This window comes from Brevundimonas sp. LPMIX5 (genome assembly GCF_003576505.1).
In the GTDB taxonomy this organism is placed as follows: domain Bacteria; phylum Pseudomonadota; class Alphaproteobacteria; order Caulobacterales; family Caulobacteraceae; genus Brevundimonas; species Brevundimonas naejangsanensis.
Map to the genome: position 1 here is coordinate 394,090 of NZ_QWTZ01000002.1, position 55,922 is coordinate 450,011.

Genomic DNA, 55,922 nt, shown 5'->3' on the forward strand with positions numbered 1-55,922 from the left:
AACTCAGCGCCAGCCTGGGCGTCTCCTATACCGACGCCACCTACAGCCACGCCATGAACGCCGGCTACGCCAATTTCCCGTCGTTCGGGCCCGACGGCGATGTCAGCGGTCAACGACTGCAGGCCGCTCCCAAGTGGCAACTCACTGGGTCGCTGGGTTACCGCCGGCCTGTGCTGAATGACTACACGGGCTTTTTCCACATCGACGCATCTTATCGGGCCGAGTCCTTTATGGACGCCACCAATCTGACAGTCATTCCCAGCCGCTCTCTGGTCAACGGCCGGTTCGGCATGGAAAACGAGCGCTTCCGCTTCGAGGCCTTCGTTGAAAACCTCTTTGATGACCGGCGGCCTACCTTCGCCTTCCGCGATGTGTTCCTGAATAACTACGTCGACGGCGCTTCGGTGGTCTTCCCCCCGCGCATCACGGTCTCCCACCCCAGAGGGCGTGAACTCGGCATCCGCACATCCATGCGTTTCTGAGAAATGGCGGCGCAACTTGCGACACCCCGGTTGCGCCGCCTCCTTCTCCAACGAGCCTCGTCATTTTCCTCATTCCAATTTTGGGATCGCCGCAACGCAAGTTTCCACTTGGCTATGCGTCAAAAATGATCGAACGTGTCAGCATAAGGCCTATTGGTATATCAATTAAAATGGCCGAAAATTAAGGGGAGATAGATGCTTCATTACCGGAATAAGTGCTTTCTGATGCTTTCGGCGGCCGCAGGCGTCCTGACGTTCGGCATGCCTGCTGCGGCTCAGGAGTCCGAACCATCCCGTCCGACCCAAAGCGGCGTCACTGCAGTAAGCGACATCCTGGTCACGGCCCGACGGCGAGAGGAATCTCTGCAAGACACCCCTCTGGCCATCGCGGCGGTTACGTCGGAAGAGCTGAAATCGGCTCGGGTCGAACGTCTGGCGGATCTGGCCAAGATCGCCCCTGGTCTCAGCTTCACTCCCCTGTTCGGCGCCCAGAACCAGCTTCCCATCATTCGCGGCGCGGCCCAGACCTATGGTCAATTGAACGTGGGCGTGTTCCTGGACGGGGTCTATCTGAGCGGCAAGGCCGGCGTCGATATCGAGATGGCCGACCTGGAACGCATCGAGGTCGTGCGTGGTCCCCAATCGGCCCTCTATGGCCAGAACACCTTCGCCGGCGCCATCAACTACATCAGCGCCCGGCCGTCGGCCGAGCTCAAGGGACATGTCGAAGGCACGGTCGGCGACAACGGACTGCGCAAGCTGACCGCGGGCGTCAGCGGCCCAATCACCGACACCCTGCGGTTCAGCGCCGGCGCCTACGGCCGTGAATTCGACGGCTGGTACGTCAGCGCCATCGATGGCGGCAAGGTGGATTACAGCCAGACCTATGGCGGAATGCTGACCCTGGATTACGCGCCGACGGATCGTTTCTCAGCCATCCTGCGCCTGACGGCCAGCGATGAGGACTCCGGTCAACCTGCATCCGAAGTCCAGCGCACAAACGCCTATCCCGGCGCGGTGGCCGGGGGTCCGGCCGGCACCATCCGCAACCAGTTGTATGAAGGCGAGATTCAGCCGCTGGGCCGGCGCATCAACGTCAATACCAAGCGGACCACTTTCGAGGTCGGCGACTATGGCACCCGCCAGGACACTTTCCGCGCCAGCCTGGATCTGAACTACGATTTCGACGGCGTCTCGCTGAAGTCGATCACCGCCTACGCCAAGCGCAACGCCGAGTTCACCTATGATGGCGACAACACCATCTGCGACCGCGCGGGCGGTTGTACGAACTTCGGCTATCCCTTCGCGCCGGGCAGCCTGATTCCGGTGGGCACGTCCGGCTTCGCCACCTCTTCAGCTGAAGAGACCTATACCGACTTCAGCCAGGAGTTGCGCCTGTCATCCAACGGCGACGGTCCGCTGAGCTGGCTGATGGGAGCCTATTATTACGACGGCGACAGCAATGTAATTCAGCGCAGTCTGGCCGCGGCGACGGCTGGCGCTTTCGGCTTCCCGAACATCGTCAACACCACCAAGAGCTGGTCGGTGTTCGGCTCGGCCTCCTACGCCTTTACCGACAAGCTGACGGCGACGCTGGAGGCGCGCTATCAGAAGGAAGAACAGACCTATCATCAGGCGCCGACCAGGGCCGGGAGCGACGCTGCGTCCCAGTTCCGCACGGACCTGGAAAAGGACTTCGAGTTCACCACGCCGCGCCTGATCGTCGACTACAAGATTCAGCCCGGCAAAATGATCTACGCCAGCGTGGCGCGCGGCGTGAAGACGGGCGGGTTCAACCCGAACCTCAACATCTTCCCGGACCAGCGCACCTTCGAGCCTGAAACCAGCTGGAACTATGAGGTGGGCGGCAAGTTCGACTGGATGAACCGTCGGCTGCGCACCAATGTCGCCCTGTTCCACACCGACTGGTCGGACCAGCAGGCGGCGTGCCAGAATCCGGCGTCCGCCTTCCCTCCGGGCACGACCTCGACGCAGCGCACCTACACCTGCAACGTCGCCGAGGCGAAGGTGACGGGGCTGGAGATGGACGGGTCCTTCTACCTGAACGACTATCTCTCGATCGTGGGCAGCTATGCCTGGACCCGCGCGCGCTATGAGAAGTTCGCCGACGCCTCGCTGGACGGAACCCTGGCGGCGCTGGGCCTTCCAGCCTGGGATTTCGACGGGCGCCACCTGCCCTATGTGCCGGATCACAAGATCACCCTGTCGCCTCGCTTTGAAATGGCGGCCTGGGGCGACTATCGCTTCGAAGGGCGGCTGGATGTCCAGCACCAAAGCAAGACCTATGTCCGCGCCGACAACATGCAGTATTTCGGCGCCAAGACGACGGTCGATCTGCGCCTGGCCCTCAGGTCCGATGCTCTGAGCTATCAGTTCTTCATCAACAACCTGCTGGACGACGACACGCCGACGGCGGCCGTACGCTTCTATGATTCCACCAATTTTTCGGTGGCGTCGCCCCTGGTCACCGGCGCCGACCGACGCATGATGGGCGTCAGCCTGGGTTATCAGTTCTAAGACGCTTCAGCCCCGAGGCCGACAGGCCTCGGGGCTGAAGCCCCTGCGCCGCCGACACCGCCGGCGAACCTCTCTGTTGTTCGGAGTCGACCTTGAAATCCTATCTGAAGACGACCGCCGCCGCCCTGATCGCCGCCTCGACGTGTTTTGGCGCTCAATCCGCTGCTGCGGCCGATCTTGACCTGAGCCAACCGCGCGATGTCCTGGCGGCGATGCGCAAGATCAACTGCTCGACGATCGACGCCAAGCCCCTTGTCTATCACTGGAGCGGGAACGTGTGGTCGCGGGTCGAGGGCGAGCCTGACCGGCTGATCTTCAAGGTCGAGGGGATGAATGTTCGCCATTGCGCCACGGTTCAGGATCCGGTTCGAGGTCAGGGCTTTCGTCTCGTCTCTCGCGAATTGATGCTTTTCCTCGACCCGGTCACCGGCGAAAAGATCGATCGCTGGAAGAACCCGTGGACGGGGGCTGAGGTCGCCGTGGCCCACGTCGCCAACGACCCCGTGAACCAGAGGCCGTTTTTCGAGCGCGACGCTGAAGGCGGACCTCTAGCCTCCCTGTTCCGCATCCAGGGCGAGCGCGTCTTCATGGCGGCGGAAATCCCGCTCTTCTACCCCAACCCCCTGGCGGGCGACTATCAGGACTATGTCGGCAATCAGTATCACGCGATGGAGATTTTCGACTTCGCCGCCGACCGCCGCACCTTGATCAGCAGCCGCACGGACACGGCGAACGCCATCCTGTCGTGGGTGCGTATCGCCCCGTGGATGCCCTTCATGAAGATGGGCAGCCGTCCGGGCCTGATGGTGTTCAACGCCATGTCGCAGCCCGTCGATGGCATTGAGGCCCTGCCGCCCGTGCTTCGCAACGCTATCGCCGCCGACTATCCGGCCTATGCCGCTCCGCCGCCGCTGGATGACGCCCGGCCCAACGCCACAAGCTGGACCGTGGCCCGCGAAGGCATCGACGCAGAGCGCCGCGCCTCGCCGCCCCCTGCGCGCCAGGCCGGTCACTGATCATGAAAAAGCCCTCGAAGAGCGATCTTCGAGGGCTTTGAGCATCATCAGACCGAGAAATCAGCCGACGCGCTTTTCCTTGATGCAGGTGCGCTTGATCAGTTCGTCGTTCTCGAACCAGTGCCAGGTGCGGGCGCGATCATTGCCGTCGGCGGAAAGCTGGATCATCTCGTAGAGATACGCATTCGGCATATCCTTGCGCTCCCAGCGCAGCATGATGGTCTGAGGGTCGGCTTCCCAGCAGTTGCCGATGATCCGTTCGTTGTCCCACCAGATCTTGCCGTCGCGATAAGTCGACGGGAAATGGATTTCCTCCGTTCGTCCGTCATCCCAAGTGTAGGTGTTGATCTGATAATATTCGGTGGCGCTCGGAAACTGGCACTGAAGGCGCGATTTGTGACGATCGATCACGTTATTATCGGTATCAACGTGAATATAGACGCCTTCCCAGACGCCTTCGTGGCGCGCCAGAAGGGGCATTTCCTTGCGGAGGTCGGCCATGGTGTTTCCCTCGGTATCTCATTGACGCTGTCGAACGCTCAGCGAATGATATAAAGATATACCCAATAAGACTTTTACGACAAGCCAGGAAGGTGATCCCTTGTCCCATTCTTTTGCCGACGGCGCCCTGCTGCTGAGCATCGCCGATGATGTGGCGCTGCTGACGCTCAACCGGCCGGACAAGCGCAACGCGCTGACCCAGGCGATGTGGCGCGCCCTGCCCCGCGCGATCGAGACGGTCGCGAATGATCCTGCGGCCAAGGTGCTGGCCGTCACAGGCGCGGGCGGCGCCTTTGCTGCAGGCGCCGACATCGGCGAGTTCGAAGCCGTCTACGCCACACGCGACAGCGCCGCCGCATACGCCGCCGAAATCGCCGAGGCGATGGAGGCGCTGGCTGATCTGTCCAAGCCGACGATCGCCGCCATTTCCGGTCCCTGCGTCGGCGGAGGTCTGGGCCTGGCCCTGTGCTGCGACATCCGCATGGCGTCGGACAAGGCGAAGCTGGGAATCACGCCCGGCAAGCTGGGTCTGATGTACAGCCTGGGCGACACCCGCCGACTGGTTGAGGCCGTTGGACCATCGACCGCGAAGGACATCCTTTACACCGGCCGTATCCTGTCCGCTCAGGAGGCCCTTAGCCTTCGACTGATCGACTCCGTCTGCTCGCCGGAGGATCTGGACGGCGCCGTCGCCGCCAAGGCGCAAGCCATAGCCTCGGCGTCGCAATGGTCCGCGCGGCGCACCAAGGCCGTTGTCCGGCGGATTCTCGATGGTCAGACCCAGGACGACGATACGACCCGCGCCTGGTTTCTGGACTCGCTGGAGGGCGAAGACTTCCGCGAGGGCCGCGACGCCTTCCTGCAGAAGCGGACGCCGACCTTCCCCTATCGGTAAAGCGTCAACCAGCGAAATCCGGCGGCGTCTCGACCGGCGCCGCCAGTATGTCCGCCAGGTCGAGCGCGTCAGCCTCGCTCCAGGCCATGACCTGAACGGACAGCGGCAGGCCATCCGCCATCCCCGCCGGAAACGCCACCGCTGGCAGGCCCGCGACATTGGCCAGGGCAGTGAAGTCCGCCTGGCTGACCGGAACCGCCGCATCAAAGGGAAACGCCGGCTGAGGCGCTGTGGGCGACAGCAGGCCCGCATAGTCGGACAGCCGCCCCCTCAGGCGATGAGCCGTCGCCTCCAGCTCACGATAGGCCTTGGCCAGGCGCGGCGCCGACTGACGCGCGCCCCAGGCCAGACCGCCCGCGAACTCCTTTGAAAACCCTTCAGGACGTTCAACCAGAGCCTGCTCGTGGACGACGTGGCCCTCGACTTCGGAGATCAACAGCCCCAGCCGACGCACGGCGCCGAAGTCATAGTCATCCAGACGGATCGTCTCGATCGCCAGTCCCAGGTCGCGGGCCAGCTGGACACGATCCGCAAAGGCGGAAATCACCTGCGGCTCCACCTCGACCTGGCCCGCGAAATCCAGAACGGCCCAGGGCGCGCCGCTCGGCGCCGCCCCAGCCTGCCCCTGCATCATCGCCTCGAAAACAAGGCGGCAGTCCAGCGCAGAGCGAGCATGGGGACCGACATTGTCCAGCGTCCACGACAGCGCCATGAGCCCCTCGGTCGAGACCCGCCCCCGGCCCGGCTTCAGCCCGAAAATTCCGCAGTAGCCAGAGGGGATGCGGACGCTGCCCATAGTGTCTGTGCCCAGCGCCGCCGCACAAAGACCCGCCGCCGCCGCCGCGCCCGAACCGCCTGACGAGCCCCCGGGCGTGAAATCGAACCGATGCGGATTATGACAACGGCCGAAAGCCGGATTGTCGGTCGTGGCGCCCAGAGCCCCCTCATGCATGTTCAACACGCCCAGGATCACGGCCCCGGCGGCCTTCAACCGCGACACGCAGACGGCGTCACGCTCCGAGACCTGATCGCGATAGGCCTCGACGCCTGCGTGCAAAGGCAGGCCGACGGCCGCGATATTGGCCTTGATGCCGATCGGAACGCCGTCGATGGGCGACAGGGGGCGCCCCGCCGCCCAGCGCTTGCCGCTGGCCAGGGCCGCCGCCCGCGCGCCTGCTTCATCCACAGCCAGAAAGGCGTTGAGGCGCGGGTTCAGCCGCTCGATCCGGCTCAGATAGACCTCGACCGCCTCCGACGGCGTGACGGCGCGCTCTCGGAACAGCGCCGCCAGGCCGGCGACGCCCGCCTCGACCACCGGATTGGAAAAGGCCACGGGGGGCGCTCCCTTACTTGTTGAACCGTTCGTCGATCAGGCGGATCGGCTTCTGTCGCACGTCGATCTGGGTCAGGGCGGCGGTGGCGCCGCGCTCTACCAGTTCAATCACCGGCTCGATGCCAATCTTGCGCTTCAGGATATCCCCGAAGGCCTTCGCCGTCGCTGGCGACAGGTCGGTCGCCTCGGCCACGACGATGAAGCTGTCGCGATCCTGAGCGTCGCGGGTCGCACGGCAGATGAACTCCTTGGCGAAGGCCGGATGCTCGTCCAGCATCGGACCGACGCCCTGCGGGAAGATGTTGATGCCGCGGATCTTCACCATATTGTCCGAGCGGCCCATGAACCCCTCGACCCGGCGGTATTCGACGCCGATGGAGGACTTGCCCGGCTTCCACTGGGTCACGTCGTGGGTGTTGAAGCGGATGATCGGATAGAGGTCGTCCTTGAACAGGCAGGTGCAGACCATGTCGCCGACCCCGCCGTCCTCGATCACCTTGCCGGTGTCGATGTCGCAGACCTCCAGATACTGGGCGTCTTCCTGGACATAGAGACCGTCGCGGTCCGGGCCCTCGGCGGCGATCAGGCCGGTGTCGCCGACGCCGTACCAGTCGAAGCATTCGGCGCCGCCCCACGCCTCGCCGATGGCGGCCTTGTCTTCGCGGCCCATGTGGCCTGAGATCATCCGCACCGGAATGTCGCGGCCCGGCTCCAGCCCCATCTCGCGGGCCACAGTCGCCAGCTTCTTGATGTAGTCGGCGAAGCCCACGATCACCGTGGCGCCGAAGTTCTTCATGATCTCGACCTGCTGCACCGAGCGGGTCTCGACGCCCGTGCCCGCCGACAGGAAGACGGCGCTGGTCCAGTGGGTCACGGCCTCGCGCACATAGTGGCCGCCGTTGATCATGCCGTGGCCGTAGACCGAGTGGACGATGTCATCGGGGCGCAGGCCCTGGAAGCGATAGAGGCGCGCCAGGAGGATGTTCTGCACCTCTCGGCTCTTGGGCCCGAACAGCAGGACCTGCGGCTTGCCCGTCGTGCCTGACGTGGTGTGCAGGATAACCGGCGGTCGCTGCTCATAACCCTCGAACCCTGCAAAATCGCCAAACGGCGGCTCCCGGTCCAAGCTGGCCATGATATCCGACTTGTCGAAGATCGGCAGGCGCGGCAGGTCTTCCAGCGAGCGGATATCGCCCCGCTCGATGCCCTTGTCGCCCCACAGGCGGCGATAGAAGTTCGTCTGCCAGGCCCGGTCGACGCAGCGCATGAAAAGCCGGTTCTGATGGGCCGTCAATTCGTCACGACTGACCGTCGTCGCATAGCGGGTGAAGGCGTCGCCGATGGGGTGGTCGGCGGTCAGGCCCTCGGGGGTCATGTCCTGCCAGTAGTGGCGATGCAGGTCGGTCATGCGTCTTCTCTCCCCGCAGCCAGGCGGAAAGCTCTGGCGGCGTCCTCTAACAACTCGAAATCGTCGATCAGCGCCGCCAACGGAGCGTGAACATGCGGCAGGCCGCCGAACCTCAGGCAGGCGGCCGCCTTGGCCATGTGCTGATCACGGCTCAACGGCCAGTCGGGCGCCCCGAACTGGGCTTGAAGCAGCAGGCGCGCCTCCCGCCCGTCAGTGAAGCGGGCGACAGCCTCGGCAGGCGCAAAGGCGGCCGGGTCGGGATTGTCGTTCACGACCACTTCGATCCTGCGCGCCAGATCCAGCACGGCCGGATCGGCCAAGGAATCCTCTGTGAAATCATCCAGCCCGACCGGCCGCCCGCGCATCAGGGTCACAGCCGACAACCACGCGGCGCACAGGCGGGCATAGGCGACGCTCATGCCTTCCATCGCCGGGCGGCCGACCAGATAGCGGATGATCGGCGGCGCGCTGTAGGTCAGACGCTCCAGCGTCGCAGGCGTCAGACCGTGATCGCGCATCAACATCTCGGTCGCGACGATACAGCCCTGAGCCGCGCGGCCAGTGGGATAGGGCTTCCAACTCACCTCGGCGATGCGGAAGCGGCGCCCCAGATCAGCCAACCCGTCGTCGAGATCGAAACGTCCCTCGAAAAGGGGCAGATAGCCGAACTTGCCGTCAATCGCGTGCAGCGGCCCCGGCAGGCCCGCGCGCGCCAGGTCCATCGCTGAAACGGCGTTGCGCGCCGCCTGTCCCATCTGCACGGGCAAGGTCGCCTTGCCCTCCACATGGGCCTGCATCGAACCCGAAGCGAACGAAAGGGCGTAGCCGAACGCGTCCAGCGCGACATGGCGCGGAGGCTGGGTCAAGCTGATCAAGGCCGCGACGCAGCCGAAAATTCCCGCCGTCGCCGGGCGGAAAAAGCGCAACGGATCAGACGCCGCGACGCCTAGCGCCGCTGAAACATCCACCCCCGCGACCAGAGCCGTCAGCACAGCCTCGCCGGTATAGGGACCGGATCGCTCAACCTCGGCGAACAGGGTCGCGACAATGGTCGCCAACGGATGCACGACCGCTGGTTCGTGGACGCAGTCGAACTCCTGACTGTGAATCTGAAAGGCGTTGACGAAGGCGGCCTGGGGCGCCGGCAACCGCTCGTCTGCCCGCCCGAGAACGGAACACCGGCCTCCTTCGCCCCAGGCTCGGGCGGCGGACAGCACGGCGTCAGCGAACGGAGCGTTGCGCCCCGCGACCCCGACGCACAGGCTGTCATGCAGGAATGTCTTGGCGGCGGCCTGAGCCGCAGCATCGACATCGGTCCACCGCAGGGACAGGGCGTGGTCGATCAAACGCTCGCCGGGATTGGTCATCGCGCGCCCTCGCCCATCGCTGCAATCGCCCAAAGATCAGCCAGTGTCGCCCCGTCGCCCAGGGCTAGGGCCGCCGCGATCAACTCATCGGCTTCCGCTTCAGCCAGGCCGCCCCAGGCGAACAAGGCGTGCGCCTTGGCGATCAGGGCCGGTTCATCCAGCGGCTTCTCGGGATCGCCCAGCGCATCGGGCGCCTCGGCGCTGGCGACACCGCCATCGGCCAGAACAGCCTGCGCGACGGCGCCGAAGCGGGCCGGATAGCGGGCGTCGCACCCTGCGTTCCGGCCCAGTTCGATCTGGGCGCGGACCGCCGCCACAACGGGATCGGAGATGACGTCCATGGTGAAACGTGTCAGGGCGGCGTCGCCGTACAGCCAGGCGACGGCCGCCGCGTGCTGCAACGAGAATTTGGCCTCGCCTGAGGTGCGCGGGGTCAATCGATCGCAAAAGGTCAGGGCGTCGCCATAGGCGCCGATCCGCAAGACCCGCAGGGATCGCCCTGCGGCCTGCTCGCGCAGGGCCAGAACCGCATCTATGGCCGCATGTGCGTGACGACAGGCGGCATGGGGCTTGAAGCTGACCCCATGGATCGCCCACGTCTCAGCGCCGTCCGTAATGTCGTCAGGCGAGCCATCCGGGCACAGCCCGTGAAAAAAGCCGTGCGGCCCCTCGAAAATCTCCAGCGGTCCGGCATAGCCGTCACGCGCCAGAAAGGCCGACGCCAGTCCGTTGGCGGCCGCGCGTCCATCGTGCAGGGCCTTGGTGAAGACCGGCTCATGCCGCACCTGCCACAGACCGAAGGCCTGCTGTCCCGCATTGCCGAGAGCCCAGGCCGTCCGCAACAGATCAAGTCCCAGCACAGAGGCCGCCCCGGCCGCCGCGCCGAAGCCTCCGCAACTGGCCGTGACATGGAACCGGCTGGCGTGGTGCGGTCCGACGGAGCGACCGACGCGGATCATGGCTTCATAGCCGCGCACTGCGGCGTCCAGAACCGCCGCCCCATCGTCCACGCCCGCCGCGTCCGCGGCCGCCAGAACGGCGGGAAAGATCACTGGCCCCGGATGCAGCAGACCACGCTTGTCCACGTCGTCCATTTCCAGCAGAGCGCCCGCCGGACCATTGGCCAGGGCCGCCGCCTGAGGACCGCAACGCCGCCCCCGGATCACATGGCACGGCCCTTCGCCTTCCAGCATGGCCAGACGACGCGGCTCAGCCGCGCCGGGCTCAGCCGAGCCTGCTATGGCGCAGGCCAGCCAGTCCAGCAGATGCAGCCTGGCTCTGGCGCGATCGGCGGCCATTGGCGGGTGCGCCAGACGTTCGGCCAGACGCAGGGATAAGCTTTCCCTTTGCCTGGACATAATGCCAAAAGATGATTCCGTCGCACGAAGGTCAGACATGAGCCAACCTCGCTACCGCCAACTGGCCGATTCCCTGAAAGCGGACATTGTTGCGGGCCGTTATCCCGTCGGCAGCCAGCTGCCGCCCGAATATGAGCTGTGCGAGCTGCACGACGTATCCCGCCATACCGCCCGCGACGCCCTGCGCCTGTTGCTGGAAGAAGGACTGGTCGAGCGCCGCCGGGGCGTCGGCACCACCGTTCTTCGTACGCGCGGCTCCCCAGCCTTTGTCCAGCCTCTGGGCGGCGTGACGGAGCTTATGCAGTACGCACGCGAGGCCCGCCTGGAAATCCGCAGCGCGGGACTGCGCCGTCTGGACGCCGACGAACAGAAGCGGCTGGACGTGAAGTCCGACGACGCCTGGCTCATCGTTTCCGGGCTGCGGCGCAACGAAGGCAAGCCGGTCGCCCTGTCCCAGATCTACGTCGCCCCCGCCTATGCAGACATCGCCACCCGACTGCGTGATTGGGACGGCGCCCTGCACGAACTGATCGCACAGGATTTCGGCGTCACAGTCCATCGGATCGAACAGGAAATCGTGGCCCTGCCGCTGGACGCCGAACAGGGACGCATCCTGAAGGCCGAGCGCGGCGGGGCCGCCCTGCAGACCCTTCGTCGCTACTATGACCGCGACGACGCCCTGATGCTGGCGTCGGATACGACCCACCCTGGCGCCCGCTTCGTCTACGCCATGAGCTACAGACGCGACGCCTGATCCACCAAGGCCGACACCGCCCTTCATCGCCAAAAAACCGCATCAGGCTTCGCAGGCTCGCCAGGCAGGCGCGCGTCGATGCGTGCCGGCTCGTTCCGGAATCGCAGCGGCGTACCCACCACCTCATCGCCGTCAGCATCCACGCCGAACATGCCGCGCTGGGCCGTCGCGGGATCAGCGAAGGCTTCTTTCAGGGTACGAACCGGCGCGAAGCAGACGTCGCGCCCCTTGAACCAGTTCTCCCAATCCGCACGCGTCCGGGCGATGAAGGTCTCGCGCAGAAAGGTCCGCAAGGGCTCCTGTTCCGGGCCGGGCGGCAGGGCCGCGACCGCGATCAGATCAGGCCGGTCCAGCGCCGTCAGCAGGTTCGTGGCGAACTTCAGCTCTGAGCCGCCCAGAACGATCCACTGGCCATCGGCGCATTCATAGAGGTTGTAGAAGGCTGCGCCGCCCCAGGACCGCTCGTCCTTGGGATTGTGCGCCTGACCCGTCGCGAAAATGCGGCCCGTGACGTTGGGCGTCCAGGCCAGGGTGCTGTCGTACATGGAGACGTCGAGATAGTCCCCCTGCCCGGTCGTGGTCCGCCGCAGCAGGGCCATCAGCACGCCCGACAGGGCGGCCAGCGAAGAGAAGGCGTCAGCCACCGGCATATGCGGCATGGCGGGCTTGCCGTCCTGTCCTTCGTTGAGCGAGACGACGCCGGCCAGGGCCTGCACCGCGACATCATGCGCAGGCAGATCGCGATAGGCGCCGTCCTGACCAAAGGCGCTGATGGCGCAATAGACGACGCCGGGATTATAGGCGCGCACGGCGTCGTAGCCGACGCCCAGCCGATCAGCCACGCCGGGACGGAAAGCTTCGACGATCACGTCCGCCTCGGCCGCCAGGGCGTGGAAGGCGGCCAGACCCTCGGGCGTCTTCAGGTTCAGACTGACGCTGCGCTTGCCCCTGTGGGTGTTGCGGAACCAGACCGAAGCGCCGTTCTTGACGTAGCCGATGTGACGCGTCGGCTCGCCCTCGCCCGGCGGTTCTATCTTGATCACGTCGGCGCCGTGGTCCGCCATCATCAGCGTCAGCATCGGTCCCGGCAGGAACAGGGACAGGTCCAGAACCTTGACGCCTTCCAGCTTCATCAGGCCGCGCCTTCATCCAGCAGTTCGGCGTTGTGCTCGCCCATCAGCGGGGCGCGGACGCCCGAGGCTCGCCTACCGTCGATCTTGATCGGACAGGCCAGCAGGTGCAGCCCCTCCGGCCGTTCCGGATGGTCGACCACATCGCGCATACCGACCTCGGCGACGTAAGGGTTGTCCAGCGCCTCCTTCAGGCCGCGCACGGGTGCGAAGGGGACCTGACCGCCCAGAAGGGTCAGCCAGTCGTCGGTCGGCTTGGTCTGCATCACCGCGTCCAGCGCCTCAGTCAGGGCCTCGATGTTCGCCCGGCGGGTCGGGATGTCGGCGAAACGCGGGTCGGCTTTCAGGTCCGGACGCTCGACCACGGTGCAGAAGGCGTCCCAGAATTTGGGCGTCTGGCACATCAGCATGGCCCAGCCGTCGGCCGTCCGAACCAGTTGCGACGGAGCGATGGAAGGATGAGCCGCGCGCGGCATCCGCTCGATCTCATAACCCTCGTTCATGGCCCAGGTCGCTGGATAGGAGGTCTGGTGCAGGGCCACGTCGAATAGGGACACGTCCACGTCGCAGCCCGCGCCCGTCCGGCGCGCGCCCAGGATCGCCGAGACGACCCCTAGCGCAAACACTGACCCGGTCATGAAATCGACCATCGACAGGCCAAACCGGATGGGAGGACCGTCCGGCTCGCCCGTCAAGCTCATGAACCCCGCCTCGGCCTGCATCAGATAGTCGTAGCCGGGCCAGGTCTTGCGCGAGTTGTCGCGACCGTAGGCCGACAGGTGGCCGCAGACGATCGACGGCTTGATCGCCTTCAGGTCGTCATGGGTGATCTTCAGCTTGGCGGGCTGATCGCCGCGCAGGTTGTTGACTACGGCGTCGGCGGCGCCGACCAGGCGCTCGAAGGCGGCCCGGCCCTCGGGTGTCTTCAGCTCGATCGTCACCGACTTCTTGCCGCGCGAGAAGGTCTGGAAGAAGTGGCTGTCGTTCTCGCCCAGGAAGAAGGGACCCGTGGCGCGACTGACGTCGCCGCCCATCGACACCGCCTCGATCTTGATGACCTCGGCGCCCAGTTCGCTGAGCAGTTGGGTGCCGTAGGGGCCTGCGCCATATTGTTCGACGGCGACGACGCGGACGCCTTCCAGAGGACGATTCATCAGACCTTGTTCCGCGCGATCAGCTGTTTGGCGATGATGATGCGCTGGATCTCGTTCGAGCCTTCGCCGATGCACATCAGGGGGGCGTCGCGATACAGGCGCTCGACCATGAACTCCTTGGAATAGCCGTAGGCGCCGTGGATGCGCATGGCCTCGGTGGCGACTTCCAGCGCCGTCTCGGAGGCGAAGAATTTGGCCATGCCGGCCTCCATGTCCACGCGCTCGCCACGGTCGTAGAGACGCGCCGCATCCTCGACCAGAAGCTCGGACGCGCGGACCTTGGTCGCCATCTCGCCCAGCTTGGTCTGGATGGCCTGATGCTCGCAGATGGGCTTGCCCATCGTCCTGCGTTCCTGGGAGTAGCGCACGGCTTCCTTGAGGGCGCGTCGGGCCACGCCGACGCCGCGCGCGGCGACGTTGATGCGGCCGATCTCCAGCCCGCCGGTAGCCATGAAGAAGCCCTGCCCCTCCTCGCCGCCGATCAGGCACAGTTCGGCGTCGCACTCATAGCCGTCAAAGGCGATCTCGCCGGTGTCGACGCCCTTGTAGCCCAGCTTGGGCAGTTTGCGGCCCGCCTGCACGCCCGGCAGAGGTGCGCGGGTTTCCGGGTCGATCTTGGGCGTGATCAACATGCTCATCCCCTTGTAGCGGGGGCTAGCCTCGGGATCGGTCTTCACCAGCAGGGCCAGACAGTGGCCGTTGACGACGTTGGTGATCCAGGTCTTGGCGCCGTTGACGACGTATTTGTCGCCCACGCGGCGGGCCGTGGTGCGGATGCCCTGAAGGTCGGTGCCCGCGTCCGGCTCGGTCAGGCCGAGGCAGCCGCGCAATTCGCCCGCCGCGAACCTGGGCAGCCAATAGTCCTTCTGCTTCTGGGTGCCGAACTTCTGTACGACGATGGCCATCATCAGGTGGGAGTTGAACACGCCCGTCAGGCTCATCCACTCTTCGCTGATCCGCGCCACAATGCGCGAATAGGTCGTCGCCGACAGGCCCAGCCCGCCGTACTCCGGATCGATCAGAGCGCCGAACAGGCCCAAGTCGATCATGTCCTGAACCAGTTCCGCCGGATACTCGTCGTCATGCTCCAGCTGCATGGCGACGGGGGCGACCTTCTGCTCCAGCCACTTGTCGATGGCGTCCAGGATGGCGCGTTCGTCGGCCTCGGTGATGTGGGATTCGCTCATCAGTAGTGGCCCACCTTGTCCTCGACGGCGTTGCCGCGCGCGGGGATCAGCAGGTTGCGCTTGAAGGTGCACACGACCTCGCCCCGCTGGTTCCTGCCGATGGTGTTGATGGTGACGATGCCCTGGCCAGGACGCGACTTGCTCTCGCGTTTCTCCAGCACCTCGCTCTCGCCGTAGATGGTGTCGCCGGCGAAGACGGGGGCGGTGAATTTGACCTCGTCCATGCCCAGGTTGGCGATGGCCTTCTGGCTGGTGTCGGTCACGCTCATGCCGATCAGCAGGGCCAGGGTATAGGGACTGACCACCAGGTTCTTCTTGAACTCCGAAGCGGCCGCGAACTCGGCGTCGAAATGCATCGGATGGGTGTTGAGCGTCAGCAGGGTGAACAGGTGATTGTCGTATTCCGTCACCGTCTTTCCGGGGCGGTGCTCATAGACGTCGCCGACGACGAAATCCTCGAAATAGCGGCCGAAGGTCTCGCGATAGCGTTGCGGGCCGACCTGTTTGACGTTCTGGACCATGATTGGACTCTCAGCTTCTTTTTGCGGTGTCGAGGACGCGCTCGGCGGCCCTCAGAATGGGAAGATCGATCAGCTTGCCGTTCAGCAGGGCCGGGCCGCCCTCGGCCGCCTTAAAAATCTCGATGACCTTGTTGGCGTGGTCGACCTGGGCCGGCGTGGGAGTCAGCGCCTCGTGCACGCCCTTGACCTGATCAGGATGGATGCAGGCGCGGCCGGTAAAGCCCATAGCCCGCACGCGGCGCGTCGCTGCGATCAGCCCGTCCGGATCGCGGACATCGAGGAAGGGCACGTCCAGAAGCTGCACCCCCGCCCGCGCGCAGGCTGCGACCAGCCGTCCCCGCGCATAGGCCAGGGCGTCCCATTCCATGTCCGAACCGATATCGACCGAATAGTCGGCGCCGCCGAACAGCACCCCCTGAAGTCCCGGCGCGGCGGCGATGTCCCAGGCGTTCTTCAGGCCCTCGGCCGACTCGATCACGACCCAGAGCGGAGCGTGATCCGGCCCCAACTTCTGCGACAGCAAGGCGAACTGATCGGCGCTTTCAGCCTTGGGCAGCATGATCAGCGTCAGGCCTGAAACGCCCTTCAAGGCCTCGACGTCCGCCTCGAACCAGGGCGTCCCCACGCCGTTGATGCGCACCGCCGCCGGGCGCGTAGCGACGAAGGCCGCCGTCGCCGCCCTCGCCTCATCCTTGGACTGTGGCGGGGTGCCGTCTTCCAGGTCGATACAGGTTACGTCGGCGCCTGCCGCCAGCGCCTTTTCAAACCGCTCGGGTCTGGCGCCGGGAACGAAGAGAAGAGAACGGTGGATCATGGAACTCACACTTAATTGTCCGGACAATCTAGGAGGCAGAATTTGTCCGGTCAAACAGTTTCAAACGGCTTCAGACTGAAGGCGGCGGAACAGCGGCGGCGAAGGCGGCGGCGATCTCTTCGCGCGAGGCGATCCAGATATCCGACCGGGTCTTCACATGATCCAGAAAAGCCTTGAAGGCGCCGATCCGACCGGGGCGGCCGATGATCCGCAGATGCAGACCCAGGCTCATGTAGCGAGCCCCCAACTCATTCGCTTCGTCGTACAACTGGTCGAAAGTGTCGATGGCGTAGGCCGTCCAATTCTGGGGCGTCAGCGACGGCGCCAGCCAGAACTTCATGTCGTTGGAATCGATGGCGTAGGGCAGCACAACCATCGGCGACTTCGACCCGTCCGCCATCTCGACCAGATCCCAATAGGGGAAGTCGTCGGAGTAGTCGTCCATATGATAGGCGAACCCCTCCTCCACCAGCAGGCGCCGTGTGATGTCGGTATGGAGATAGCGCGACAGCCAGCCTGACGGACGCTTGCCGGTCGTCTGCACCAGCGAGTCGCGGCCCTTGCGGATATAGTCGCGCTCGGCCTCTTCCTTCATCCAGTACTGGTGCGCCCAACGCCAGCCGTGGCAGCAGACCTCGTCGCCGCGCGCGACAATAGCCTCGGCCAGCCAGGGCGCGCGTTCCAGCGCCAGGGCCGCTGCGGTCCAGGTCGCCTTGACCCCCGCACGGTCCAGTTCACGCAGCACGCGCGGCGCCCCGGCGCGGATGCCGTACTGATAGTTGCTCTCATTGCCGTGGACGCGCATCGCCCGCTTGGGCGAGGCCGACAGTTCATCGACGGGCTCCGGGCCACGGTCGCCGTCAAGAATATTCTGCTCGGCGCCTTCCTCGACATTGACGACGATGGATAGGGCCAGCTTGGCGCCGTTCGGCCAGGTGAAGCCTTCCGGCGCGAGGGCGGGCGTGGCGGGCGGGCGGTTCATTAATGCGGCTCCTCTCCGCCCGAGACGTTGAGGCTCTCGGCGGTGATGTAGGCGGCCTCCTCAGAGCAGAGGAAGGCGACGGCGTTGGCGGTGTCCTGGGTCAGACCGGGGCGCTGCATCGGGATGCGTGCGGCCATCTTCTGCAGATAGTCCTCGACCGAATCCGCCCCGGTAACCTTGGCGAAATACTCGTTCTGCCACGCGCCCAGACCAGTGGTGACGTGGTTCGGGCAGACGTTGTTGACGGTGATCCCCAGCGGGCCCAGTTCGATGGCGGCCGAGCGCACAAGGCCGACAAGGCCATGCTTTGACGCTGTATAGGCCTGAGCATGAGGAAAGCCGGACTTGGCGGCCTGACTGGCGATGTTGACGATGCGGCCGCCTTTTTTCTGCGCCGCCATTATGCGGGCGGCCGCCTGAAGGCCGAAGAAGGCGCCGGTCAGATTGACGCCGATGACAGCGCTCCAGTCGTCTGGCTTCACCTCAAGCAAGGGCTTCATGATGTAGCCGATGCCGGCGTTATTGACCCAGATATCCAGGCCGCCGTGCGCCGAGACCGCATGGTCGGCCAGGGCCTGAACCTGAACCGGATCACGCACGTCGCAGGCGAAAGTCGAGGCCGCCCCGCCCAACGCGCGCAGATCGTCGGCGATGGCCTCCATCTCCTCGGTAGCCCCGATCATGGCGCCGGGCGTCGCGGCGTCGCGCGAGGCGCCAATATCGGAAACGACCACCGCCGCGCCCTCTGACGCCAGGCGGACGGCGATAGCTTCGCCCAGACCGTGACGGCGGCCCGATCCGGTGACGACCGCAACCTTGCCGGTAAAGCGACCCATCAGAGCCGCTCGGTCAGAACAAAGACGACATCCGCCATGCCCTGGAAGTCGCCGGCGATCTTCTGCATCAGGGGCGTGGCCACGTCCTGGCCGAACGCCTCCATGTCCGCCACGTCGATGATCTCGAAATAGGCATAGGGCGGCGGCGCATCCGAACCGAGAACGGCGGTAGAGCGAAACACCTCGAATCGCTCGATGGACGGAAGGCCCGTCACGGTCGGAATGTCCGTCGATCGCGCCCAGGCTTCATAGTCGGCGACCGACACCCCAGGCTTCAGATTGAAATAGGCGATGATCCGGGTGCCGGCCATCTGCGTCCTCCCCTATCAGGCGGCAGCCTTGCGCCGCCGTGTCAGATAAAGATATAAACATAGACCATTTGCTTGGGAAAGCCCGGAAGCGAGGTTTGCATGACCGCCTCCCCCTCCATCGCCAACGCCGGTCCGGCCCAGACCTATGACGGGCCGCCGGACTATCAGGCCGTCGGACGCCACGCCGTCTTTCCGGAAACGGACCACGACGAGGTCGCGCGGCTGAACTTTCTGGCGCAGATGAATCGGCACCTGTCGACCCGCGTGATGCCGTTCGTGAAGACGGCGTGGGAGCAGCGTGTAGAGCCGAATCTGGTCAAGACATCCGGACAACCGAAGTCGCGCCATGATGTCCGTAAGGCGCTGACCGCCGACCCCATGTTCCAGACCTGGTCCGCCCTTCGTCGCCTGACGATGGAGCAGCGCCAGCAGGCTGGTCGCTGGACTGCCGTGCGTCAGGCCGAAAGCCTGGCCGCCAAGGTCCGTGACCTGACCGAAGGCGATCCCCGCCTGCAACTGGACCCCGACCTGCCGATCCCGCGCTATGTTTCAGCGGTCGATCACCACTGCATGCCCGGCAGCTATCATTCGGAACTGTTCGAGGGCGATGTCAGCGTCGCCGCCAGCTATGATCACGGGATCTTCGCCACCACCGGCGGCATGCTGGGCCGCTATCTGGACGGCGGCGGTCAGGCCGTGGCCGCCTGGATGAAGAAGACCCATCCCGATTTCCAGCCGCGCCGCATCCTCGATATCGGCTGCACCCTGGGGCACAACATCGTGCCGATCGCCCAGGCCTTCCCCCAGGCGGAAGTGATCGCCATCGACGTGGGCGCCCCCATGCTGCGCTATGGGCTGGCGCGGGCCAAGTCGCTGGGCGTCGAGAACATCACCTTCGTTCAGGCTGACGGCTCGGATCTGTCGCGTTGGGGGGACGGCCATTTCGACTGGGTGCAGACAACCATGTTCCTGCACGAACTGTCCTACGCCTCGATGAAGGCGATCTTCGCCGAGAGCCATCGCGTCCTGGCGCCCGGCGGCTTCGTCCTGCACGTCGAACAGCCGCAGTACACGCCGGATATGTCGCTGTTCGAACAGGCGATGCGCGACTGGGACTGCTTCTACAACAACGAGCCCTTCTGGAGCACGCTGCACGAGATCGATCTGGACGGCTGGCTGGTCGAGGCGGGCTTTGCGCGCGATCGCCTGCTGCATGTCGGCGTGACCGCCGTGGTCGACCGGGAGTTGTTCCCCGACGCCGCAGACGACGACAGCGAAGATTTCGGCCGCAAGGCCGCCTGGCACGTCATCGGAGCCCGCAAATGAGCCTGCCCCTCGCCCTCGACGTCGCCTCGGCCAAGCCGGCAGGCAAACGCCCCTATTTCATGGAGCAGGAGGTCGAGCGGGTTCTGGGCATCGCCATGGCGGCGGTGCAGGAACTGGCCGTCGCCCGCCAGCGCATGGACACCCTGGAGCGGATACTGGAGGCCAAGGGCGTGATGACGCGCGACGAAATCAACGCCTTCCGTCCGGACGCCGATCAGGCCGCCGAGCGAGGCCTGTGGATGCAGGAATACCTGGTGCGCATCCTGCGCAACGTACAACAGGAAGGCGAGGCCATCAAAGCCGACGCCAGGGGCGACATCCGATCCGAAGAAGTGGCCACAGAGCTCTCGGAAGACGCCTGATGCAGATGCTACGCGCGGCGACCCTGACGACGCCCGACCCTCAGGGCGCCGCCCGCCGCTATGGCGAATGGCTGGGTTATGAAACGGTAGAGACCAGCTTCATCGAGGCTCCTCTGGCCGCCAGTTGGGGCGCGCCCGCCGTCGAAGGAAAATGTCAGGTCGTTTGCAGGCCGGAATCGGGCGCGCCGCTTTTCGTGCGTTTCGTCGAAGGAGAGGCGCCGCAGTCCTATCGCCCCTTGCGTTCCTTCGGCTGGGCGGCGACCGAGATCTGCGTCTCAGACGTTCTTGCCGTGCATGACCGGATGCAGCAGCCGGGCTGTCCGTTCGAAGTGATCGGGCCGCCGCGCCGTCTGGACGGCATGCCCATGATCCACGCCATGCAGGTGCGCGGCCCGGATGGCGAGATCGTCTATCTGACGCAGATCGAGGACGACCCGCCGGGGATGCGCCTGCCGCGTGCGCGCAGCCTGATCGACCGGATCTTTATCATGGTCCTGGCCTGCTCGGACCTGGAAGCCTCCAAGAGCTGGATCGAAGCCGTCCTTGGCGCGAAGACGACGCCCACGATGACGATCACCTACACCATGCTGGCCAAGGCTTTTGACTTGCCGGTCGAGCGCAAGCACCCGATCGCTATGGCCCTGCATGACAGCGACGGCTTCCTGGAGTTGGATCAATACCCGGAAGCCGCCGTTCAGCGGCCGCGTGGCCAGGGCAAGCTGTTTCCCGGCGTGGCCATGACCACCTTCGTCCATCCCGACCTGAAGGCCGTGGGTGCGCCGTGGTTTTGCGCCCCGAGCGTGCGTGAAGGCGCGATCTACGAAGGCAAGGCTGTCGGGACCGTGGTCGGCCCCGACGAAACCCTGATCGAGTTGGTTCAGGCCTGATCGAACCGGCGATAACGCCCCATCAGCAGCAGCAGCACCGCCGAGATCAGCAGCAGCACCGCCGAGACGTGTAGAGGCCCCGCATAGGAACCGCTCTTGTCGAAGCCTGCGCCGAACACCACCGGCCCGAACCCGGCGCCCAGGGCGAAGAAGCCATAGAGGGCGCCATAGATGCCGCCATAGCCCTTCATTCCGAAATAGCGCGCGACCAGGAAGGCCATCAGGTCGTATTCCAGACCCGCCGCAAAACCGATGACGAAGATCGACAGCGCCGTCACCGTCACATCCGTTCCGCCCGCCGCCAGGTGCCAATAGGCCAGGGCGGGAATAGCCAGGAAGATAAAGGCCACGCCCGGCGCCCAGAAGCGGTCGATCAGCCAGCCGCCCAGGATACGCCCGATAATCACCGACAGGCCGATCAGCGAGGCCAGCCAGACGATGTCCGAGGCGCCGAAACCGGCCTGCCCCAGGATTTTCTCCATGTTCGGGATCGAGCCGCCGACGGCGAAGCTGACCAGCAGGAAGGCTGCGCCCAGCAGCCAGAAGCGCCATTCACGCAGGGTCTGGCCGAACGTCAGCCCCGGCGTGCTCTCGGACAAGGCCGCCTGACGTGCGCGCCGCTCGGCGACGCTTTCACCGGCGGCGGCGCCCTTGTCCTTGAACCAGAAATAACCGATCGGCAGCGCCAGGATCAGAGGCAGCGCGCCGATCGCCACATAGGCGCCGCGCCAACCGAACTCAGCCACCAGCCAGGCCGTCAGCGGCTTGACCAGGAAGCCGAACAGGCCGGTTCCCAACAACGCCACGCCCAGGGCCAGGCCCTTGCGCGCCTCGAACCAGTTATTGACGGCCCGCGTCCAGGTGATGGGCAGCGTCCCCGCCCCCGCCACGGCCATGACGGCCCAGGTGGCGTAGTAGAGGACCAGCGAGCCGTTCGACAGGGCGAAACCCATGAAGCTGAAGCCGAACAGCACGACCGAGATCAGCGCCACCAGTCGAACGCCGAACCGGTCCGCCAGCATCCCGACCACAGGCGCCGCCAGCAATACCGTCAAGGTCATGACCGTCAGCCCGGCCATGATCTGTCCGAAGCCCCAGCCAAAGGCCTGGGCCAGGTGGGGCGCCAGCGCGCCGGTCGTATAAAGGGGGACGGGCGACAGCCCCAATCCGATCCCCAGCATGGCGGCGACCACTACTGGCCACCCCTGGCGGAATTCGCCGTATCCGCTCGCCTTCTCGTTCATTTCGCCTCTTCCCTGTTTTTCTTTCGGCTTCTGCTTTGTCCGACCGACGCTTCTAGACGGCGCCCTTGTCGACAAGTTTCTGGATCACCTTGCGTTGACGCTCGGCGTAGAATGGAGGCGTCGGCGTGATCGGCGCGCCTCCATCGTCCAGCAGGCTGTTGCGCGGCTGAATGTCGAAGCCTTCATAGGCCTCTCGCCATAATTCCATCGGCTGACGCGACAGGATGTTAGCCATGCCGGGACGACGACGGTAACGGCGCAGCCCTGCGATATCGATTTCGGCGTAGCCCGTCATGCTCTCGCCATAGCCCGCCTCGGCCAGCACCAGACCGCGATAGTCGATGACCTTGGAACTGCCGTCGGTCGAGGCGCGCGGGATGGAAATGCCGTCGATGCCGGCGCTGTTGGCCGACACCACATAGGCCAGATTTTCGATCGCCCGCGCCTGTTTGGCGATGTTCTTGGGGCTGGGTATCGGCGAAGCCGCCTCGCTGGTCGGATGAATGATCACCTCGGCCCCGCGAAGAGCCAGGGCGCGCGCGATTTCGGGGTAGAGAATCTCTTCCGACGAAATGGCCGCCAGCCGCCCGATCTCGGTATCGACGACCGGGAAGAGGGCGTCCTTGCCGTAGACCTCCACATAGCGGTCGTAGACGTCATAGGGGCTGGGCGCGAACATCGACACCAGACGCCGGTTGCGCAGCACCGTCTCGCCCGAGGGCGCGACGACGAACGAGGTCTGGAAATAGAGGCCGGGAAAATGCGGATCGCGCTCATAGGCGTTGCCGCCGATGAAGACGTCGGCCTCCGCCGCGATCCGGCCCAGGGCCTGATACTCGGGGCCGTCGATTTCCAGCGCCGCCTTTTCCGCCCAGACCGCCGCCGGCTCGCCCATCGGGAAACCCGTCAGAAAATATTCCGGCAGAACCACCAGCCGTACATCGGCGCCGATAAACCGTTTGGAGCCCAGAATCTGCATCCGGATGCGCTCCAGAGAGCGGGCCATGCGTTCGCGCGCTGTCTCGACCGTCTGATCCGCATTCACGGCGTCGCAGACCGTCTGCAGGGCCAGGGCGATGTAGGGTTCGGGAATTGACATAGAAGTTTCAGACCAATCTGTCATATTGATATAATTAAGGGCGCGTCATGCGACGCCATGATCCTTTCAACCGCAAGAAAGCTTCACGATGACCGGCGACGCCTGGCCCTTCCCCTCTACGCCCCAGTTGGATGAGAGCCTGCCGACCCCGCTGTATCACCAGATCTATCTGGTGCTGCGCGAGCAGATCCGGTCGGGCGCCATTCCCGCCAACGCCCTGCTGCCTGGCGAGCAGCACATGGCCAAGATTTTCAACGTGTCTCGGATCACGGTGAAGCGCGCCCTGAACGAACTGGCCGCCGATGGCCTGCTGAACCGCCATCGCGGCCGGGGCACCATCGTCACCAACGCTGCAGCCGTGCCGGTGGTGAAGGGCTCGTTCGACAATCTGCTGGAAAGCCTGCGGATCATGGGACTTGAGACGGAGATCGAGGTGCTGGACGTCACCGACATGCCCGCCGACGCCCTGACGGCGGATGCCCTGGAGGTGTCTGTCGGGACGCGACTGCAGCGCGCCGTGCGGCGTCGCAAGCTGCAGGGAGAGCCTTTCTCGCACCTGGTGACGCACATTCCCGGCGAGATCGCCGACCGTTTCTCGGTCAGGGACATGGCCACGACCTCTCTGCTGGTTCTGCTGGAACGCAGCGGGGCGGCGGTGTTTGATGCGGAGCAGTCGATTACGGCGGTTGCTGCTGAGCCGCAGGTGGCTTCCGCTCTGGGCGTGGCTCTGGGCGCGCCGCTGCTGAAGGTCGAGCGTGTCATGCGCGACGTGAACGGACGGCCGGTGCAGCTCATCCACTCCCACTATCGCTCTGACCGCTTTCAATATCACGTCAAGACCCACCGCAGAAAACCCCCCGCCGCCAATGAGGGCGGGAAAGCCGATAACTGACCTTGCAATCCTGACACAGTTCAAATGATATAGGAATATGTCATTTGAAGGCGCAGCCATGAGCCGTATTCCCGAGGGCCAGAAGCCTTTTCCGCACCCAGCGACCGACCTTGCCATCCGCAACCCAAGGACCGGCCATCGCGACGAAGTCATCCGTCAGGCTTCGTCTGAAGACGTACGAAAGATCGCTGAACGGCTGAGAGAAGGCCAGATTTCATGGGCGAAACTGGACTTTCCGGCCCGCCTTGAAACGCTCTCCCGTTTCGCCGAGGAACTGGCGCTGCGCCGCCCCGCCCTGACTCAGGCGCTTGAGGCTGACACTGGCCGACGCCGGATCGCGGGAATAGAGGCCGGCGTCATCGACGGCATGCTGGCGGGTGTACGCCACGCCGCTCAATCATTCGGACAAATGGAATGGCGACACGGCCTCGCCGCGCCGCATATCCGGCATACCAGCCAGTGGACGCCTTACGGCCTCGTCGGCGTCATCAGTCCCTGGAACTTCCCGTTCCTGCTGTCGATGATCGACGCCCTGCCCGCGCTCGCCGCGGGATGCGCCGTTTTGGTCAAGCCTTCTGAAGTAACGCCGCGCTTCGTCGGCCCGGTGATGGAAGCCGTCGCCGCGACGCCCGGCCTTGGCGAGGTTTTCGGCTTTGTTCTGGGCGGCGGCGAAACCGGTCAGGCCCTGGCGGCTCAGGTCGACTGCGTCTGCTTCACCGGTTCGGTGTCCACCGGCCGAAAGGTGGCCGTCCAGGCCGCTCAGCGCTTGATCCCAGCCTTTCTGGAGCTCGGCGGAAAAGATCCGATGATCGTCCTGGAGGGCTCAGATCTGGACGCCGCGACCGACGCGGCCCTGCGCGGCTGCGTCCTGTCCACCGGCCAGGCCTGCCAGTCCATCGAGCGCCTCTATGTGGCGCGAACCATCTACGACGATTTTCTGGAGCGCTTGGTCGCCAAAGCCGCCGCAGTACGGCTGAACCATCCGGACATCACGAGCGGCGACATCGGCCCGCTCATCTTCGAAAAGCAGGGCGCCGTGCTCCAGGCGCAAATCGACGACGCCAAGGCCAAGGGCGCCCGCGTCCTGACCGGCGGAACTGTCGAGACTCTCGGAGGCGGCCTATGGCTGCGTCCGACCGTCATCGCCGACGTCGATCACACAATGGACGTGATGCGTGAAGAAACGTTCGGGCCCCTCTTGCCTGTTATGGCGTTCGACGACGAGGACGACGCCGTGCACCTGGCAAACGACAGCGATTACGGTCTTTCCGGCGCCGTCTTCGCTCCTGATCTGGATAAGGCCGAAGAGATCGGGCGGCGCCTGGAAGTCGGCGCGATCAGCCTGAACGACGCCGCCCTGACCGCCCTTTTTCACGAAGCAGGCAAACAGAGCTTCAAAGCTTCCGGCCTCGGCCCGTCGCGCATGGGCGCCGACGGCCTCGGACGATTTCTGAGACGCAAGGCCCTGATCGCCAACACGGCCCGCCCGGCGCCGCTGGCGGCCTTTCGTGAGGAGCCGGACCGCTAGAGGATCGATAGCTCCTTGGGCAGGTCAGCGCCAGAAACGCTCAGCCAGAGCATCGCCGTCAGCGGCCTGTCGACGGCCTGTCGACGGCTCGACCTTGGTGTCTACGGGCTGATCGAGGTCGATGCCCGCCAGATCATAGCCGCGTCGGAAATCCATGATGTGACGCTCCATCCAGTCGCGCGCGGCGACGGCGTCGCGCTGGCGTAGCGCGCGCAGGATTTCCCGATGCGCCTCTAAGACGCGCGCGGGCGACAGGTCCGCCGTCCGAGGGTGGCGAAACAGTTTTTCCAGCGACGGATAGAACAACAGCGACACCGGCTCGCGCGACATCAGCAGCACCCGATTGCAGGCGGCCTCAGCGATCAGGGCGTGAAACTCGACGTCAAGGGCGATGATGGAGCGGCCTTCGGCCAGGGCCTTCTCCATAGCGACGACATTGGCTTCCAGCCTTTCGACGACCGCCGCGTCGATCAAAGGTACCGCCATTTCGACCGCCCAGACCTCCAGCCTCAACGCCACCTCCCACAACTCGCGGAAGGTCACGCCCTGCATCAGCAAGGCGCGCGAACCGCGCGGCGCCAGGTCTTCGTGATGAGGCAAAACGGCGTGCAGGCGCCGTCCCGCTTCTCGCCGGACAAGGCCGCTCTGTTCCAGGGCGCGCATCCCTTCGCGAACCGTATGTCGCGTGACGCCGAACTGTTCAGCCAGTTCCGTTTCCGTCGGCAGAGGCGAGCCCATGGGAATCCGGCCGCTGAGAATTTCCTCCTCCAACGCCCGGTGAACCGCCTCATACGCCTTGGGGATCGTCAGGCGCTTCAGGTGATTTGCCATCTAGACTCTCTTTGTCCAACAATCCAACAATAGGCTATCAGGCATCGACTGGTCCGCCAATGCGGGAGATTGTTCGTGCCGGACCGCCCATGACCGCAGCCTTGGAGCCCTGAACGCATGAGCCATCCCCTGATTGTCCGTCGCGACCTGGATTTCATGCTGCACGACTGGCTGAAGATGGAGACGCTGTTCCAGGCGCCCGCCTTCGCCGATCACAGCCGCGAGAGCGTCGACGCGGTGCTGGACCTGTCGGAAAACCTCGCCGTCGATCTGTTCCTGTCTCACTACAAGGCGGCCGATGCGGCTGAGCCTCGGCTGGAGGATGGGCGGGTGATCACCCTGCCCGCGATCAGGACCGCTCTGGAGCAATACGCCGAGCTTGGCCTGTTCTCGGCGGGCTTCGGCGAGGAACTGGGCGGACTGGGCTTGCCCTATCTGGCCTGTTCGGCGTCGTTCGCCTTATTCGCCGCCGCCAATATCGCCACGGCGGCCTATCCGATGCTGACGACAGCCAACGCTCGCCTGATCGCCGAGTTCGGCACGCCAGCTCAGACCGAGGCCTTCGCCCTGCCCCAGATCACGGGCCGGTGGTTCGGCACCATGTGCCTGTCGGAGCCGCAGGCCGGCTCGAACCTGGCGGACGTGCGCACGCGCGCCGTGGCCGACGGCGAAGACGAGTTGGGCTCCCGCTATCGGCTGTCTGGCAACAAGATGTGGATTTCGGGCGGCGATCAGGACATCAGCGAAAACATCGTCCATCTGGTGCTGGCCAAGATCCCGCTGGACGACGGCGCCCTGCCGGACGGCACCAAGGGGCTGTCGCTGTTCATCGTGCCCAAGGTTCTGCCGGACGGTCAGCGCAACGACATCAACGTGGCAGGCCTGAATCACAAGATGGGCTATCGCGGCACGGCCAATTGCCTGCTCAACTTCGGCGAGGGTGAAGGCGCGATCGGCTGGCGCATCGGCGAGCCGGGGCGCGGCCTGCAACAGATGTTCCTGATGATGAACGAGGCGCGCATCGGTGTCGGTCTGGGCGCCGCCGCCCTGGGCTATCGCGGCTATCGCCATGCGCTCGCCTATGCGCAGGAGCGCGTGCAGGGACAGCGCCCGGGTCAAGCCGGTTCGGTCGCCATCATCGAACACCCCGACGTTCGCCACATGCTGCTGACGCAGAAGGCCTATGCCGAGGGCGCGCTGGCGCTGTGCCTCTATTGCGCCAAGCTGGTCGACCAGCCAGACGATCCTGACGCCACCGCCCTGCTGGGCCTGCTGACTCCGGTGGCCAAGACCTGGCCGTCGGAATACGGCCTGGCCGCCAACGACATCGCCATCCAGATTCATGGCGGCTATGGCTACACGCGCGATTTCGATGTGGAGCAGCTCTATCGCGACAACCGGCTGAACCCGATCCACGAGGGCACGACCGGCATCCAGGGTCTCGACCTGCTGGGCCGCAAGCTGTTGCGCGCGGACGGAGCCGGGCTTGCGGTGCTGGAACGCCGTCTGGGCGAAACCTGTGGTCAGGCGGCGCAGAGCGCCGATCTGGCCGACGCCGCCGACACCCTGCGCGCCGCCTGGCAAGACATCCTGCGCGCTCTGCGGGCGATCCAGAACCTGCCCGAGGCGACCCGGATGGACAATGCGACCGCCTTCCTGCGCGCGTTCGGCCATGTCGTCACGGCCTGGCTGTGGCTGGATCAGGCCAGGGCGGCCAGCCAGGCGCCCGCCGACGCCTTCCATGCAGGCAAGCTGACCGCCTGCCGCTATTTCTTCGAGTTCGAGCTTCCCAAGGTCGGGCCGTGGCTGGCCGCCGCCGTGTCAGCCAGCGACCTGACCGGCGCCCTGAGCAACGACAGCTTCTGATCCCTCCTCCCCTCCTGCATCCTATCGAGATCGACCATGTCTGACGTCTTTATCGTCTCCGCCGTCCGCACCGCCATCGGCGCCTTCGGCGGCTCGCTCAAGAACCACGCCCCGACCGAACTGGGTGCGCTTGTGACGCGCGAGGCCATTGCGCGCTCGGGGCTCAATGCTGAACAGGTCGGCCATGTCGTCTTCGGCCAGGTGATCCCAACCGAGCCGAAAGACGCCTATCTGGCGCGTGTCGCTGCGGTGAACGGCGGCGTTCCGCACGCGACGCCCGCCATGACGGTGAACCGGCTGTGCGGCTCGGGCCTGCAGGCCATCGTCTCAGCGGCGCAGGCGATCCGGTTGGGCGATTGCCAGGTCGCGATCGGCGGCGGCGCCGAGGTCATGAGCCGCGCACCCTTCCTGTCAACCGGCATGCGCTGGGGCCGCAAGATGGGCGATGAAGTCCTGATCGACGCGCTGAACGGCGCTCTGACCGATCCGTTCGGCGACATCCTGATGGGAGTCACGGCCGAAAACGTCGCCGAGCGTTACGGAATCAGCCGCGAGGACCAGGACCAACTCGCCGCGATCAGCCAGGCCCGCGCCGCCCACGCCATCGCCGAGGGCCGCTTCACCAGCCAGATCCTGCCCGTCCAGATCAAGGTGCGCGGCAAGCCTGCGGAATTCGCCGTCGACGAGCACGGCCGCGAAACCACGGTGGAAGATCTGGCCAAGCTGCGCCCCATCTTCCGCGCCGAGAACGGCACGGTCACGGCAGGCAACGCCTCGGGCATCAACGACGGCGCGGCCGCCGTCGTCCTGGCCGACGAAGCCACGGTCAAGGCTCAGAGGCTCAAGCCGATGGCCCGTCTGGTCGCCTATGCGCACCAGGGCGTCGATCCGGCCTATATGGGCATCGGCCCCGTGCCCGCGACCCGTACGGTTCTTGAGCGCGCCGGGCTGAGCGTCGCCGACCTGGACGTGATCGAGGCCAATGAGGCTTTCGCGGCCCAGGCCTGCGCCGTCAGCCGCGAACTGGGCTTCGACCCCGCCAAGGTCAATCCAAACGGCAGCGGCATCTCGCTCGGCCACCCGGTCGGCGCCACCGGCGCCATCATTACCACCAAGCTGGTGCATGAGTTGCAACGGATCGGAGGGCGTTACGGCCTGGCCACAATGTGTATCGGCGGCGGTCAAGGCATCGCCGCCATCTTCGAACGGGTCTGATCAGCAGTTTCAAAGGGGACGGATGAACTCCATCCCCTTCGCCTGATCTTAAAGAACTTCGAACAGTCCCGCTGCGCCCATGCCGCCGCCCACGCACATGGTGACGACGACATAGCGGCCGCCGCGACGGCGGGCTTCGATCAGGGCGTGGCCGGTCATGCGGGCGCCGCTCATGCCGTAGGGGTGGCCGATGGAGATGGCGCCGCCGTTGACGTTCAGCCGCTCGTCCGGAATGCCGAGCTGATCGCGGCAATAGAGCACCTGAACCGCAAAGGCTTCGTTCAGCTCCCACAGGTCGATGTCGCTGACCTTGAGGTTGAAACGCTCCAGCAGGCGCGGCACGGCCACGACCGGGCCGATGCCCATCTCGTCCGGCGCGACGCCCGCTACAGCCATGCCGACATAGCGGCCCAGCGGTTGCAGGCCACGGCGCTCGGCTTCCTTCGCTTCCATCAACACGCAGGCCGAGGCGCCGTCCGACAGTTGGCTGGCGTTGCCCGCCGTCACCGTGCCGTCCGGGAAGACGGTGCGCAGGGCGGCCAGCCCCTCGGCCGTGGTGTCGGCGCGGGCGCCCTCGTCCTGTTGCAGGGCGACGTCGCGCCAACTGACCTCGCCGGTCTGTTTGTCGACGACCTTCATGCGCGAGGCTAGAGGCACGATCTCATCGTTGAAACGACCCGCCGCCTGCGCCGCCGCCGTGCGCTGCTGAGACTGCAGGGCATAGGCGTCGCACGCCTCGCGCCCGATTCCATAACGCCGCGCCACCGTCTCAGCGGTGTCCAGCATGGACATATAGGCGTCCGGCTGATGCTGCAGGACCAGAGGGTCCGGCTCGATGCGGAGCTGTTCGGTCTGGACCATCGAGATGGACTCCACCCCGCCCGCCACCGCGATCTGCATCTGGTCGACGATGATCTGCTTGGCCGCAGTGGCGATGGTCATCAGGCCCGAAGAGCACTGGCGATCCATCGTCATGCCCGCGACCGAGACGGGGAAACCGGCCGCCAGGGCCGCGTTGCGGCCGATCGTCTGCTGCACGCCCTGCGGCAGGGAGCAGCCGATGATGCAATCCTCGATCTCGGCCGGATCGACGCCTGCCCGCTGAACGGCATGGCTCAGGGCGTGGGCGGCCAGAGTCGGAGACGGCGTAGCGTTGAAGGCGCCGCGATAGGCCCGCCCGATCGGGGTGCGGGCGGTCGAAACGATGACAGCGTCGCGCCTCATGCCGTCACCGGGCCTTCCACGCCCGCCGAGGCCATTTCCTGGGCCGCCTGCTGGAAGCCGAAGGCGGGCACCGCCTCGCCGGCGCGGTCGCTGGCCTCGGCCCAGCGCGCGATCAGCTGTTCGCCGGCGTCCTCGGCCCCGCCGATGCGCACGCCCTGCGTCAGGGTGATGTTGGACGTGGCGAAGTGGCCGGCGCCCGCGCACAGGATGGCGCGCGTCGGGGCGTCCTCGCTGACCAGGGCCAGCAGGCCGGGGCTGACCAGGGCCGGGTCCAGCGCCTTCAGCACCTCTTCGGACAGGATGCCCGCCGTCATCTGCGTCGCCGCCGTCGGGGCCAGGGCGTTGACCTTGATGTCATATTTGGCGCCTTCGATGGCCAGGGTCTGCATCAGCCCGACCTGGGCCAGCTTGGCCGCGCCGTAGTTGGCCTGGCCGAAGTTGCCGTACAGGCCCGACGACGAGGTGGTCATGACGATGCGGCCATAGGTCTGGGCGCGCATGATCTCCCACACCGCCTTGGAGCAGATGGCGGCGCCCATCAGGTGCACGTCCACCACCAGTCGGAAGTCGTCCATCGTCATCTTGGCGAAGCTCTTGTCGCGCAGGATGCCGGCGTTGTTGACCAGGATGTCGATCCGGCCCCAGGCCTGCATCGCCGCATCGACCATCGCCTGGACCGCGTCCACATCGGTCACCGACCCGGCCGCCGCCATCGCCTGACCGCCCGCCGCCACAATCTCGTCGACCACGCCCTGCGCCGCCGCCTCGGCCAGATCATTGACCACGACCCGCGCGCCCTGCGAGGCCAGATACAGAGCGTGACAGCGGCCCAGACCCCCGCCCGAACCCGTCACGATCGCCACTCGGTCCTTCAGCAACATCCCTGCAAACTCCTGTCTCGAAACCAATAGAAACCGATCACCGTGCGCCGTATTCAGCGCGCAGCTTCAGCTTGTCGATCTTGCCGGTAGCGGCCAGCGGCATCCGCTCCAGCCGATAGACGGCGTCGGGGATCCACCATGACGCCACCCGCCCTTTCAGCGGCTCCAGCAGAGCCTCGTCGTCTTCAGGCGCTTCGGCCGAAACCTCCACCAACAGGATCGGACGCTCGCCCCATTTGGGGTCACTTTTGCCGATGACCGCCGCCAGCGCCACCCCCGGCAGGGCGCCGACGACGGCTTCGATCTCGGCCGGGTTGATCCATTCGCCGCCGGACTTGATCAGATCCTTGGCTCGGCCGGTGATGGTCAGATTACCCTCTTCGTCCAGCCGCGCCAGGTCGCCAGTGGCGAACCAGCCGTCCGCGTCGACGGCGTCCTGATCCTGACCGAAATAGCGACGGACGACGGCGGCGCCCCGCACCTTCAGATGGCCCTCGAACCCGCGTTGTTCGGGCAAGGGCTGCCCCGCTTCATCCGTCAGCAACAGGTCGACCCCCACCGCGGGACGCCCCGAGACGCCCGCTGACCGACGCAGTTCCTGCGGCGAGGCGACCGTGCCGGAGGGCGACAGTTCGGTCATGCCCCAGCTGGTCTGAACGATGACTCCCAGCCGCTTCTCGATCCGCTCCATCAAGGCCGGAGCCAGCGGCGCGCCGCCCATGATGATCCGTTCCAGCGACGGCAGCTCCAGCCCCGCCGCCTCGATGTGCTCCAGCAGGGACAGCCAGACGGTCGGCACGCCAACGCCCGCCGTGACGCCCTCGGCGATGATCAGACGCGCCAGACTGGCGCCGTCCAGCCGCCGCCCCGGCAGCACCAGCTTGGCCCCGACCGCCGCCGTAGCGAACGGGAGGCCCCAGGCGTTGGCGTGAAACATCGGCACCACGGCCAGCAGGCTGTCGCGACTGGTCACCGCCATGACGTCGGCCTGGAGTACGCGCAGCGTATGCAGGAAGCTGGAACGGTGGGTGTAGGTCACGCCCTTGGGCGCCCCGGTCGTGCCCGAGGTGAAGCACAGGCCGCAGGGCGCGGCTTCGGGGAAGTCGCCCCACACGACCGGAGGATACGCCTCGGCCAACAGCGGCTCCAGCGCGGCGACCTCGGCCCGGCCATGCGGCAGGACGGAGATCGCCTCGGCCTGATCCAGCACCAGTATGCGCGAAAGCGGCGACAGGTCCGCAACACGGCTGGCCAGATCGATCAGGTCGGGACTGATGAACAGGATTTTCGCCTCGGACTGGGCCAGCATGGCGGCCAGTTGCTCGGCGGTCAGGCGCGGATTCAGCGTGTGGCAGACCGCGCCCATGCCCATGATGGCGAACCAGGCCTCGACATGGCCCTGAGTATTCCAGGCCAAAGTGGCGACCCGCTCCCCCCGCCCCACACCCCAGTGACGCAGAAGCGCGGAAATCTTCAGGCTGCGGCTGCGCAGGGCGGCATAGCCGATGCGCGCAACTGAGCCGTCGTCACGCGCCGTCGCCACCTCGGCGTTCGGCCGCCATTTGGCTGCATGGTCCAGAAATTTGTCGAGGGTCAGGGGAAAGGACTGAACGTCCCCGTCGTTCATCATCATGGGTTGCGTATCCCTTCGGGCGCGCGTCGGCGCCGCTAACGCGAAACAGGAGGCGGTCAGGCAGCCGCCATCAATCGTCGGACAGAGCTCCGGTCATTGCGGCAAAGGCGGCGGCTTCGCGCGAACCGCCAGCCCCTTCGCAGATGGCCCCCTCGCAGATGGCCATGAAGCCGGCCGCCATGAAGCGGGCCATGCGGGTCTTCACCGCTTCAAAATCGTCGGAGTCGCACAGGCCGCCCGACAGGCGGTTGATCCGACCCGTCCGCGCCAGCGTCAGCATCAGGGCGCCGGTGACGAAGTGGTAGCCCCAGAAGATGTCTTCCTCGGCGCAGTCCGGCAGGGCCCGCTTCAACAACTCGATCAGCTTCAACACCACCGGATCGAAGTGGAAGTCCATCAGCTCGGCCCCATAGGGCGTGTTCGAGGACAGGGCGCCCAGTACGCCGTAGTTCTTCCAGTTCTCTCCGCCCTGGCTGTAGAGGTCCAGGTCCGTATCGAGGAAGGCGCGAAGGGCCGCCTCGACCGTCGGACGACCGCCCTCCGCCGCCGCCTCGCAGTCTTCCAGCGCCTTCATCCGCAGGGCGACGGTGACGCCCGCACGCCGAGCGATGACGTCGTCGTAGAGCTTCTTCTTGTCGGTGAAATAGTAGTTCAGCAGGGTGTGGTGGACACCGACCCGCTGGGCCACATCCTTCAGCGTCACCCCGTACAGGCCGTGCACCGAGAACAGATACTCGGCCGCGTCGAGAATCTGCTCCATGGTTTCGGCGCGCTGCTCGACCTTGCTGCGCGGACGGCGAGGCCGAGCCGCAGGCTTGCGGGGTGCGACAGGAGATTCCGGAGGGGCATCAGACGCCATGACGTTCTCTTTATTCACTGGCAGGCGGGCGTTTTCGGCGGCAAGGCGGGAGACAGGACCCCGAAGTTCCAGTTCCAGGCGATCCCCCCCGCCGCGCGGCGGCGGCAGACTACGGCTTCGTGGGTCTCGTACATGTCCGGCATCAGATGGTCCCGCACCACCGGAGTCTCCTCAAAGGCCATATAGAAGCGGCCCTCGCCATAGGCCGGCCAATCCGGCTGGTTCGGCGCAACAGGCGCGCCCGTCCGCGCGAAACTCGCCCAATAGGCCATCATGGCCTGAGACAGACCGCGTTCGCCTTCCGTCTCGGGAATAGCAGGCCAGCGCGGCGGCGTCCGATCAACATTGCCGAAGACATAGGGAATCTCGGATGCATGGAAGGCGTGCAGATCCGCCTCGTCCATCGCCGGATAGCCGTGGTCGAAGAAGTAGAGGAAACCGGGCTGGCCCGTGCGTTCCTGGCGGCGCGCCAGGCGCTCGGCGGTCCAGCCGTAGAGCCCGTCGCGCGGCGTCGCCAGCAGGCTCTCCTTCAGGTCCGAAGACGGATAGAGCTTCAGGAAGGTCTCGGCCAACGGGCCGTAGCTGGCGCGGATGGCCGCCTCATAGGCCTCGGCGTCCGCAGGCGGCGCCGGCGGCAGCAGGAACCGCAGCGAGCGGATCTCGCCCTCGTTGAAGCCCGCCATCAGCGGCACGGGCGCCTGTTCGCCCCGGTCGAAGACCTCGACCAGCTGTTCCGGCAGGATCTTGCCGTCGATCGTGCCCCACGGGGCATAACCCTTGGCCAGAGACGCCGTCGTCAGTTCCTGAGCGTCCATGCCGCGAAGGTCCGCCAGGTTCTGACGTCCCAGCTGGGCCTGCAGCCAGACGCCCACCGTCTCTGCCGCCGGGTCGCCGTGGCGGGTGGAGCGCAGTTCAGGCGTCGAGATCATATAGGCGCTCTGGGCGATCGCCTTGTGGAACAGGCCGCGCGCCTCGGGCGATGCCATCAGATACATGACGCTGAGCGCCCCGGCGGACTCTCCGGCGATGGTGACATTGCCCGGATCGCCCCCGAAGGCGGCGATGTTGCCCTTGATCCATTTCAGGGCCGCGACCTGGTCGAGCAGCCCGTAGTTACCCGAGATTTTCTGTCGCGATTCAGCGCTCAGCTCGGGGTGCGCCAGATAGCCCAGCACCCCCAGCCGATAGTTGATCGACACCACCACCATGCCCTGGGCGGCGGCCATGCGGGCGCCGTCGTACATGGCCTCGTTCGAGGCGCCGGTGGTCAGGGCTCCGCCGTGGATCCAGACGAAGACCGGTGCAGCCTCGGCGCCCTGCGGCGCCCAGACGTTGAGGAACAGGCAGTCCTCGCTCATCGTCGGCTCTTCGCCGGAATAGATGCTCTCGCCGCGCGCCACCGGCTGATGACAGGCGGCGCCGAACCGGGTCGCATCGCGCGTCCGGGTCCAGGGCGACATCTCGGCGGGCGGACGCCAGCGGCGCCAGCCTGTAGGCGGCAGGGCGTAAGGCACGCCCCGGAAAACGTCGACCCCGTCGACGGCCTCGCCCTGCAAAGGTCCGGCCGGAGCCTGGACCACCGGCCCTGCTTCCGCCCACGCAGGCGACTGAACAGCGACGCACCCGAGGGCGGTCAGGCCCGCCAGAAGATGAACTGCGGCTTTCATTACGACACAACCTCCTTTTGCGACTGGAGCCGGATTTTCCGCGCCAGACCGAGGAACATCACAATCGCCAGCCCATAGAAGGGCAGCAGGCAGTAGAAGGCCATCTGCAGCGAATTATCCGGATGGCTGGCCCGGAAGAAATCGCTGGCGGCGCCCAGGAACGTCGGCCCCAGCCCCAGACCGATCAGGTTCATCACCAACAGCAACAGGGCGCCGGCCAGGACCCGCTGATTGGGCCTCACCTCTTCCTGCACAAGCGTCACCGCCGGAGACAGATAGAAGTAGTTCAGCGCCATCGGCACGGACAGGAACAGCAGGGCGACACGCCAGTCCGACGCCCAGACGAAACCGGCGAAGAAGGGCGCGGCCACAATCAGTCCGACGGCGGGCAGATAGGCATAGGCGGTCTTGTAACGACGGCTAAGGCGATCAATCAGCCAGCCCGAACCGAAGATGCCCAGGCTGACGCTGACGCCCAGCAGCAGGGCGTACCACAGCGCGATCTCCTGCAGAGTCATGCCCTTTTCGCGCATCAGGAACAGGGTGGCGAAGTTCATCAGGGCATAGGTGACAAACTGGGTCGCCCCGCTGGCCAGAGCCATGCCCCTTAGCACCGGATTGGAGAAATACATCCGGCAGGTCGCCATGAAACCCGGCGCGGGCTCAGGCGCAGCAAGCGTCTGCACGGCTTCTTCCACGGCCTCAACCGGTTCATCCAGCCCGCCCTTCTTCGGCTCGCGCACGAAGAACCAGACGATCAGGGCGGTAACGACCCCGATGACGCCCACCCAGATGAAGGCGTCGCGCCAGGAATAGGCGGCGGCGACCGAGGCCCCGAACGCCACGCCCAGTGCCGATCCGATCGGCGGCCCCAGGTTGAACAGTCCCAGAGCCGTGCCGCGCGTACCGGGTCGGAAATAGTCGGAGATGATGGCGTAGGACGGCGGCACGCCCCCCGCCTCGCCCACACCCACCATCATGCGGGCGGTCGCCAGTTGCGGATAGTTCTGAGCGAAGCCGCAGGCCGCCGTCGCCGCGCTCCACAGGGCGCAGGCCAGGGACAGCACCCTGACCCGGTTGGTCCTGTCCGCCAGCCAGCCCACCGGAATGGCGAGGATGCAGTAGAACATCGCGAAATACAGGCCGCTGATCAGACCCAGCTGGCCGTCGGTGACGCCGAGCTCGTCCTGGATCGGCTTGGCCAGGATCGACAGCAGCTGCCGATCCAGAAAGTTCAGGACGTAGACGAAGCAGAGAAGCGCCAGAACGAACCAGGCGCGGGCTCCCGGACGCCCAGATTGCGCGCCCGGAACGGCCGAAGGAGTTGCGGCGGCCATCGATCAGAACTCATAGCCGACGCGCACGCCGAACGTGCGCGGACGCTGACGACCATAACGCCCGTCGATGAAGGCTTCGGGGTGCACGTAGTTGATCGACCGGTCGTCGAACAGGTTCTCGACATAGGCCCCGACAGTGAACTGCGTGAAGGCGAAGGCGACGTTGGCGTTGACCACCGTATAGCTGTCGGTGTCGTCATAGGTCGGCAGCGGCACAAGCGGGCGACCTGGCGTGTTCGGGAAGGCGTTGGGGAAGCTGCCGACGTGCGACACCGCCACCGACGCATTGCCCATGACGCCCGCCATCGGCTGCCACTCATAGTTGACCCGCAGAGAGCCCGACGCCTTCGGCCCGGCAAGACGCGCACCCAGAACGGCGCCCGAGATGGCGGCTTCCTGCACGCTCAGATCATCGACCTTGGCCTCGTTCAAAGAGCCGGTCAGGGCCACGGTCCAGCCGTCGGCCGGCAGGGCCACGACCGACACTTCCAGCCCCTTGCTGGTCGCGCCGCCGATGTTGGTCGCGAACTGGATGGAGTCGGATACGCGGTTGGCCTGAACCTGGATGTCGTTCCAGTCGACCCAGTACAGAGCCGCATCGGCATACACCTTGCCCCCGAACCAGCGCCCCTTAACCCCGATCTCGTAGTTGATCAGGTTGTCAGAGGAGGCCCCCGTGGGAATGACGATGTCATTGGGGTCGATCTGGCTGACCGTCCCCGCCTGGGCGTTGATGATCGGCGGGCGGAAACCCGTGGAGATCGCCCCATAGGTCGTGATGGCCGGCGTCGGCCGCCATGACAGGCTCAGGCGATAGGACGGCCCGTCTTCCTTGGCCTTGACGCCCTCCGCTGCCGCATAAGGACCGGTCATGGTGATCGGCGTATTTGTGAAACCCCAATAGGCCAGGGTCAGATAGTCGGAGCCATAACCGCCCGCCTCGGTGAAGCCCTGAGCGTCGGTCTTGCCGTAGCGCAGGCCGCCGGTCACCCATAGGTCGTCCGTGAAGCGATAGGTGAGTTGGCCGAAGGCGGCGACTTCATGGCTGATGAAGTGGGTGCCCATGCGCTGATAGTATTCGTCCGGCAGACCGGTCAGACCGCGCGCTGCGAGAAACTCGGGGTTCGAGCGATAGTTGTAGTCCACGTCACGACGCTTGCGGAAATAGAAGCCGCCGACCGACCAGTCGAACTTGCCGCCCGGATCAGAGACCAGCCGCAGTTCCTGCACAAAGGTGCTGTCCCAGGCGTCCGCATCCAGGGCGAAGGGGAAGGCCTGGGCGTAAGAGCCCGCCAGATCGACATAGAACAGCCCCTCATAATCCGAATAGGTCGATGAACTGGTCAGCCGCGCGCCGTCGAACTGGTATTCCAGCGTCGCGTTATAGTTCGTCATGTCGCTCTGGAAGCGGTCCGGACGGTCGGTCAGGCGGACGTATTCGCCGAGGTTCGGATTGGTCAACGAGGAGTCGTGCGGATTGCTGATCTCACGCGAGTACATCAGGCGGGCCGAGAAGCGGTCGGTCGGCTCCCACTTGAGGATGGCGCGGCCGCCGTACTGGACCAGGGTGTTGGCGTCTTCGATGCCGGTGCCGATGTTGTCGACCCAGCCCTCTTCATTGCGCGAAAAGCCGACGATGCGCAGAGCCAGCTCATCCTCGATCAGCGGCACGTTGACCATGGCGTTGTAACGTTGACGCAGACCGCCTTCGGCCATAACGCCCAGATCAACCAGCGCGGAAGCGTCTAAGCCCGACGGATCCGGGTCGTGAGTCAGAATGCGCAGCGCCCCCGCGAGCGAACCCGACCCGAACAGCGTCCCCTGCGGCCCGCGCAGGAACTCGATCCGCTCAACGTCATACAAAGTCGGGTCAAGAATTGTGGAGTTGCCGTTGGACGAGATTGGCAGTTCGTCCAGATAGATGGCGACGGTGCTTTGCAGATTGGCGCCATAGCCGTTCGTGGCGATGCCGCGCGCGGTGAAGTTGTTGAAGTTGGCCGAGGCCCGGTTCAGCACGACGCCCGGCGTCGCCGTGGCCAGACCGTCATAGTTGACGATGCCGCGCTGCGTCAGCTCCTCCTGGGACAGGCTGGTGATGCTGACCGGCACGTCCTGAAGACGTTCGGCGCGGCGAGTAGCGGTGACGATCACGTCCTCGACCTGCGCGGTCGACTGGTCGCGGCCTTCCGCCTGCGACACGGCCGAAGATTGATCCTGCGCCCAGACCTGGCCCGGCGCCAGAGCAGCGGCAGGCGCCAACAGGCACGCCGAAGCGAGCAGTAAAGCCTTCATCAGATTTTCCCTCCCATGCGCCGTTTATTTCCGTCAGCGCTTGAGCCGGATTGGGACACGCATTAGCGCGGGAGTCAACATTCGCTCGCGTGATAGCGAATGTTATTGAAATCGCCCTGAACTCCGGTGAAGCTTGGCTCAGAGGAGAGCGCCATGCCCATAAAATCACTAGAGAATCGCACTGCCTTCATCACGGGAGCGTCCAGCGGGCTGGGCCTGCGATTCGCTCATGTCCTGGCTCAGGCAGGCGCGCGCGTCGCCCTGGCGGCGCGTCGGACAGACCGGCTGGAAACGGAAGTCGCCGCCATCCGCGCCGCAGGCGGTCAGGCGATTGCCGTCCCTCTGGACGTGGCGAACGCAGAAACGATCGGCGCCGCGATGGATACGGCGCAGGCCGCCCTCGGTCCCCTGTCCATTCTGGTGAACAACGCAGGCGTCGGCGGCGAAGGCGCGGCCCTGTCCATGCCTCTGGACCGGCTGGACCAGACCTTCGACGTCAATGTCCGAGGCGTCTACATCGCCGCGCGCGAGGCTGCCCGCCGCATGATCGACAGCGGCGTAGCCGCACAGGGCGACGCGCGCATCGTCAACATCGCCTCGATCGCCGGGTCGGTCCAACTGCCGGGCCTGACCGCCTATTGCGCCTCCAAGGCCGCCGTCGTGTCGATGACCAAAGGCATGGCGCGCGAATGGGCCCGGCGCCTGATCGCCGTCAACGCCATCGCGCCCGGCTATATCGAGACTGAGATCAACGCCGACTGGTTCGGCACCGAACAGGGCCAGGCTCAGATCAACGGCTTTCCCCGTCGCCGCCTGATGGACGAAGACGCGCTGGATCAGGCCCTGATGCTTCTGGCGGGTCCTGCGGCGCGCTTCATCACGGGTTCGATCATCACTGTCGACGACGGCCAGTCGCTTTAGGGCCGCCGCAGCGCCGAGCAGTTCCCGCCATCGTGACCTCTATCCGCCGCAACCCATCATGGAGTTGACGGGTTCACTGAGCATGACTGGATTTGGCGGATATCTGCTTTCGGCGCTCGACGACCTGTTCAAGATGATCATCGGACACCGGCGCCTTCTATGACCTCTGGAGGCAGGGAGATAATGGCGGAATTCTCAATCGGCGATCATGTCAGCTGGAATTCAGAAGCCGGCCGGGTGAGCGGTAAAATCATCCGCATCCATCGCCAGGACTTTGATTATAAAGGGCACAGGCGACATGCATCACACGACGCGCCCCAATACGAAATCGCCAGCGACAAGACCGACCATGTCGCGGCCCACAAAAAAGACGCCCTCACCAAGCTGTCCTGGGCCGTTGAGGCGCGTCTTAAACCCCGATCAGACGCAGCATCGTGCGCGCAACGGCAAAGGCCAGCACTACGCCCAGCGTCACGCTGATCGCGAACACCGCACGAAAGTGACGGTGCAGGAAGTAAAGGATGTTACCGGCCATCGACGTCGTTCCAGATCATTAACGACAGGTTGACACGAAAACCGGATAACGCCGCTACAATCGTCCGTGATCAGACCAGCCGGCTCTGCACCAGGGCCGCCGCGATGAAGCTGGCGAAGAGCGGATGCGGGGCGAAGGGGCGGCTGCGGTATTCCGGGTGGTACTGGACGCCGATGAACCAGGGGTGGTCCCGGCGCTCGACCGTTTCCGGCAGGACGCCGTCCGGCGACATGCCGGCGAAGAACAGCCCGCCCTTCTGCTCCACCGCCTCGCGGTAGTTGATGTTCACCTCATAGCGGTGTCGGTGGCGTTCGTTGATGTCGGTCTGACCATAGATCTCGGCGATCTTGGAGCCCGGTGCCAGGGTCGAGGCGTAGGCGCCCAGACGCATGGTGCCGCCCAGGTCGCCGCCATGCTCGCGCTTGACGCGCTCATTGCCCTGGACCCACTCGGTCATCAGGCCGACCACGGGTTCATCCGCCGGGCCGAACTCGGTCGAGGTCGCCTTGGGGAAGCCCGCCAGGTTTCGCGCCGCCTCGATCACCGCCATCTGCATGCCGAAGCAGATGCCGAAATAGGGAATCTTGCGCTCGCGGGCGTAGCGCGCCGCCTCGATCTTGCCCTCCGCCCCACGCTCGCCGAAACCGCCGGGCACGAGGATGGCGTGGGCGCCTTCCAGACGCTCGGCGCAGGCCTGCGGGTCGCCTTCGAAGGTGTCGGCCTCGACCCAGTCGATGTTGACCTTGGCGTTGTTGGCGACGCCGCCGTGCTGCAGCGCCTCGATCAACGACTTATAGGCGTCCTTCAGAACCGTGTATTTGCCGACCACGGCGATGGTGACCTCGCCGTCCGGATGCAGGCGGCGGCGCACGATCTCGTTCCAGCCGGACAGTTCGGGCGCCGGGGCGTCGTCCATGCCGAAGTGGGCCAGCACCTGGGTGTCCAGACCCTCGCGGTGATAGTCCAGCGGCACGGCGTAGATGTCGGCCGAGTCCATCGCCTGAATGACGCTGTCGGGACGGACATTGCAGAACTGGGCGATCTTGCGCTTTTCATCGGCCGGGATCGGCTCTTCACAGCGGCACAGCAGGATGTCGGGCTGGATGCCGATGGAGCGCAGCTCCTTGACCGAGTGCTGCGTCGGCTTGGTCTTCATCTCGCCGGCGGTCTTGATGAAGGGCAGCAGGGTCAGGTGGACGAAGCACGACTGGCCGCGCGGCAGGTCCTGCTCCAGCTGGCGGATCGCCTCGAAGAAGGGCAGGCCCTCGATATCGCCGACCGTGCCGCCGATTTCGACCAGAACGAAGTCCACATCCTCGCCCGCGTCCGTCTTGGCCGGGTTCAGGCAGAACTGCTTGATCTGGTCGGTGACGTGCGGAATCACCTGGACGGTCGCGCCCAGATAGTCGCCGCGACGCTCTTTCTCGATGATCGTCTGATAGATGCGGCCGGTCGTGATGTTGTCCGACTTGGCCGCCGAGACGCCGGTGAAGCGCTCATAGTGGCCCAGGTCGAGGTCGGTCTCGGCGCCGTCGTCGGTCACGAAGACCTCGCCGTGCTGATAGGGGCTCATCGTGCCCGGATCGACGTTGAGATAAGGGTCCAGCTTACGCAGGCGGACCTTATAGCCACGCGCCTGCAGAAGAGCGCCGAGAGCGGCGGAAGCGAGGCCTTTTCCAAGAGAGGAAACCACGCCGCCGGTGATGAACACATAGCGAGCCATGGGCGGACACCTTACTCCATGATTCGTCCTGAGCGGAGAGGCTCTGAACAAATCCAACTGTTGATCAAAAGAAGAAAGCGCGCCTCACGGCGCGCTTCCTCGAACTCGATGGCGACGTCGCCCTTACTGGGCGGGCGCGCCCTGACCGGCGGGCAGGCTGGCTTCCAGATCGTCCAGCGACGGCGCAGCCGGAGCGGCCGGGGTCGCCGGAGCGGCTTCAGGCGCCGGGGCCGTCTGCTCAGGTTGATCCAGGGCGATGGAGCCGACGGCGTCGGCGTCGATCACCGAACGCGACCCGCGCGCATAGTTGCCTGCGATCGTCAGGCCGATGGCGCAGACGAAGAAGGCAACCGCCAGAATCGACGTCACGCGGGTCAGAAGGTTGCCCGCGCCACGCGCCGTCATGAAGCCCGACGGCCCGCCGCCCATGCCCAGGGCGCCGCCCTCGGAACGTTGCAGCAGGATCACGGCCGACAAAGAGACCGAGATGATGATCATCGCGACGAGCAGAATGGTCTGGAGCATGGCGTCATTCATGTGGGCGCAAAAGCGCGCCGATCAAGCGGCGGCCTCTAACACCGTTGAGGGTTTCGAGCAAACAGTCCGCGCGGTCAGGCCGCGCGGATGATGCCCAGGAAGTCGTCGGCCTTCAGCGAGGCGCCGCCGACGAGGGCGCCGCCGACCTCGGCCACGGCCAGGATCTCCTTGGCGTTCGACGGCTTGACCGAGCCGCCGTACAGGATCGGCGCGGCGCGGCCGCCCTCCCCCAGCTTGGCGACCATGGCGGCCCGCACGGCGGCGTGGACTTCTTCGATCTGTTCCAGCGTCGGCGTCAGGCCGGTGCCGATGGCCCAGACCGGCTCATAGGCCACCGCAAAGGCCTTGCCCGCCAGCGAGGCCGGCAGCGAACCGGCGACCTGACGGCTGACGATCTCGACGGCCTGCCCGGCTTCGCGCTCCTGAAGCGTCTCGCCGATGCAGATGATCGGCTCCAGACCGGCGGCCAGGGCGGCTTCGACCTTGGCGGCGACATCGGCGTCCGTCTCGCCGAATCCGGCGCGTCGCTCCGAGTGGCCGAGAATCACCAGACCGGCGCCCGCATCGCGAACCATCCCGGCCGAGACCGAGCCCGTATAGGCGCCCGACGCCTCGGCGTGGCAGTCCTGCCCGCCGATTTCGACAACGCCGCCCTTCAGCGTCTGCGCCATCCGATCGATCAGGGTGGCGGGCGGGCACAGGGCCACGCGGCAGGCCGCAGCCTGTTCCTTCAGCGCCTTTTCGAGGGCTTCAGCCTCAGCCAGGCTCGCGCCCAGACCGTTCATTTTCCAGTTGCCGGCGACCAGCTTCACAGATTGTTTCATGCGGCCTGTCTAGTGGCGAGCGCGACAGAAGCCAAGATGTCGTCAGGCCTCACTTGCGGCGGCGGCCCCGCACCCCCTATACGCGACCCTTGGCGCCCCTTTGACGCCGGCCCTCGTCAGGTTCTTTTCGATGATCACGTACTTCCGAAACTTCGCCAAGTCGAAATGGGCCGCAGGCCTGTTCGCCCTGATCATCCTCAGCTTCCTGATCGTCGGGGCGCAATCCGACATCTTCGCCAATCTGGGGCCGCGCCACATCATCAGCGCCGGGGACCGCAGCGTCGATTCCAACCAGTTCCGCGCCGACTTCGAGCGCGTCCGCGCCAATCTGCAGGAGCAGGCCGGTCGTCCCGTCAGCTATGACGACATGGTCAAGGAGAACCTGCACCAGCAGTATCTCGACAGCCAGACCCAGCGACTGGGCTTCCTGGACTGGGCCTACAAGGCCGGCATCCGTCCGGGCAAGGAGCTGATCCTGGCTCAGATCCGCAAGATTCCCGCCTTCTTCAACCAGATCACGGGCCAGTTCGACAAAGACCTGTACGCCCAGGCCCTCGCCCAGCAGAACCTGACGTCGGAAATGCTGGAAGACGACCTGCGCGACCAGTATGTCACCGCCCACGTCGGATCGGCCGTCTTCGCCGGCCTGCAGGCGCCGCGCGTCTACGCCGCCCTGCTTGCGGGCCAGGCGCTGGAGACGCGCGACGGCCGCTGGTTCTCGGTCACTCAAGCCATGGCGGGCCGCGCCGGCGCTCCGACCGACGCGCAGTTGACCGCCTTTATGAAGGAAAACGAGGCGCGTCTGCTCAGCCCCGAGTTCCGCATGATCTCTCTGGTCCTGTTCTCGCCCGGCCCGAACGACGCCCCCCCCGCGATCACCGAAGAGCAGATCAAGGAGCGTTATGAGTTCCGCAAGGCCGCCCTGGCCGAGCCGGAGAAGCGCACCTTCGTCACCCTGACGGTCCCGACCAAGGAAGCCGCCGACAAGATCGCCGCCGACCTGCGCGCTGGTAAGAACCCCGCCGAGGTGGCCAAGGCCAACAACATTCAACTGGGCGACTACAAGGCCACGCCGCAGGCCGCCGTGGGCGACCCCGCCGTCGGCGCCGCCGTCTTCGCCCTGGCCGCCGATCAGGTGTCGGCGCCGATCCAGGGCCGTCTGGGCTTCACGGTCGCCAAGGTCGCCACGATCCAGGCCGGCGAGGCCGTGTCGCTGGAAACCGCCCGCGCCGCCGTGGTTCAGGAGCTTCAGGCCGAAGCGGTGAAGGCCGCGACCTACGCCAAGGTCGAACAGTTCGAGAAGGCGCGTCAGGAAGGCAAGAACCTGGCCGACGCCGCGACCGCCGCCAAGGCCCGCGTCATCCAGTTGCCGCCCTTCACCGAACAGGGCCAACTGCCGGACGGCCAACCGATGAACGCCCCGCGTCAGGTTCTGGAAAGCGCCTACGCCCTGTCCAAGGGCGGCGAGAGCGACGTCATCGACGCCGGCGACGGCCAGTATTTCGCCGTCCGTCTGGACGAAATCCGCCCGTCGGCCCTGCCGACGCTGGACGAGGTGCGCGCGCCCCTGGGCCAGCAATGGACGATGCGGGAAAACGCCCGCCTGCTGTCGGCCAAGGCCGAAGAGCTGGCCGGTCGCGTCCGCGCCGGCGAAGACATCGCCAAGGTCGCCGCCGACGCAGGCGTCCAGTTGACGGTCCGCACCGCCGTCCAGCAAAGCCGCGAGTCGCAGGCTCAGGTCGGCGATGGCGTGCTGCGCGGTCTGTTCGGTCAGGCCAAGGGTCAGGTCTTCTCGGGCCAGCAGGCCCAGGACAGCTTCGTCGTCGGTCGTGTCGACGCCATCCACGCCGCCGATCCGGCTCTGGCGGCGCCGCTGGCCGAGCAGGCCCGTCCGCGCCTGACCGAGGAACTGGCCAACACGATGGCTGACCGCACCATCGCCGCCGCCGCCGCGCGCACCAAGTCGCGCAACGATCCGGCCCTGGCCCTTCAGGCCCTGGGCGTCGAGGCCCCCGCCGCTCCCGCCAAGAAGTAATGCAGCAAGAACGCGACGCCTTCATCGCCGGCCTGACGGCGGGCCGCCCTCAGGTTCTGGTCCGCCGCCTGATTGATGATCTGGAGACCCCCGTCTCGGCCTTCCTGAAGGTCGGGCACGGGCGGCGCTACGCCAGCCTGTTCGAGTCGGTCGAGGGCGGCGCCGTCAACGGCCGCTATTCCTTCGTCACCCTGTCTCCGGACGTGGTCTGGCGCTGCCGGGACGGCAAGGCCGAGATCGCGCGCGGCGCCGACGTCCTGTCGGAAACCTTCACGCCCGAAGACCGGCCCGCGCTGGAATCCCTGCGCGCCCTGATCGCGGCGACGAAGTTCGAGCTGCCCGCTGACCTGCCCCCCATGGCCGCCGGTCTGTTCGGGGTCTTCGGTTACGACATGGTGCGGCTGCTGGAGCCGCTGGGCCCGGCCAACCCCGACCCGCTGGACCTGTCCGACGCGGTCATGGCGCGTCCGGCCCTGGTCGCCATCTTCGATTCGGTGAAGCACGAGATCGTCCTGATCGCCGCCGCCTATCCCGACACGGTGACAGACCCGGCTCAGGCCTACGCCGCCGCCCAGGCCCGGCTGGAGGACTTTGAGGACCGCCTGCGCGGCCCCCTGCCCATCCAGCGCGAGGTCGAGCCGGTTCCCGCGCCCGATTTCCATTCAGACGTGGACGAGGCTGCCTTCGGCCGCATGGTGGCGCGGGCCAAGGACTACATCGTCGCCGGCGACATCTTCCAGGTCGTGCTGGCGCACCGTTTCTCGGCGCCGTGGGCCCAGGACCCGTTCGCCTTCTATCGCTCGCTGCGTCGCGGCAACCCGTCGCCCTATCTGTTCTTCCTCGACTATGTGGATTTCCAACTGGCGGGCTCCAGCCCGGAAATCCTGGTCCGTCTGAAGGACGGACGCGTCACCATCCGCCCGCTGGCAGGCACCCGTCCGCGCGGCGCCACGCCCGAACTGGATCAGGCGCTGGAAGCCGAACTGCTAGCTGATCCCAAGGAACGGGCCGAGCATCTGATGCTGCTGGACCTGGGCCGCAACGATGTGGGCCGCGTTTCCTCGCCCGGCTCGGTCGAGGTGACCGAAAGCTTCGTGGTCGAGCGCTACAGCCAGGTCATGCACATCGTCTCCAACGTGAACGGCGCCGCTGATCCCAAGCTGGACGCGGTGGACACCCTGCTGGCCGCCCTGCCCGCCGGCACCCTGTCGGGCGCGCCCAAGGTGCGGGCGATGGAAGTCATCGACGAGCTTGAGAGCGAAAAGCGCGGCGTCGGCTACGGCGGCGGCGTCGGCTATATCTCGGCCAATGGCGAGGCGGACATCTGCATCGTCCTGCGCACCGCCATGTTCGCCAAGGGCCAGATCTTCGTTCAGGCAGGCGCGGGCGTCGTCGCCGACAGCGACCCGGCCGCGGAGTATGCTGAAACTCTGGCTAAAGCCCGCGCTCCGATGAAAGCGGCCGAGGACGCGTGGCGATTCACCGCGACCACGCGCGGCCAGGGTTCCGACGGCTAGGGATTGGAAACCGTGGCAGCCTGGTCAAACACTACGCCGGGGCCCACGACCATGGTCCCGGCCAGAAGGATCGCCGTCGTCGCGGCGAAGGCGGCCGCCGCCAGCAGGCGCAGCGGCTTGGGTTGTTCACTGGGCGCCTCGTTCAACAGGGCGCGGGCGTCACGGATGCATTCTACAGGGGTCAAGACGGATTTCTTCCGATGGCGATGCCCCTCTATCGCCCGGACAGCTTAACGTCCGCTTTCAATCGGCCCGTTTGCCTTCCATGCTTGGGCCGCCCTGCCTCCCCGTCTTCAAGAAGACTTCGCCATGATCCTCGTCGTCGATAACTACGACAGCTTCACCTACAACCTCGTCCACTACCTCGCGGAGTTGGGCGCCCAGACACACGTCGTCCGCAACGACGACCTGACCGTCGAAGAAGCCTGGGCGCTGAAGCCCGAGGCCGTGCTGCTATCGCCCGGCCCCTGCGCGCCCGACCAAGCGGGCATCTGCCTGTCGCTGATCGAGACGGCCGCCGAGACCATGCCCATCCTCGGCGTCTGCCTGGGCCACCAGTCGATCGGCCAGGCCTTCGGCGGCGAGGTGGTGCGCGCCAAGACCCTGATGCACGGCAAGACCTCGCCCATCCTGCACGAAGGACGCGGCGTGTTCGGCGGCCTGCCCTCGCCATTTACGGCGACGCGCTATCACTCGCTGGCCGTGCGCCGCGAGACCCTGCCCGACGCGCTGGAGGTCACCGCCTGGACCGACGACGGCGAGATCATGGGCCTGTCGCACCGCTCGCGACCGATCCACGGCGTCCAGTTCCACCCGGAATCCATCGCCACCGAACACGGCCACGCGATGATCGCCAACTTCCTCGATCTGGCGGGCGTCAAGCGATTGGCGAACATCTGATGGACAGCATCAAGCCCCTGCTGGCCAAGCTGGTCGACGGACAGGTGCTGACCCCGGACGAGGCCAAGCGCTTCTTCGCCGCCTGCCTGCGCGGCGAGCCGACGCCGTCACAGGTCGCCGCCGCCGTCACCGCCCTGCGCATCCGCGGCGAGACGGTGGACGAGATCGTCGCCTTCGCCAGCGCCATGCGCGACGCTGCGCGCTCGCTGGAGCACCCGTTCGATCAGGTGATCGACACCTGCGGCACCGGCGGCGACGGCCAGCACACCTATAACGTCTCGACGGCGGCCTCTTTCGTTCTGGCGGGCGCAGGGCTGAAGGTCGCCAAGCACGGCAACCGCGCCATCAGCTCCAAATCCGGTTCGTCCGACGTCCTGGCCGCCCTGGGCGTCAATCTGGACGCCACGCCCGCCCAGCAGGCGCGGGCGCTGGATCAGGCGGGCATCGCCTTCCTGTTCGCGCCGACCTATCACGGGGCCATGCGTCACGTCGGGCCGGTGCGCGGCGAGATCGGCTTCCGCACCGTGTTCAACCTGCTGGGGCCGTTGTGCAATCCGGCAGGCGCGACGCATCAGGTCATGGGCGTCTATGACCCCGCCCTGCTGGAGCCGCTGGCCGAGGTTCTGGGCCGACTGGGCGCCCGGCGCGCCTGGACCGTCAACGGTCAGGGTCTGGACGAACTGACCACCACAGGCCCGACCGAGGTGGCCGAGTGGAAGGACAGCGTCGTCCGCCGCTTCACCGTCACGCCCGCCGACGCCGGACTGCCGCTGGCCACGCTGGACGACCTGCGCGGCGGCGACGCCGAGCATAATGCGGCGGCCCTGACAGCCCTGCTGGCGGGCGAGCGCGGGCCCTATCGCGACATCGTACTGCTAAACGCCGCCGCCGCCCTGGTGGTCGCCGGGCGGGCCGAAGACCTGAAATCGGGCGCCGAACTGGCCGCGAGCGTCATCGACGATGGCCGCGCCGCCGCCGCCCTGGCTGAACTGGTGCGCGTCTCCCACGCGCCGATCGAAGACGAGGACGCCTGATGAGCGACGTTCTGGACCGCATCGCCGCCTACAAGCGCGAGGATGTCGCCGCCCGCAAGACCGCCGTCTCGCAAAACGCCATCGAGGCGCGCGCGAAAGAGGCTTCGCCCCCGCGCGGTTTCCGCGCCGCCCTGGCCGGCCGTTTCGCCGAAACCGGCCGCCCGGCCCTGATCGCCGAGATCAAGAAGGCCAGCCCGTCCAAGGGCCTGATCCGCGCCGACTTCGACCCGCCCGTGCTGGCGCAGGCCTATGAGCGCGGCGGCGCGTCCTGCCTGTCCGTCCTGACCGACGGCCCTAGCTTTCAGGGTGACGACGCCTATCTGACCGCCGCACGCGCGGCCGTCGCCCTGCCCTGCCTGCGCAAGGACTTTCTGGTCGATGCGTGGCAGGTGGCCGAGAGCCGGGCGCTGGGCGCCGACTGCATCCTGATCATCATGGACATGGTGGACGACGCCCTGGCCGCAGACCTGCTGGCCGAGGCGACCCGCTGGGGCATGGACGCCCTGATCGAGACGCACGGCGCCGACGAAATGGCGCGCGCCGCCAAACTGGTTCAGGGCCGCGACGACGCCCTGATCGGCGTCAACAACCGCTCGCTGCGGACCTTCGAGGTGGATCTGGCCACGACCGAGCTGCTGGCCGCGCTCAGCCCGAAAGGCGCGTTGCTGGTCGCCGAAAGCGGCCTGTTCACGCCCGACGACGTGGCGCGTGTCGCCAAGGCTGGCGCCCGCGCCCTGCTGGTCGGCGAAAGCCTGATGCGACAGTCGGACGTGGAAACTGCGACTCGAGCCTTGCTGGCCTAAGTCCTCAAAAAACCGCTCATCCCGGCGGACGCCGGGACCCAGTGCTTTGGCCACAGTCACAGGCCTAGCCACGGTGACGCCCGCACAATCGGCCAGGAACTGCGCACGAGGTTCTTACTGGGTCCCGGCGTCCGCCGGGATGAGCGGGGTGTGAGGTGATCAAGCCGCCTTCGCCGCAATCACCCGCAGCACGGCGTCCGCCGCCAGTTCCGACGGGTCCTGCCCGCCGCGTCCCATCAGGTTCAGCGCCTCGGTCTGACGACGCGCCTGATCGGCCGCTGCCTCGGGATCGGTCAGCAACCGCCCGACCGCCTTGGCCAGGGCCTGCGGCGTCGCCTCATGCTGGATGAACTCCGGCGCGATGGCCTCATCGGCGGCGATGTTGAACAGGGTGATGTGCTTGGCCGTCACTAGCCGCTTCATCAGGACGTAGCTCAACCCGTCGATCTTATAGGCGATGACCATAGGCGCGCCCGCCAGCGCCAGTTCGGTCGAGACCGTGCCGCTGGTGGCCAGGGCGGCGTTCGCGGCCTTCATGGCGTCGTACTTGTCGGCTTCCGGCGCCACATGAGCGCGGAAGGGCCAGGCGGCGACCCGGCCCGCCACGTCAGCGGCCACCGTGCCCGCCGCGACGACGGCGACCTCCAGCCCCGAAATCTGCGCCTTCAGCTGTTTGGCCGCCTGCTCATAGACGGGCGTCATGCGCGTGATCTCGCTGGGGCGGCTGCCCGGCAGGACCAGCAGCAGCGGCGCATCCGCCGCAATGCCCCGCGCGACGCGGAAGCGGGCGCCGTCGGCCCCCGCCATGTCGACGTGCAGCGCCTGCGAGCCGACGACCGTCGTCGGCAGGCCCGCCTTCTCGAACCACGGCGCGTCCAGCGCATAGAGGGCCAGCAGGTGATCCACCGCCCCCGCCAGCGTCTTGGCCCGCCCCGGCCGCGAGGCCCAGACCTGCGGCCCGACGTATTTGATCAACGGCGTCTTCGGCGAGGCGGCGCGGATCGCATGAGCCACGCGGATGGTGAAGCCCCAGCTGTCGATCAGAACCACGGCGTCCGGCTTCTCCGCCGCCGCCAGCGCCGCCGTCTCGGCCACGCGCTTCTTGACCCGGCCGTAGGCCTTCAGCCCCTCGATCCAGCCCAGGATCGACAGTTCGGCGATGTCGAAGGGGTTGGCGACGCCCTCGGCCGCCATCTTGGGGCCGCCCACGCCGACGAAGACCACATCCTTGCCCAGCCGCGCCTTCAGCGCCCGCGCCAGCCCGGCGCCCAGCGCATCGCCCGACGCCTCGGCCGCCACCAGCATGACCTTCAACGGACGGCTCATCGCGGCTCTCCCCACACGAACAGGCCCAGACGGTCGGCCGCCTCGACCAAACCTTCGTGGTCGATGACGATCAGCCGCCCCTCGAACCCGCCGATCCCGGCCAGACCCGCAGCGGCGGCCAGTTCGACCGTCGTCGGTCCGATAACCGGCATGTCGACGCGTAGATCCTGGATCGGCTTGGGCGCCTTGCCCAGCGCCCCGCGCGCGAAAGCCTGCGAACCGCGCAGGTCGGCGGGCAGGTGCGCCACGCGCCGCAGCATCTCGTCCGTGCCTTCCTGAGCCTCGACCGCCAGCACCAGTCCGTCGCAGACGACCGCGCCCTGACCGATATCCAGTTCGCCTGATTTTTCAGCGACGTGCAGCGCCTTCTTAAGGTCCGCCAGTTGCTCCGCCGTCGGCGCCACGCGGCCCAGCGCGCCCGCCGCCAGCATCTCGCCGCCCAGAATGTCGTCCGCGCCCTCGACGGCGAAGCCTTCGTCCTCGAATACCGACAGAATCTTGCGCAACAGGGCGTCGTCGCCCTTTGACGCCGCCGCGATGATGCCGGGCAGCAGGGATGCGCCCTTAAGATCGGGCTTCAACGTCTTGAAATCCGGGCGGTTGACGTAGCCCGCCAGACAGACCGCGCGGCAGCCCTCGGCCCGCATGGCCTTCACGATCTTGCCGATCTCGGCCATGCCGAAGTCCTGTCCCGGCCAGCGGTACAGGTGGGCGTCGGCGAAGCCCTTCAGGCGGATGATGAAGACCTCGCGTCCCTCGGCCTCGCAGCGCTGGGCGACGCGGATGGGCAGATCGCCCGAACCCGCGATCAAGGCCAGCTTGGGCGCGCCCAAAGCCGGGCTTGTCATTCCGCGCCCGGCAGGCACAGCGGGCGCTTGCCGCCGTCACGGATGAAGGACGTGATCTCCATGATCTCGGGCAGGTCGGCATAGGCCTGCTCGACCCGGTCCAGACGCTCGGCGAAGACGCCGTCGCCCTCGAACAGGTCACGATAGGCAGCCAGCAGGCGGCGCACCGCGTCCTTGCCGTAGCCCTTGCGCTTCAACCCGATCAGGTTGAGGCCGTGCAAGCTGGCGTGGTTGCCCCAGACCGAGCCGTAGGGAATGACGTCGCGCGTCACGGCGGCCAGGCCGCCGACGATGGCGCCCTGCCCCACCCGGCCGTTCTGATGGATGGCGCACAGGCCGCCGAGGAACACCTTGTCGCCGACATGGACGTGGCCGCCCAGGGTGGCGTTGTTGGCCATGGTGACGCTGTCGCCGACCACGCAGTCGTGGCCGACGTGGGCGCCCGTCATGAACAGGTTGTTCGAGCCGACGCGGGTGACGCCCGATCCCACTCCAGCATGGGGCGGCGTGCCCCGGTTGAAGGTGCAGTGCTCGCGGATCAGGTTGTTCTCGCCGATCTCCAGCCGCACCGGCTCGCCCTTGTAGCCGCCGTGCTGCGGGTCGCCGCCGATGACCGCGAAGGGGTGGATCGTCGTGTTCGCTCCAACGTTCGTGTCTTGCTGGATCACCACATGGCTGACCAGACGCACGCCGGGGGCCAGCGCCACGCCCGGTCCCACGGTGCAGAACGGGCCGATCTCGACCCCGTCCGCCAGGGTCGCCGAGGCGTCCACCACAGCGGTCGGGTGGATGGTCACTTGGCGGGCTCCGCCACGGTCACGACCATGGCCATGAACTCAGCCTCAGCCGCCAGCTTGCCGTCGATGAAAGTCTCGCCGCGGAACTTGTAGGCGTCGCCGCGCGCCTTGATGACCTTGACCTCCATGCGCAGTTGGTCGCCCGGACGCGCGGGCTTGCGGAAGCGCACGCCGTCGATCGACATGAACATGATGACCTTGTCGGCCACCGCGACATCCAGCGACTTGGACATCAGCAGCGCGCCCGTCTGGGCCATGGCCTCGACGATCAGCACGCCCGGCATGACCGGGTCGATCGGGAAGTGGCCGGGGAAGAAGGGCTCGTTATGGGTGACGTTCTTGATGCCGACGATGGAGGTCGCCGCCACGAAGTCCTGCGCCTTGTCGACCAACAGGAAGGGATAGCGGTGCGGCAGGCGACGCATCACCTCGGCGTAATCGATCTTGTTGTCTTCGCTCATTCTTTCGATTCCTTCGCGCCCTTCTTCTGGGACGCCTGTTTGGACAGCCATACCGTCTCGCGCAAGAACTGGCGCAAAGGCTTGGCGGGATAGCCGGACCAGATTTCGCCCGGCGGAATGTCGGCCAGGACGCCGCCGCCGGCCGCGACGCGCGCGCCTTCGCCGATGGTGATGTGGTCGCCCACGCCCGCCCGGCCGCCGAAGATGCAGTTGTCGCCGCTGGTGACCGAACCCGAGATGCCGGTATGCGCCGCCATCAGGTTGTTGCGGCCGATGACGCAGTTGTGGCCGATCATGACCAGATTATCGATCTTGGTGTTCTCGCCGATGACAGTGTCGTCATAGGCGCCCCGGTCGATGCAGGAATTGGCCCCGACCGTCACCCCGTCCTGCAGGATGACGCGACCCAGTTGGGGAATATCCACCGGCCCGGCTTTCGACCCGGCGGCGCCGAAGCCCGCCTCGCCGATGCGCGCGCCGGCCAGAAGCTTCACCCGGTCGCCCAGCAGGGCGAAGCCGACAGTGACGCCAGCGCTGATCAGGCAGTCGCGGCCGATCTGGACGCCCGGTCCGATCACGGTGTTGGCGCCGATGCGGCTGCCGCGCCCGATGCGGACCCCTTCGCCCAGGATCGCCCCCGGCTCGACCACCACGGTGTCGTCCTCGGCGGCCTCGGCGACCGTAATGGCGCGGTCCAGACGGATCGGCCGGTGTAACAGGGCTGACGCCCGCGCCCAGGCGGCCTGAGCCTCGCCCGACACGATGATAGCGGCGTCAGCAGGCGCCGCATCCACGGCCGACGGCGGCACGATCACGCAACCCGCCTTGGTCTGCGCCAGGGCGGCGGCGAACTTTCGGTCGCCCAGAAACGCAATCGCGCCCCGGTCCGCACTGGACAGGGGCGCAACGGCCGAGATGACGACTTCGCCGCCCCGGACGACCTCCCCGCCGATGTGCTTGGCGAGGGCGGCGACCGTCAGGGGCGACAGGGTCTGGAAGAACCTCGGATCGGGCATGGCCCGTCTTACGACTGCGGCTGGGCCGGAACCGGCATGCGGTTGAAGCTCAGCGTCGGCAGCTGGGCGTTCAGGCGCTGGATCACGGTGTCGGTGACGTCCATGGCCGGATTCAGGATGAAGACGCTCTCGCGGTCGATCATGATGCCGCAGCCCTTCTCCTGATAGACGGCGACCAGCAGGGGCTCGATGGCTTCCGAGATCTTGCGGCGCTGTTCAGCCAGGGTGTAGCGCAGTTCATTCTCGCGCGTGGCTTCCAGTTGCTGGGCTTCCTGGATGCGTTGCTGCAGTTGCTGGCGGCGCTGGTTCATCTGGTCAGCCGGGATGGTCGCCTGACCCTGTTGCAAGGCCTGAGCCTCGGTCTGGATGGTGGTGGCGTAGGGCTGGATCTCGCCCTGAACTTCCTGCGCCAGCTGTTCCATGCGGGTCTGGACGGCCTGACCGACGGTCGACTGGGCCAGGACGCGCTGGTTGAAATAGACGCAGACGCCGGGGATGACCGGGCCGGGGTTGGCCGGGCCCTGCGACTGGGCCAGGGCGGCCGAGGCGGTCAGCGAAGCGAGGGCGAAGGCGCCGATAGCGATGAGTTTCATAATCTAAGCCTTAGTGACGGCGGTCAGGCCGCAGTTAGAATTGGGTGGAGGTCGAGAAGCGGAACGTCTCGGTCTTGTCGTAGTCTTCGCGGGCCAGAACCTTGGAAAGGTCGAAACGGATCGGCCCCATCGGCGAACGCCAGTGGATGCTGATGCCCGCCGCCGCGCGCAAGGCCAGATCGTCGACGATGTTGGGGTTGCGAAGCCCCGTCGACGGGTCGACCAGATAACGGTCATCCAGCTTGCCGATCGTGCCGACGTCCGCGAACAGCGAGGTCTTTATGCCGTATTCATCGGGCAGCATGTTCGGCACGGTCAGTTC

At 66.2% G+C, this 55,922-nt stretch carries 53 protein-coding genes and 1 pseudogene (2 of these 54 only partly in view); 19 read left to right on the forward strand and 35 right to left on the reverse strand.

The annotated features are described in order from the left end of the window. From D1604_RS02925 to D1604_RS02935, 3 genes are all read left to right on the forward strand, one after another. Positions 1-482 carry the end of a TonB-dependent receptor gene (locus D1604_RS02925; RefSeq protein ID WP_119412113.1) on the forward strand. Its footprint begins 1,831 nt before the window's first position, so the window shows 482 of its 2,313 coding nt (coding positions 1,832-2,313); its start codon lies beyond the left edge, outside the window; it ends in the stop codon at positions 480-482. A 225-nt stretch (positions 483-707) separates the two neighbouring features. After that, the gene (locus D1604_RS02930; RefSeq protein ID WP_158584908.1) at positions 708-3,020 is read left to right on the forward strand and encodes a TonB-dependent receptor; all 2,313 of its coding nucleotides are present in this window, start codon (positions 708-710) and stop codon (positions 3,018-3,020) included. A gap of 92 nt (positions 3,021-3,112) precedes the next feature. After that, positions 3,113-4,036 carry a DUF1838 family protein gene (locus tag D1604_RS02935; protein ID WP_119412115.1) on the forward strand — a complete coding sequence of 308 codons (924 nt, stop codon included), beginning with the start codon at positions 3,113-3,115 and terminating at the stop codon, positions 4,034-4,036. A gap of 60 nt (positions 4,037-4,096) precedes the next feature. On the opposite strand, the gene D1604_RS02940 is transcribed toward D1604_RS02935, so the two are convergent. Beyond that, positions 4,097-4,537, reverse strand: coding sequence for a DUF3598 domain-containing protein (locus D1604_RS02940; RefSeq protein WP_119412116.1), 441 nt, complete (start codon positions 4,535-4,537; stop codon positions 4,097-4,099). 100 nt (positions 4,538-4,637) lie between these two features. On the opposite strand from D1604_RS02940, the gene D1604_RS02945 reads away from it, so the two are divergent. Next, the gene (locus D1604_RS02945) at positions 4,638-5,432 is read left to right on the forward strand and encodes an enoyl-CoA hydratase/isomerase family protein (protein ID WP_199683641.1); all 795 of its coding nucleotides are present in this window, start codon (positions 4,638-4,640) and stop codon (positions 5,430-5,432) included. 4 nt (positions 5,433-5,436) lie between these two features. Here the strand turns inward: D1604_RS02945 and D1604_RS02950 are convergent, their stop codons facing one another. The 4 genes from D1604_RS02950 to D1604_RS02965 are packed head-to-tail and all read right to left on the reverse strand — an operon-like array spanning position 5,437 to position 10,838. Further along, positions 5,437-6,765, reverse strand: coding sequence for an amidase (locus tag D1604_RS02950; RefSeq protein WP_199683643.1), 1,329 nt, complete (start codon positions 6,763-6,765; stop codon positions 5,437-5,439). 13 nt (positions 6,766-6,778) lie between these two features. Further along, positions 6,779-8,173: a phenylacetate--CoA ligase family protein gene (locus D1604_RS02955; RefSeq protein WP_119412117.1), complete on the reverse strand. Its 1,395-nt coding sequence runs from the start codon at positions 8,171-8,173 to the stop codon at positions 6,779-6,781. Next, a complete protein-coding gene (locus D1604_RS02960; RefSeq protein ID WP_119412118.1) occupies positions 8,170-9,540 on the reverse strand; it encodes an MmgE/PrpD family protein in 1,371 nt (456 codons plus the stop codon). The genes D1604_RS02955 and D1604_RS02960 overlap by 4 nt, the downstream gene beginning before the upstream one ends. Continuing rightward, complete coding sequence (locus D1604_RS02965; protein WP_199683644.1) at positions 9,537-10,838, reverse strand: MmgE/PrpD family protein; 1,302 nt, start codon at positions 10,836-10,838, stop codon at positions 9,537-9,539. Before D1604_RS02965 ends, D1604_RS02960 begins: the two co-directional genes overlap by 4 nt. Positions 10,839-10,935: 97 nt before the next feature. On the opposite strand from D1604_RS02965, the gene D1604_RS15560 reads away from it, so the two are divergent. Then, on the forward strand, positions 10,936-11,652 hold the full coding sequence (locus tag D1604_RS15560; protein WP_024352621.1) for a GntR family transcriptional regulator: 717 nt from the start codon (positions 10,936-10,938) through the stop codon (positions 11,650-11,652). Between the two features lie 23 nt (positions 11,653-11,675). Here D1604_RS15560 and D1604_RS02980 read toward each other — a convergent pair whose 3' ends face one another. From D1604_RS02980 to D1604_RS03015, 8 genes are all read right to left on the reverse strand, one after another. Then, the gene (locus tag D1604_RS02980; RefSeq protein ID WP_119412120.1) at positions 11,676-12,785 is read right to left on the reverse strand and encodes a CaiB/BaiF CoA transferase family protein; all 1,110 of its coding nucleotides are present in this window, start codon (positions 12,783-12,785) and stop codon (positions 11,676-11,678) included. Further along, a complete protein-coding gene (locus tag D1604_RS02985) occupies positions 12,785-13,936 on the reverse strand; it encodes a CaiB/BaiF CoA transferase family protein (protein WP_119412121.1) in 1,152 nt (383 codons plus the stop codon). Before D1604_RS02985 ends, D1604_RS02980 begins: the two co-directional genes overlap by 1 nt. Continuing rightward, a complete protein-coding gene (locus D1604_RS02990) occupies positions 13,936-15,123 on the reverse strand; it encodes an acyl-CoA dehydrogenase family protein (RefSeq protein ID WP_119412122.1) in 1,188 nt (395 codons plus the stop codon). Before D1604_RS02990 ends, D1604_RS02985 begins: the two co-directional genes overlap by 1 nt. Further along, a complete protein-coding gene (locus D1604_RS02995) occupies positions 15,123-15,644 on the reverse strand; it encodes a MaoC family dehydratase (protein WP_119412123.1) in 522 nt (173 codons plus the stop codon). Before D1604_RS02995 ends, D1604_RS02990 begins: the two co-directional genes overlap by 1 nt. A gap of 10 nt (positions 15,645-15,654) precedes the next feature. Further along, the gene (locus tag D1604_RS03000) at positions 15,655-16,458 is read right to left on the reverse strand and encodes an HpcH/HpaI aldolase/citrate lyase family protein (RefSeq protein WP_119412124.1); all 804 of its coding nucleotides are present in this window, start codon (positions 16,456-16,458) and stop codon (positions 15,655-15,657) included. Between the two features lie 70 nt (positions 16,459-16,528). Continuing rightward, entirely contained in the window at positions 16,529-17,440 is a 912-nt protein-coding gene (locus D1604_RS03005; RefSeq protein WP_119412125.1) for a polysaccharide deacetylase family protein, read from the reverse strand. Further along, entirely contained in the window at positions 17,440-18,276 is an 837-nt protein-coding gene (locus D1604_RS03010; RefSeq protein WP_119412126.1) for an SDR family NAD(P)-dependent oxidoreductase, read from the reverse strand. The genes D1604_RS03005 and D1604_RS03010 overlap by 1 nt, the downstream gene beginning before the upstream one ends. Then, entirely contained in the window at positions 18,276-18,587 is a 312-nt protein-coding gene (locus D1604_RS03015; protein WP_024352613.1) for an REDY-like protein HapK, read from the reverse strand. Before D1604_RS03015 ends, D1604_RS03010 begins: the two co-directional genes overlap by 1 nt. A 99-nt stretch (positions 18,588-18,686) precedes the next feature. Between D1604_RS03015 and D1604_RS03020 the strand changes: the two genes are divergently transcribed. The 3 genes from D1604_RS03020 to D1604_RS03030 are packed head-to-tail and all read left to right on the forward strand — an operon-like array spanning position 18,687 to position 21,162. Further along, positions 18,687-19,913: a class I SAM-dependent methyltransferase gene (locus tag D1604_RS03020; RefSeq protein WP_119412127.1), complete on the forward strand. Its 1,227-nt coding sequence runs from the start codon at positions 18,687-18,689 to the stop codon at positions 19,911-19,913. After that, on the forward strand, positions 19,910-20,275 hold the full coding sequence (locus D1604_RS03025; RefSeq protein ID WP_119412128.1) for a hypothetical protein: 366 nt from the start codon (positions 19,910-19,912) through the stop codon (positions 20,273-20,275). Before D1604_RS03020 ends, D1604_RS03025 begins: the two co-directional genes overlap by 4 nt. Beyond that, positions 20,275-21,162, forward strand: a complete 888-nt coding sequence (locus D1604_RS03030) for a hypothetical protein (RefSeq protein WP_119412129.1) — start codon at positions 20,275-20,277, stop codon at positions 21,160-21,162. The genes D1604_RS03025 and D1604_RS03030 overlap by 1 nt, the downstream gene beginning before the upstream one ends. On the opposite strand, the gene D1604_RS03035 is transcribed toward D1604_RS03030, so the two are convergent. After that, complete coding sequence (locus D1604_RS03035; RefSeq protein ID WP_119412130.1) at positions 21,153-22,406, reverse strand: MFS transporter; 1,254 nt, start codon at positions 22,404-22,406, stop codon at positions 21,153-21,155. The genes D1604_RS03030 and D1604_RS03035 overlap by 10 nt on opposite strands. 52 nt (positions 22,407-22,458) lie before the next feature. Next, positions 22,459-23,505: a nitrilase-related carbon-nitrogen hydrolase gene (locus tag D1604_RS03040; RefSeq protein ID WP_119412131.1), complete on the reverse strand. Its 1,047-nt coding sequence runs from the start codon at positions 23,503-23,505 to the stop codon at positions 22,459-22,461. A gap of 88 nt (positions 23,506-23,593) precedes the next feature. Here D1604_RS03040 and D1604_RS03045 point away from each other — a divergent pair, with 88 nt between their 5' ends. Then, positions 23,594-24,397 (forward strand): GntR family transcriptional regulator, encoded by an 804-nt coding sequence (locus D1604_RS03045; RefSeq protein ID WP_119412132.1) that lies wholly within the window; start codon positions 23,594-23,596, stop codon positions 24,395-24,397. Between the two features lie 58 nt (positions 24,398-24,455). Next, a complete protein-coding gene (locus tag D1604_RS03050) occupies positions 24,456-25,925 on the forward strand; it encodes an aldehyde dehydrogenase family protein (RefSeq protein ID WP_119412133.1) in 1,470 nt (489 codons plus the stop codon). A 24-nt stretch (positions 25,926-25,949) separates the two neighbouring features. On the opposite strand, the gene D1604_RS03055 is transcribed toward D1604_RS03050, so the two are convergent. After that, complete coding sequence (locus D1604_RS03055) at positions 25,950-26,756, reverse strand: FadR/GntR family transcriptional regulator (RefSeq protein ID WP_119412134.1); 807 nt, start codon at positions 26,754-26,756, stop codon at positions 25,950-25,952. 117 nt (positions 26,757-26,873) lie between these two features. Here D1604_RS03055 and D1604_RS03060 point away from each other — a divergent pair, with 117 nt between their 5' ends. Together D1604_RS03060 and D1604_RS03065 are read left to right on the forward strand one after the other, a co-directional pair. Then, entirely contained in the window at positions 26,874-28,622 is a 1,749-nt protein-coding gene (locus D1604_RS03060; protein WP_119412135.1) for an acyl-CoA dehydrogenase, read from the forward strand. 36 nt (positions 28,623-28,658) lie between these two features. Then, on the forward strand, positions 28,659-29,837 hold the full coding sequence (locus tag D1604_RS03065; RefSeq protein ID WP_119412136.1) for an acetyl-CoA C-acyltransferase family protein: 1,179 nt from the start codon (positions 28,659-28,661) through the stop codon (positions 29,835-29,837). A 48-nt stretch (positions 29,838-29,885) separates the two neighbouring features. Here the strand turns inward: D1604_RS03065 and D1604_RS03070 are convergent, their stop codons facing one another. The 7 genes from D1604_RS03070 to D1604_RS03100 all read right to left on the reverse strand — a co-directional run bounded on the left by D1604_RS03070 (position 29,886) and on the right by D1604_RS03100 (position 39,730). After that, a complete protein-coding gene (locus tag D1604_RS03070; protein WP_024352602.1) occupies positions 29,886-31,061 on the reverse strand; it encodes an acetyl-CoA C-acyltransferase in 1,176 nt (391 codons plus the stop codon). Beyond that, positions 31,058-31,942, reverse strand: a complete 885-nt coding sequence (locus D1604_RS03075) for an SDR family NAD(P)-dependent oxidoreductase (protein ID WP_119412137.1) — start codon at positions 31,940-31,942, stop codon at positions 31,058-31,060. Before D1604_RS03075 ends, D1604_RS03070 begins: the two co-directional genes overlap by 4 nt. A 37-nt stretch (positions 31,943-31,979) precedes the next feature. Beyond that, positions 31,980-33,575, reverse strand: coding sequence for an AMP-binding protein (locus D1604_RS03080; protein WP_199683646.1), 1,596 nt, complete (start codon positions 33,573-33,575; stop codon positions 31,980-31,982). A gap of 70 nt (positions 33,576-33,645) precedes the next feature. Beyond that, positions 33,646-34,434: a TetR/AcrR family transcriptional regulator gene (locus D1604_RS03085; RefSeq protein WP_119412138.1), complete on the reverse strand. Its 789-nt coding sequence runs from the start codon at positions 34,432-34,434 to the stop codon at positions 33,646-33,648. A 14-nt stretch (positions 34,435-34,448) separates the two neighbouring features. Beyond that, positions 34,449-36,101, reverse strand: a complete 1,653-nt coding sequence (locus D1604_RS03090; RefSeq protein ID WP_119412139.1) for a carboxylesterase/lipase family protein — start codon at positions 36,099-36,101, stop codon at positions 34,449-34,451. Continuing rightward, a complete protein-coding gene (locus D1604_RS03095; RefSeq protein WP_119412140.1) occupies positions 36,101-37,438 on the reverse strand; it encodes a spinster family MFS transporter in 1,338 nt (445 codons plus the stop codon). Before D1604_RS03095 ends, D1604_RS03090 begins: the two co-directional genes overlap by 1 nt. 3 nt (positions 37,439-37,441) lie before the next feature. Continuing rightward, positions 37,442-39,730 (reverse strand): TonB-dependent receptor, encoded by a 2,289-nt coding sequence (locus D1604_RS03100; protein WP_119412141.1) that lies wholly within the window; start codon positions 39,728-39,730, stop codon positions 37,442-37,444. Positions 39,731-39,883: 153 nt separating this feature from the next. On the opposite strand from D1604_RS03100, the gene D1604_RS03105 reads away from it, so the two are divergent. Next, positions 39,884-40,651 carry an SDR family NAD(P)-dependent oxidoreductase gene (locus D1604_RS03105; protein ID WP_119412142.1) on the forward strand — a complete coding sequence of 256 codons (768 nt, stop codon included), beginning with the start codon at positions 39,884-39,886 and terminating at the stop codon, positions 40,649-40,651. A gap of 183 nt (positions 40,652-40,834) precedes the next feature. Beyond that, positions 40,835-41,017, forward strand: a pseudogene (locus D1604_RS15870) (DUF2945 domain-containing protein); the annotation flags it as partial. Between the two features lie 43 nt (positions 41,018-41,060). On the opposite strand, the gene D1604_RS16000 reads toward D1604_RS15870, so the two are convergent. From D1604_RS16000 to tpiA, 4 genes are all read right to left on the reverse strand, one after another. Next, on the reverse strand, positions 41,061-41,186 hold the full coding sequence (locus tag D1604_RS16000; protein ID WP_255413932.1) for a hypothetical protein: 126 nt from the start codon (positions 41,184-41,186) through the stop codon (positions 41,061-41,063). Positions 41,187-41,256: 70 nt separating this feature from the next. Further along, on the reverse strand, positions 41,257-42,909 hold the full coding sequence (locus tag D1604_RS03115; protein ID WP_119412144.1) for a CTP synthase: 1,653 nt from the start codon (positions 42,907-42,909) through the stop codon (positions 41,257-41,259). A gap of 123 nt (positions 42,910-43,032) precedes the next feature. Beyond that, on the reverse strand, positions 43,033-43,434 hold the full coding sequence (gene secG / locus D1604_RS03120; protein WP_428979865.1) for a preprotein translocase subunit SecG: 402 nt from the start codon (positions 43,432-43,434) through the stop codon (positions 43,033-43,035). 86 nt (positions 43,435-43,520) lie between these two features. Then, the gene (gene tpiA, locus D1604_RS03125; protein ID WP_119412145.1) at positions 43,521-44,270 is read right to left on the reverse strand and encodes a triose-phosphate isomerase; all 750 of its coding nucleotides are present in this window, start codon (positions 44,268-44,270) and stop codon (positions 43,521-43,523) included. Positions 44,271-44,400: 130 nt separating this feature from the next. Here tpiA and D1604_RS03130 point away from each other — a divergent pair, with 130 nt between their 5' ends. After that, on the forward strand, positions 44,401-46,305 hold the full coding sequence (locus D1604_RS03130; RefSeq protein ID WP_119412434.1) for a peptidylprolyl isomerase: 1,905 nt from the start codon (positions 44,401-44,403) through the stop codon (positions 46,303-46,305). Next, complete coding sequence (gene trpE, locus D1604_RS03135; protein WP_119412146.1) at positions 46,305-47,822, forward strand: anthranilate synthase component I; 1,518 nt, start codon at positions 46,305-46,307, stop codon at positions 47,820-47,822. The genes D1604_RS03130 and trpE overlap by 1 nt, the downstream gene beginning before the upstream one ends. Here the strand turns inward: trpE and D1604_RS03140 are convergent. Beyond that, positions 47,819-48,007, reverse strand: coding sequence for a hypothetical protein (locus D1604_RS03140; protein WP_119412147.1), 189 nt, complete (start codon positions 48,005-48,007; stop codon positions 47,819-47,821). The genes trpE and D1604_RS03140 overlap by 4 nt on opposite strands. A 124-nt stretch (positions 48,008-48,131) precedes the next feature. Here D1604_RS03140 and D1604_RS03145 point away from each other — a divergent pair, with 124 nt between their 5' ends. The 3 genes from D1604_RS03145 to trpC are packed head-to-tail and all read left to right on the forward strand — an operon-like array spanning position 48,132 to position 50,559. Then, a complete protein-coding gene (locus D1604_RS03145) occupies positions 48,132-48,722 on the forward strand; it encodes an anthranilate synthase component II (RefSeq protein WP_119412148.1) in 591 nt (196 codons plus the stop codon). Continuing rightward, positions 48,719-49,756 carry an anthranilate phosphoribosyltransferase gene (trpD, locus tag D1604_RS03150; protein ID WP_233551880.1) on the forward strand — a complete coding sequence of 346 codons (1,038 nt, stop codon included), beginning with the start codon at positions 48,719-48,721 and terminating at the stop codon, positions 49,754-49,756. Before D1604_RS03145 ends, trpD begins: the two co-directional genes overlap by 4 nt. Continuing rightward, complete coding sequence (trpC, locus tag D1604_RS03155; protein WP_119412150.1) at positions 49,756-50,559, forward strand: indole-3-glycerol phosphate synthase TrpC; 804 nt, start codon at positions 49,756-49,758, stop codon at positions 50,557-50,559. The genes trpD and trpC overlap by 1 nt, the downstream gene beginning before the upstream one ends. A gap of 159 nt (positions 50,560-50,718) precedes the next feature. On the opposite strand, the gene lpxB is transcribed toward trpC, so the two are convergent. The 7 genes in view from lpxB to bamA are tightly spaced (at most 34 nt apart) and all read right to left on the reverse strand, a layout consistent with a single transcriptional unit that may run on beyond the window. Continuing rightward, positions 50,719-51,885 (reverse strand): lipid-A-disaccharide synthase, encoded by a 1,167-nt coding sequence (gene lpxB, locus D1604_RS03160; RefSeq protein WP_119412151.1) that lies wholly within the window; start codon positions 51,883-51,885, stop codon positions 50,719-50,721. Continuing rightward, entirely contained in the window at positions 51,882-52,733 is an 852-nt protein-coding gene (gene lpxI, locus D1604_RS03165) for a UDP-2,3-diacylglucosamine diphosphatase (protein ID WP_119412152.1), read from the reverse strand. Before lpxI ends, lpxB begins: the two co-directional genes overlap by 4 nt. After that, positions 52,730-53,530: an acyl-ACP--UDP-N-acetylglucosamine O-acyltransferase gene (gene lpxA, locus D1604_RS03170; RefSeq protein WP_119412153.1), complete on the reverse strand. Its 801-nt coding sequence runs from the start codon at positions 53,528-53,530 to the stop codon at positions 52,730-52,732. The genes lpxI and lpxA overlap by 4 nt, the downstream gene beginning before the upstream one ends. Then, positions 53,527-53,991 (reverse strand): 3-hydroxyacyl-ACP dehydratase FabZ, encoded by a 465-nt coding sequence (fabZ, locus tag D1604_RS03175; RefSeq protein WP_119412154.1) that lies wholly within the window; start codon positions 53,989-53,991, stop codon positions 53,527-53,529. Before fabZ ends, lpxA begins: the two co-directional genes overlap by 4 nt. Next, a complete protein-coding gene (gene lpxD / locus D1604_RS03180; RefSeq protein ID WP_119412155.1) occupies positions 53,988-55,007 on the reverse strand; it encodes a UDP-3-O-(3-hydroxymyristoyl)glucosamine N-acyltransferase in 1,020 nt (339 codons plus the stop codon). Before lpxD ends, fabZ begins: the two co-directional genes overlap by 4 nt. An 8-nt stretch (positions 55,008-55,015) precedes the next feature. Further along, complete coding sequence (locus D1604_RS03185; RefSeq protein ID WP_024352579.1) at positions 55,016-55,600, reverse strand: OmpH family outer membrane protein; 585 nt, start codon at positions 55,598-55,600, stop codon at positions 55,016-55,018. Positions 55,601-55,634: 34 nt separating this feature from the next. After that, a protein-coding gene (bamA, locus tag D1604_RS03190) for an outer membrane protein assembly factor BamA (RefSeq protein ID WP_233551823.1) crosses the window boundary here: on the reverse strand, positions 55,635-55,922 show its 3' portion. 2,091 nt of this gene lie beyond the right edge of the window; the window shows 288 of its 2,379 coding nt (coding positions 2,092-2,379); its start codon lies off the right edge, out of view — the gene reads right to left on this strand; it ends in the stop codon at positions 55,635-55,637.

What these genes read in the sequence shown, in the direction of transcription:
- D1604_RS02990 (WP_119412122.1), bottom strand. Translation starts at nt 15,123, where the DNA reads ATGAGCGAATCCCACATCACCGAGGCCGACGAACGCGCCATCCTGGAC.
- D1604_RS02960 (WP_119412118.1), bottom strand. Translation starts at nt 9,540, where the DNA reads ATGACCAATCCCGGCGAGCGTTTGATCGACCACGCCCTGTCCCTGCGG.
- trpC (WP_119412150.1), top strand. Translation starts at nt 49,756, where the DNA reads ATGAGCGACGTTCTGGACCGCATCGCCGCCTACAAGCGCGAGGATGTC.
- lpxB (WP_119412151.1), bottom strand. Translation starts at nt 51,885, where the DNA reads ATGAGCCGTCCGTTGAAGGTCATGCTGGTGGCGGCCGAGGCGTCGGGC.
- D1604_RS02930 (WP_158584908.1), top strand. Translation starts at nt 708, where the DNA reads ATGCTTTCGGCGGCCGCAGGCGTCCTGACGTTCGGCATGCCTGCTGCG.
- secG (WP_428979865.1), bottom strand. Translation starts at nt 43,434, where the DNA reads ATGCTCCAGACCATTCTGCTCGTCGCGATGATCATCATCTCGGTCTCT.
- D1604_RS03075 (WP_119412137.1), bottom strand. Translation starts at nt 31,942, where the DNA reads ATGTTGCTGAAGGACCGAGTGGCGATCGTGACGGGTTCGGGCGGGGGT.
- D1604_RS03130 (WP_119412434.1), top strand. Translation starts at nt 44,401, where the DNA reads ATGATCACGTACTTCCGAAACTTCGCCAAGTCGAAATGGGCCGCAGGC.
- D1604_RS03020 (WP_119412127.1), top strand. Translation starts at nt 18,687, where the DNA reads ATGACCGCCTCCCCCTCCATCGCCAACGCCGGTCCGGCCCAGACCTAT.
- D1604_RS03070 (WP_024352602.1), bottom strand. Translation starts at nt 31,061, where the DNA reads ATGAGGCGCGACGCTGTCATCGTTTCGACCGCCCGCACCCCGATCGGG.
- D1604_RS03095 (WP_119412140.1), bottom strand. Translation starts at nt 37,438, where the DNA reads ATGGCCGCCGCAACTCCTTCGGCCGTTCCGGGCGCGCAATCTGGGCGT.
- D1604_RS03115 (WP_119412144.1), bottom strand. Translation starts at nt 42,909, where the DNA reads ATGGCTCGCTATGTGTTCATCACCGGCGGCGTGGTTTCCTCTCTTGGA.
- D1604_RS03025 (WP_119412128.1), top strand. Translation starts at nt 19,910, where the DNA reads ATGAGCCTGCCCCTCGCCCTCGACGTCGCCTCGGCCAAGCCGGCAGGC.
- D1604_RS03010 (WP_119412126.1), bottom strand. Translation starts at nt 18,276, where the DNA reads ATGGGTCGCTTTACCGGCAAGGTTGCGGTCGTCACCGGATCGGGCCGC.
- D1604_RS03045 (WP_119412132.1), top strand. Translation starts at nt 23,594, where the DNA reads ATGACCGGCGACGCCTGGCCCTTCCCCTCTACGCCCCAGTTGGATGAG.
- D1604_RS03005 (WP_119412125.1), bottom strand. Translation starts at nt 17,440, where the DNA reads ATGAACCGCCCGCCCGCCACGCCCGCCCTCGCGCCGGAAGGCTTCACC.
- D1604_RS02955 (WP_119412117.1), bottom strand. Translation starts at nt 8,173, where the DNA reads ATGACCGACCTGCATCGCCACTACTGGCAGGACATGACCCCCGAGGGC.
- D1604_RS03090 (WP_119412139.1), bottom strand. Translation starts at nt 36,101, where the DNA reads ATGAAAGCCGCAGTTCATCTTCTGGCGGGCCTGACCGCCCTCGGGTGC.
- D1604_RS03080 (WP_199683646.1), bottom strand. Translation starts at nt 33,575, where the DNA reads ATGATGATGAACGACGGGGACGTTCAGTCCTTTCCCCTGACCCTCGAC.
- D1604_RS03050 (WP_119412133.1), top strand. Translation starts at nt 24,456, where the DNA reads ATGAGCCGTATTCCCGAGGGCCAGAAGCCTTTTCCGCACCCAGCGACC.
- D1604_RS02980 (WP_119412120.1), bottom strand. Translation starts at nt 12,785, where the DNA reads ATGAAGCTGGAAGGCGTCAAGGTTCTGGACCTGTCCCTGTTCCTGCCG.
- lpxD (WP_119412155.1), bottom strand. Translation starts at nt 55,007, where the DNA reads ATGCCCGATCCGAGGTTCTTCCAGACCCTGTCGCCCCTGACGGTCGCC.
- D1604_RS15560 (WP_024352621.1), top strand. Translation starts at nt 10,936, where the DNA reads ATGAGCCAACCTCGCTACCGCCAACTGGCCGATTCCCTGAAAGCGGAC.
- D1604_RS02940 (WP_119412116.1), bottom strand. Translation starts at nt 4,537, where the DNA reads ATGGCCGACCTCCGCAAGGAAATGCCCCTTCTGGCGCGCCACGAAGGC.
- D1604_RS02965 (WP_199683644.1), bottom strand. Translation starts at nt 10,838, where the DNA reads ATGGCCGCCGATCGCGCCAGAGCCAGGCTGCATCTGCTGGACTGGCTG.
- D1604_RS03030 (WP_119412129.1), top strand. Translation starts at nt 20,275, where the DNA reads ATGCAGATGCTACGCGCGGCGACCCTGACGACGCCCGACCCTCAGGGC.
- trpE (WP_119412146.1), top strand. Translation starts at nt 46,305, where the DNA reads ATGCAGCAAGAACGCGACGCCTTCATCGCCGGCCTGACGGCGGGCCGC.
- D1604_RS03055 (WP_119412134.1), bottom strand. Translation starts at nt 26,756, where the DNA reads ATGGCAAATCACCTGAAGCGCCTGACGATCCCCAAGGCGTATGAGGCG.
- D1604_RS03035 (WP_119412130.1), bottom strand. Translation starts at nt 22,406, where the DNA reads ATGAACGAGAAGGCGAGCGGATACGGCGAATTCCGCCAGGGGTGGCCA.
- D1604_RS03085 (WP_119412138.1), bottom strand. Translation starts at nt 34,434, where the DNA reads ATGGCGTCTGATGCCCCTCCGGAATCTCCTGTCGCACCCCGCAAGCCT.
- D1604_RS03145 (WP_119412148.1), top strand. Translation starts at nt 48,132, where the DNA reads ATGATCCTCGTCGTCGATAACTACGACAGCTTCACCTACAACCTCGTC.
- D1604_RS03105 (WP_119412142.1), top strand. Translation starts at nt 39,884, where the DNA reads ATGCCCATAAAATCACTAGAGAATCGCACTGCCTTCATCACGGGAGCG.
- D1604_RS03000 (WP_119412124.1), bottom strand. Translation starts at nt 16,458, where the DNA reads ATGATCCACCGTTCTCTTCTCTTCGTTCCCGGCGCCAGACCCGAGCGG.
- fabZ (WP_119412154.1), bottom strand. Translation starts at nt 53,991, where the DNA reads ATGAGCGAAGACAACAAGATCGATTACGCCGAGGTGATGCGTCGCCTG.
- D1604_RS03040 (WP_119412131.1), bottom strand. Translation starts at nt 23,505, where the DNA reads ATGTCAATTCCCGAACCCTACATCGCCCTGGCCCTGCAGACGGTCTGC.
- tpiA (WP_119412145.1), bottom strand. Translation starts at nt 44,270, where the DNA reads ATGAAACAATCTGTGAAGCTGGTCGCCGGCAACTGGAAAATGAACGGT.
- D1604_RS03015 (WP_024352613.1), bottom strand. Translation starts at nt 18,587, where the DNA reads ATGGCCGGCACCCGGATCATCGCCTATTTCAATCTGAAGCCTGGGGTG.
- D1604_RS16000 (WP_255413932.1), bottom strand. Translation starts at nt 41,186, where the DNA reads ATGGCCGGTAACATCCTTTACTTCCTGCACCGTCACTTTCGTGCGGTG.
- lpxI (WP_119412152.1), bottom strand. Translation starts at nt 52,733, where the DNA reads ATGACAAGCCCGGCTTTGGGCGCGCCCAAGCTGGCCTTGATCGCGGGT.
- D1604_RS02995 (WP_119412123.1), bottom strand. Translation starts at nt 15,644, where the DNA reads ATGGTCCAGAACGTCAAACAGGTCGGCCCGCAACGCTATCGCGAGACC.
- D1604_RS03060 (WP_119412135.1), top strand. Translation starts at nt 26,874, where the DNA reads ATGAGCCATCCCCTGATTGTCCGTCGCGACCTGGATTTCATGCTGCAC.
- D1604_RS03065 (WP_119412136.1), top strand. Translation starts at nt 28,659, where the DNA reads ATGTCTGACGTCTTTATCGTCTCCGCCGTCCGCACCGCCATCGGCGCC.
- D1604_RS03185 (WP_024352579.1), bottom strand. Translation starts at nt 55,600, where the DNA reads ATGAAACTCATCGCTATCGGCGCCTTCGCCCTCGCTTCGCTGACCGCC.
- D1604_RS02985 (WP_119412121.1), bottom strand. Translation starts at nt 13,936, where the DNA reads ATGAATCGTCCTCTGGAAGGCGTCCGCGTCGTCGCCGTCGAACAATAT.
- D1604_RS03100 (WP_119412141.1), bottom strand. Translation starts at nt 39,730, where the DNA reads ATGAAGGCTTTACTGCTCGCTTCGGCGTGCCTGTTGGCGCCTGCCGCT.